Annotated in this window: 49 protein-coding genes, 1 tRNA gene and 2 pseudogenes (1 of these 52 running past the window's edge); 36 read left to right on the forward strand and 16 right to left on the reverse strand. The window is 70.3% G+C overall.

Going from position 1 to position 50,855, the window contains the following annotated elements; all coding sequences use genetic code 11:
• A protein-coding gene (gene sufU, locus ACP95_RS02325) for a Fe-S cluster assembly sulfur transfer protein SufU (protein WP_049979665.1) crosses the window boundary here: on the forward strand, window positions 1–218 show its 3' portion. The gene continues 202 nt to the left of window position 1, outside the view; the window shows 218 of its 420 coding nt (coding positions 203–420); its start codon lies off the left edge, out of view; the stop codon is at window positions 216–218.
• An 85-nt stretch (window positions 219–303) separates the two neighbouring features.
• Window positions 304–645, forward strand: a complete 342-nt coding sequence (locus tag ACP95_RS02330; protein WP_049979666.1) for an ArsR/SmtB family transcription factor — start codon at window positions 304–306, stop codon at window positions 643–645.
• Here the strand turns inward: ACP95_RS02330 and ACP95_RS02335 are convergent.
• On the reverse strand, window positions 642–1,370 hold the full coding sequence (locus tag ACP95_RS02335) for an RAD55 family ATPase (protein WP_049979667.1): 729 nt from the start codon (window positions 1,368–1,370) through the stop codon (window positions 642–644). The genes ACP95_RS02330 and ACP95_RS02335 overlap by 4 nt on opposite strands.
• Before the next feature lie 167 nt (window positions 1,371–1,537).
• On the opposite strand from ACP95_RS02335, the gene ACP95_RS16245 reads away from it, so the two are divergent.
• Window positions 1,538–1,828 carry a hypothetical protein gene (locus ACP95_RS16245; RefSeq protein WP_237560383.1) on the forward strand — a complete coding sequence of 97 codons (291 nt, stop codon included), beginning with the start codon at window positions 1,538–1,540 and terminating at the stop codon, window positions 1,826–1,828.
• Window positions 1,780–2,151, forward strand: coding sequence for a HalX domain-containing protein (locus tag ACP95_RS16250; RefSeq protein WP_237560387.1), 372 nt, complete (start codon window positions 1,780–1,782; stop codon window positions 2,149–2,151). Before ACP95_RS16245 ends, ACP95_RS16250 begins: the two co-directional genes overlap by 49 nt.
• On the opposite strand, the gene ACP95_RS02345 is transcribed toward ACP95_RS16250, so the two are convergent.
• Genes ACP95_RS02345 through ACP95_RS02355 form a run of 3 tightly spaced genes read right to left on the reverse strand, consistent with a single transcriptional unit; the run spans window position 2,148 to window position 6,099 of the window.
• Complete coding sequence (locus ACP95_RS02345; RefSeq protein WP_049979668.1) at window positions 2,148–3,581, reverse strand: DHH family phosphoesterase; 1,434 nt, start codon at window positions 3,579–3,581, stop codon at window positions 2,148–2,150. The two genes, ACP95_RS16250 and ACP95_RS02345, sit on opposite strands and share 4 nt — an antisense overlap.
• A gap of 42 nt (window positions 3,582–3,623) precedes the next feature.
• The gene (locus ACP95_RS02350; RefSeq protein ID WP_082224542.1) at window positions 3,624–4,904 is read right to left on the reverse strand and encodes an MFS transporter; all 1,281 of its coding nucleotides are present in this window, start codon (window positions 4,902–4,904) and stop codon (window positions 3,624–3,626) included.
• A gap of 7 nt (window positions 4,905–4,911) precedes the next feature.
• Window positions 4,912–6,099: an amidohydrolase family protein gene (locus ACP95_RS02355; protein ID WP_049979669.1), complete on the reverse strand. Its 1,188-nt coding sequence runs from the start codon at window positions 6,097–6,099 to the stop codon at window positions 4,912–4,914.
• A 412-nt stretch (window positions 6,100–6,511) separates the two neighbouring features.
• Between ACP95_RS02355 and ACP95_RS15120 the strand changes: the two genes are divergently transcribed.
• The 3 genes and pseudogenes from ACP95_RS15120 to rnhB all read left to right on the forward strand — a co-directional run bounded on the left by ACP95_RS15120 (window position 6,512) and on the right by rnhB (window position 9,073).
• The gene (locus ACP95_RS15120) at window positions 6,512–6,820 is read left to right on the forward strand and encodes a hypothetical protein (RefSeq protein WP_082224543.1); all 309 of its coding nucleotides are present in this window, start codon (window positions 6,512–6,514) and stop codon (window positions 6,818–6,820) included.
• A 318-nt stretch (window positions 6,821–7,138) separates the two neighbouring features.
• Entirely contained in the window at window positions 7,139–8,422 is a 1,284-nt protein-coding gene (locus ACP95_RS02365) for a tRNA pseudouridine(54/55) synthase Pus10 (protein ID WP_049979670.1), read from the forward strand.
• Window positions 8,422–9,073: pseudogene (rnhB, locus tag ACP95_RS02370) on the forward strand (ribonuclease HII). Before ACP95_RS02365 ends, rnhB begins: the two are co-directional and overlap by 1 nt.
• Here the strand turns inward: rnhB and ACP95_RS02375 are convergent.
• The 3 genes and pseudogenes from ACP95_RS02375 to secF all read right to left on the reverse strand — a co-directional run bounded on the left by ACP95_RS02375 (window position 9,070) and on the right by secF (window position 11,847).
• Entirely contained in the window at window positions 9,070–9,336 is a 267-nt protein-coding gene (locus tag ACP95_RS02375) for a hypothetical protein (RefSeq protein WP_049979671.1), read from the reverse strand. The pseudogene rnhB and the gene ACP95_RS02375 sit on opposite strands and share 4 nt — an antisense overlap.
• A gap of 41 nt (window positions 9,337–9,377) precedes the next feature.
• Window positions 9,378–10,978, reverse strand: a pseudogene (locus ACP95_RS02380) (preprotein translocase subunit SecD).
• Window positions 10,978–11,847 (reverse strand): protein translocase subunit SecF, encoded by an 870-nt coding sequence (gene secF, locus ACP95_RS02385; protein WP_049979672.1) that lies wholly within the window; start codon window positions 11,845–11,847, stop codon window positions 10,978–10,980. The pseudogene ACP95_RS02380 and the gene secF overlap by 1 nt, the downstream one beginning before the upstream one ends.
• Window positions 11,848–11,997: 150 nt before the next feature.
• Here secF and ACP95_RS02390 point away from each other — a divergent pair, with 150 nt between their 5' ends.
• The 10 genes from ACP95_RS02390 to cgi121 all read left to right on the forward strand — a co-directional run bounded on the left by ACP95_RS02390 (window position 11,998) and on the right by cgi121 (window position 22,480).
• Window positions 11,998–12,699, forward strand: a complete 702-nt coding sequence (locus ACP95_RS02390; RefSeq protein WP_154018421.1) for an NfeD family protein — start codon at window positions 11,998–12,000, stop codon at window positions 12,697–12,699.
• Between the two features lie 73 nt (window positions 12,700–12,772).
• A complete protein-coding gene (locus ACP95_RS02395) occupies window positions 12,773–13,918 on the forward strand; it encodes an SPFH domain-containing protein (protein ID WP_049979674.1) in 1,146 nt (381 codons plus the stop codon).
• Between the two features lie 96 nt (window positions 13,919–14,014).
• Entirely contained in the window at window positions 14,015–15,823 is a 1,809-nt protein-coding gene (locus tag ACP95_RS02400; protein ID WP_049979675.1) for an ABC transporter permease, read from the forward strand.
• Window positions 15,824–16,873, forward strand: a complete 1,050-nt coding sequence (locus ACP95_RS02405) for an ABC transporter ATP-binding protein (RefSeq protein ID WP_049979676.1) — start codon at window positions 15,824–15,826, stop codon at window positions 16,871–16,873.
• 62 nt (window positions 16,874–16,935) lie between these two features.
• Entirely contained in the window at window positions 16,936–17,703 is a 768-nt protein-coding gene (locus ACP95_RS02410; protein ID WP_049979677.1) for an SAM hydrolase/SAM-dependent halogenase family protein, read from the forward strand.
• A 62-nt stretch (window positions 17,704–17,765) separates the two neighbouring features.
• A complete protein-coding gene (locus ACP95_RS02415) occupies window positions 17,766–18,053 on the forward strand; it encodes a GYD domain-containing protein (RefSeq protein WP_049979678.1) in 288 nt (95 codons plus the stop codon).
• 46 nt (window positions 18,054–18,099) lie between these two features.
• Window positions 18,100–18,936, forward strand: coding sequence for an amidohydrolase (locus ACP95_RS16255; RefSeq protein ID WP_237560384.1), 837 nt, complete (start codon window positions 18,100–18,102; stop codon window positions 18,934–18,936).
• Window positions 18,906–19,499, forward strand: a complete 594-nt coding sequence (locus ACP95_RS16260) for a hypothetical protein (protein ID WP_237560385.1) — start codon at window positions 18,906–18,908, stop codon at window positions 19,497–19,499. The genes ACP95_RS16255 and ACP95_RS16260 overlap by 31 nt, the downstream gene beginning before the upstream one ends.
• A gap of 81 nt (window positions 19,500–19,580) precedes the next feature.
• A complete protein-coding gene (locus ACP95_RS02425) occupies window positions 19,581–21,977 on the forward strand; it encodes an ATP-dependent DNA helicase (RefSeq protein ID WP_049979679.1) in 2,397 nt (798 codons plus the stop codon).
• On the forward strand, window positions 21,977–22,480 hold the full coding sequence (gene cgi121 / locus ACP95_RS02430) for a KEOPS complex subunit Cgi121 (protein WP_049979680.1): 504 nt from the start codon (window positions 21,977–21,979) through the stop codon (window positions 22,478–22,480). Before ACP95_RS02425 ends, cgi121 begins: the two co-directional genes overlap by 1 nt.
• A 48-nt stretch (window positions 22,481–22,528) precedes the next feature.
• Here cgi121 and ACP95_RS02435 read toward each other — a convergent pair.
• From ACP95_RS02435 to ACP95_RS02445, 3 genes are all read right to left on the reverse strand, one after another.
• A tRNA-Gln gene (locus tag ACP95_RS02435) sits at window positions 22,529–22,601 on the reverse strand.
• An 85-nt stretch (window positions 22,602–22,686) separates the two neighbouring features.
• On the reverse strand, window positions 22,687–23,547 hold the full coding sequence (locus tag ACP95_RS02440; protein ID WP_049979681.1) for a homing endonuclease associated repeat-containing protein: 861 nt from the start codon (window positions 23,545–23,547) through the stop codon (window positions 22,687–22,689).
• A gap of 53 nt (window positions 23,548–23,600) precedes the next feature.
• On the reverse strand, window positions 23,601–24,155 hold the full coding sequence (locus tag ACP95_RS02445; protein WP_049979682.1) for a DoxX family protein: 555 nt from the start codon (window positions 24,153–24,155) through the stop codon (window positions 23,601–23,603).
• Between the two features lie 128 nt (window positions 24,156–24,283).
• On the opposite strand from ACP95_RS02445, the gene ACP95_RS02450 reads away from it, so the two are divergent.
• The 5 genes from ACP95_RS02450 (at window position 24,284) to ACP95_RS02470 (ending at window position 29,693) form a co-directional block, all read left to right on the forward strand.
• Complete coding sequence (locus tag ACP95_RS02450; RefSeq protein ID WP_049979683.1) at window positions 24,284–24,871, forward strand: IMP cyclohydrolase; 588 nt, start codon at window positions 24,284–24,286, stop codon at window positions 24,869–24,871.
• Between the two features lie 37 nt (window positions 24,872–24,908).
• Window positions 24,909–25,568, forward strand: coding sequence for a metallophosphoesterase family protein (locus ACP95_RS02455; RefSeq protein ID WP_049979684.1), 660 nt, complete (start codon window positions 24,909–24,911; stop codon window positions 25,566–25,568).
• A gap of 248 nt (window positions 25,569–25,816) precedes the next feature.
• Window positions 25,817–28,252 (forward strand): ribonucleoside-diphosphate reductase subunit alpha, encoded by a 2,436-nt coding sequence (locus ACP95_RS02460; RefSeq protein WP_049979708.1) that lies wholly within the window; start codon window positions 25,817–25,819, stop codon window positions 28,250–28,252.
• Entirely contained in the window at window positions 28,252–29,247 is a 996-nt protein-coding gene (locus ACP95_RS02465; protein WP_049979685.1) for a ribonucleotide-diphosphate reductase subunit beta, read from the forward strand. Before ACP95_RS02460 ends, ACP95_RS02465 begins: the two co-directional genes overlap by 1 nt.
• A gap of 38 nt (window positions 29,248–29,285) precedes the next feature.
• Window positions 29,286–29,693 carry an acyl-CoA thioesterase gene (locus ACP95_RS02470; protein WP_082224545.1) on the forward strand — a complete coding sequence of 136 codons (408 nt, stop codon included), beginning with the start codon at window positions 29,286–29,288 and terminating at the stop codon, window positions 29,691–29,693.
• Window positions 29,694–29,725: 32 nt separating this feature from the next.
• Here the strand turns inward: ACP95_RS02470 and ACP95_RS02475 are convergent, their stop codons facing one another.
• Window positions 29,726–30,904, reverse strand: a complete 1,179-nt coding sequence (locus tag ACP95_RS02475) for an aspartate kinase (RefSeq protein ID WP_049979687.1) — start codon at window positions 30,902–30,904, stop codon at window positions 29,726–29,728.
• Between the two features lie 148 nt (window positions 30,905–31,052).
• Here ACP95_RS02475 and ACP95_RS02480 point away from each other — a divergent pair, with 148 nt between their 5' ends.
• From ACP95_RS02480 to ACP95_RS02510, 7 genes are all read left to right on the forward strand, one after another.
• Entirely contained in the window at window positions 31,053–31,382 is a 330-nt protein-coding gene (locus tag ACP95_RS02480; RefSeq protein WP_049979688.1) for a translation initiation factor eIF-1A, read from the forward strand.
• Between the two features lie 268 nt (window positions 31,383–31,650).
• Entirely contained in the window at window positions 31,651–33,513 is a 1,863-nt protein-coding gene (locus tag ACP95_RS02485) for a PINc/VapC family ATPase (RefSeq protein WP_049979689.1), read from the forward strand.
• Window positions 33,514–33,670: 157 nt separating this feature from the next.
• Entirely contained in the window at window positions 33,671–33,874 is a 204-nt protein-coding gene (locus tag ACP95_RS02490) for an HVO_0649 family zinc finger protein (RefSeq protein ID WP_049979690.1), read from the forward strand.
• A gap of 76 nt (window positions 33,875–33,950) precedes the next feature.
• A complete protein-coding gene (gene uvrA / locus ACP95_RS02495; RefSeq protein ID WP_049979691.1) occupies window positions 33,951–36,980 on the forward strand; it encodes an excinuclease ABC subunit UvrA in 3,030 nt (1,009 codons plus the stop codon).
• Window positions 36,980–37,462 carry a hypothetical protein gene (locus ACP95_RS02500; protein WP_049979692.1) on the forward strand — a complete coding sequence of 161 codons (483 nt, stop codon included), beginning with the start codon at window positions 36,980–36,982 and terminating at the stop codon, window positions 37,460–37,462. Before uvrA ends, ACP95_RS02500 begins: the two co-directional genes overlap by 1 nt.
• A gap of 43 nt (window positions 37,463–37,505) precedes the next feature.
• A complete protein-coding gene (locus tag ACP95_RS02505; RefSeq protein ID WP_049979693.1) occupies window positions 37,506–38,495 on the forward strand; it encodes a WD40/YVTN/BNR-like repeat-containing protein in 990 nt (329 codons plus the stop codon).
• Between the two features lie 181 nt (window positions 38,496–38,676).
• A complete protein-coding gene (locus tag ACP95_RS02510; RefSeq protein ID WP_049979694.1) occupies window positions 38,677–39,765 on the forward strand; it encodes a geranylgeranyl reductase family protein in 1,089 nt (362 codons plus the stop codon).
• Between the two features lie 33 nt (window positions 39,766–39,798).
• On the opposite strand, the gene ACP95_RS02515 is transcribed toward ACP95_RS02510, so the two are convergent.
• The gene (locus ACP95_RS02515) at window positions 39,799–40,845 is read right to left on the reverse strand and encodes a glycine cleavage T C-terminal barrel domain-containing protein (protein WP_049979695.1); all 1,047 of its coding nucleotides are present in this window, start codon (window positions 40,843–40,845) and stop codon (window positions 39,799–39,801) included.
• 48 nt (window positions 40,846–40,893) lie between these two features.
• Window positions 40,894–41,193, reverse strand: coding sequence for a DUF6432 family protein (locus ACP95_RS02520; protein WP_049979696.1), 300 nt, complete (start codon window positions 41,191–41,193; stop codon window positions 40,894–40,896).
• A gap of 107 nt (window positions 41,194–41,300) precedes the next feature.
• Here ACP95_RS02520 and ACP95_RS02525 point away from each other — a divergent pair, with 107 nt between their 5' ends.
• Both ACP95_RS02525 and ACP95_RS02530 read left to right on the forward strand, forming a co-directional pair.
• Window positions 41,301–42,605, forward strand: coding sequence for a DUF7093 family protein (locus ACP95_RS02525; RefSeq protein ID WP_049979697.1), 1,305 nt, complete (start codon window positions 41,301–41,303; stop codon window positions 42,603–42,605).
• 134 nt (window positions 42,606–42,739) lie between these two features.
• Complete coding sequence (locus tag ACP95_RS02530) at window positions 42,740–43,120, forward strand: DUF5611 family protein (protein WP_049979698.1); 381 nt, start codon at window positions 42,740–42,742, stop codon at window positions 43,118–43,120.
• On the opposite strand, the gene ACP95_RS02535 is transcribed toward ACP95_RS02530, so the two are convergent.
• Window positions 43,117–43,854, reverse strand: coding sequence for an SDR family oxidoreductase (locus ACP95_RS02535; RefSeq protein WP_049979699.1), 738 nt, complete (start codon window positions 43,852–43,854; stop codon window positions 43,117–43,119). The genes ACP95_RS02530 and ACP95_RS02535 overlap by 4 nt on opposite strands.
• Before the next feature lie 94 nt (window positions 43,855–43,948).
• On the opposite strand from ACP95_RS02535, the gene ACP95_RS02540 reads away from it, so the two are divergent.
• The 3 genes from ACP95_RS02540 to ACP95_RS02550 all read left to right on the forward strand — a co-directional run bounded on the left by ACP95_RS02540 (window position 43,949) and on the right by ACP95_RS02550 (window position 46,371).
• Window positions 43,949–45,361 carry an LVIVD repeat-containing protein gene (locus ACP95_RS02540; RefSeq protein ID WP_049979700.1) on the forward strand — a complete coding sequence of 471 codons (1,413 nt, stop codon included), beginning with the start codon at window positions 43,949–43,951 and terminating at the stop codon, window positions 45,359–45,361.
• A 98-nt stretch (window positions 45,362–45,459) separates the two neighbouring features.
• The gene (locus ACP95_RS02545; protein ID WP_049979701.1) at window positions 45,460–45,786 is read left to right on the forward strand and encodes a NifU family protein; all 327 of its coding nucleotides are present in this window, start codon (window positions 45,460–45,462) and stop codon (window positions 45,784–45,786) included.
• A 57-nt stretch (window positions 45,787–45,843) separates the two neighbouring features.
• Window positions 45,844–46,371: a hypothetical protein gene (locus ACP95_RS02550; protein ID WP_049979702.1), complete on the forward strand. Its 528-nt coding sequence runs from the start codon at window positions 45,844–45,846 to the stop codon at window positions 46,369–46,371.
• 6 nt (window positions 46,372–46,377) lie between these two features.
• On the opposite strand, the gene ACP95_RS02555 is transcribed toward ACP95_RS02550, so the two are convergent.
• Complete coding sequence (locus tag ACP95_RS02555) at window positions 46,378–47,808, reverse strand: DUF402 domain-containing protein (protein WP_049979703.1); 1,431 nt, start codon at window positions 47,806–47,808, stop codon at window positions 46,378–46,380.
• A 120-nt stretch (window positions 47,809–47,928) separates the two neighbouring features.
• A complete protein-coding gene (locus ACP95_RS02560; protein WP_049979704.1) occupies window positions 47,929–48,285 on the reverse strand; it encodes a cell division protein SepF in 357 nt (118 codons plus the stop codon).
• A 120-nt stretch (window positions 48,286–48,405) separates the two neighbouring features.
• Here ACP95_RS02560 and ACP95_RS02565 point away from each other — a divergent pair, with 120 nt between their 5' ends.
• Both ACP95_RS02565 and ACP95_RS02570 read left to right on the forward strand, forming a co-directional pair.
• Window positions 48,406–49,116, forward strand: coding sequence for a DUF1028 domain-containing protein (locus ACP95_RS02565; protein ID WP_049979705.1), 711 nt, complete (start codon window positions 48,406–48,408; stop codon window positions 49,114–49,116).
• Window positions 49,117–49,173: 57 nt separating this feature from the next.
• On the forward strand, window positions 49,174–50,694 hold the full coding sequence (locus ACP95_RS02570; protein ID WP_049979706.1) for a carboxypeptidase M32: 1,521 nt from the start codon (window positions 49,174–49,176) through the stop codon (window positions 50,692–50,694).
• The last annotated feature ends 161 nt before the right edge of the window (window positions 50,695–50,855 follow it).

Here is a 50,855-nt window from a genome sequence, read left to right on the forward strand (position 1 = left end):
CCCAGGCCGCGGCGTCGCTGCTGACGAAGGAGCTGCCCGGCAACAGTATCGAGGAGCTGCAGGCGATGGACACCGACGACATCACCGAGATGCTCGGCGTCGAGATCTCGCCGATGCGGATCAAGTGTGCCGTGCTGGCCCGACAGGTCGCCCAGGACGGCGCGAAGCTGTACCGCGGCGAGCTCGACGAGAAGGAGCGCACGATCACCGAAGAGTAGCCGTTATCGGAACTGATTCTGGCCGGTCGCCGACGGTCCAGTGTGGCGGTACGTTTTTGGAACACCGTCTCATCTGCGATAACGAATGGCCTCGGACGAGATCCTCGAGGTGCTCGGGAACAAGTACAACCCGGAGATCCTCGAAGCGGCGAGCGAGCCGAAATCCGCACAGGAGCTCTCGGACCAGCTCGACGTGCCGATCGCGACCTGCTACCGCCGCATCGACGAGCTGACCGAGGCGGACCTGCTGGAGCTACACGACCGCCCGCTGTCGGAGGAGCACCGCCGCATCAAGGTGTACCGTCGCTGCATCGACGAGATCTCGATCGACTTCCGTGAGGGGCTCAGCGTCGAACTCGAGCAGCGCTCGGACGTGACCAACAAGCTCGACGAGGTGTGGCGCCGGATGTCCCAGGGGCAGAGCTAGAACCCCGGCCGCTCCTCGCTGCCCATCATCGAGAAGCCGCCGGCCCGCTCGTACACCGTGATCCCGCCCTGGCCGATCTCCATCGGGAAGATGTCGGTGTTGATGTCCTGTTTGCGCATCTTCGCGACCCAGATGTAGCGGTTCACGCCGTTGTCCGTCGGCGTCTGGATGAAGTAGATGTTGCCGTCGGTGAGGAAGTTCTCCAGCCCGATCTCGGTCTCGGGGAACACCGCCCCCTGCTCGTTGATCAGCAGCGAGGTGAGCCCGTTCTTCTTGAGGATGTCCGAGAACTTCAGCAGGTAGGTGCGCTTCTCGGTCTCGTCGTCGAAGAAGAGGCTGAACATCGTCAGCGAGTCGAGCACCAGCCGGTCGTACGTGGTGCCGGCGAAATCCTGGAGCAGGCGGTCGATCGCGGTGTTGAAGTCCTCCTCCCGGAGCATCGTCGACTTGTCGTACACCTTGATGTCGCCGTCGTCGACGAGCTCGCCCCACTCCTCGAAGCCGACCGACTCCGCGGCCTGCTGGATGTCCTCGGCGTTCTCCTCGAAGGAGATGTAGATCCCCCGCTCGTCGAACTCCCTGACGCCGTTGTACAGGTACTGGATGCCGAAGATGCTCTTCCCGGTTCCGGGGTTCCCGCTGACCAACACCGTCGAGTCATCGACGATACCGCCGTTGAGAATCGCGTCGAGACCGTCGACCCCGGTCTCGGTAACGTCGACCATGAGTAGCGTGACGTAGCGGCGCGGGGGGAATTAAGCCCACCGGGTCGGTCACCGTTCTCCCGGCGGTCCCGGGGGCGATCTGCCCCGAAACCGCCTGGAGGGCGGCGCGGGCTCGCCGAACCGTGGTGACGGTACAGTTAACTGTTGGCGGCCGAACTGTAGCCACCATGAGCGAGGCGGGGTCCGATTCGGGGCAGACAGGCCGAACCGACGAGCGGGGGGACGCGGCCCGGGTGTTGATCGTGGAGGACGAGCCCGACGTGGCCGAACTCTACCGCAACACCGTCGAGGCGGAGGGGTACGACGTCGACGTCGCGAACAGCGTCGGCGCCGGCGCGACCGCCTCTCCGCCGCGTACGACATCGCGCTGCTGGACCGGCGGCTCCCGGACGGCCACGGCGAGGAGCTGCTGGCGACGATCCGGGACCGCGAGCTCGACATCCGGGTCGGGATGGTGACCGCGGTCGAGCCCGACTTCGACATCGTGGAGATGGGGTTCGACCTCTACGTGCTCAAGCCACTCTCCCAGCGCGAACTCGTCGACGCCGTCGACCGCCTCGGCAGCCGGAGCGAGTACGACGACCGGCTCCAGCGAACGGCGGCGCTGGCCTCCAAGCGGGCGACGCTCGAGGCGGAGAAACCCCGTGAGGCGCTGGAGCGCAGCGAGCGCTACCAGGAGCTGACCGACGAGCTGGCGGAACTGGACGCCGAACTCGAACGGCTCACCGAGCAGTTCGACACCCAGGACTACCGCCGGCTGTTCGAGGATATCGGCGTCTAGTCCACCTGATCGCCGACGATCCGGTCGGCCTCCTCGACGAACGCGTCCCGTTTCTCCCGGGGGATCGTCGCCCCCGCCGCCACGTCGTGGCCGCCGCCGCCCCCGCCGACCGCTGCCGCGGCCTCCGACATCACGACCGAGAGATCCAGCCCGTCGCGAACGAGGAACCCGCTCCCCCGCGCCGACACTTTGAGCTCCTCGTCGTTCTCCTGGGCGAACGCGACGATCGGCTGATCGCGCCGGACGCCCTCCGCGCCCAGCGCCATCCCGGCGATGATGCCGACGATGGTCTCGCGGATCCGGGTGCCGGCGTCGAACCACTGGAGGTTGTCGGCCTGCTCGACGCCCTCGGTCTTCACCCACTCCAGCCCCTCCGAGAGGTTCCGGCGGTGGGTGCGGAGCAGCGTCCGCGCCTCCTCGAGCGCCTCGCCGCGGTAGCCCAAACACACTGCCAGCCCCACGTCTGCCCGTTCGTAGCGGGCGGTCGCGTTCAGCACCGTCGAGAACTCGCTCACGTCCCGGAGCTCGGTGCCGACCTCCTCCGCCGAGAGCGTGTACGTCGTCGTCGTCACGCCGTTGACGCGCTCCGGGGGGACGCCCCGCGAGATGGCGTGCTGCATCAGCGCGCTGGCGACGGTCTGTCTCTCCTCGAAGGAGAGATCCACCCAGCGCCGCCAGTCGCCGTCGACTTTGAGGTCGATGTCCAGCTCCGAGAGGAAGCGGATCGCACCCTCCTCGTCGCCGGAGATCCCGGGGATCCGGAGCTCGCTCGCGTACTCGAGCAGCTTCGGGAGGGGGCGGGTCTGCCGGCCGTACAGCGAGATGTCCGTCACCTCCTCGATGGCGCCGGCGTCGACGCCCTCGGCGACGATCCCCTCGTTGGCGCCCAGCAGCCCGCCGTCGGTGTCCTGCATGTCGCCGACGGCGCCGACGACCGCCAGCGCCGCGAGATCGCGGTTGTCGACGCCCTCGCGCTCCATCGCGCGGGCGAGCACGTACGTCGCCCCCGCGCCGGAGAGCTCCGACGCGCCGTCGATCCCGAACAGAAGCGGGTTGAGGTGGTGCTCGATCTCGGGCGGCTCCGCACCCTCTTCTGCGGTCGCCGGCTGGTGGTGGTCGGCGACGACGGCGTCGAACGCGCCGGCGCGGTGGTGGGGGAGGATCTCGTCGAGCTGACCGCTGCCGAAGTCCGTGAACAGCGCGACCTCGTGGTCGGTCGCGGCGATGCGCTCGATCGCGTCGGCGTCCAGCTGCTTCTCGAACGTCGTCTCGAAGGGGATCCCCGCCCGCTCCAGCGCGGTGGCGGCGATGGCGCCGCTGGTGAGGCCGTCGGCGTCGATGTGGGAGGCCAACACCACGGAGTCGGCGGCCAGCACCCGCTCGGCGCAGGCGTCGGCGCGGTCGGCCATCGCGGGGACGGGGTCGCTCATCGCTCTGGTCGAACTGGGGGCGGCTTCCGGTAAAAAATCTCGTTAGTCGTTCGGGACGACCTCGGGCGACCGGATCGTCTCGGGGTCGCCGTCGAGCGTCGCGAGCACCATCGCCGCCGTCAGCACGGCGAGGCCGGCACAGACGAGGTACTCGACCTGCATGCCGACGACGGAGGCGACCGGTAGCGCCACGAGCGGCCCGATCGTCGAGCCGAGGTCGCCGAACACGTTGTAGACGCCGCCGAGCTTCCCCACGTCGCCGCCGGGGGCGATGTCGCCGAGGTACGCCATCAGCGGCGGCCCCGTGCCGCCGACGCCGATCCCCACGAGCGCGACACCGACGACCGTGCTCTCGACGCTGGGGACGAGCGCGAGCAGCGCGAAGCCGGCCGCGAGCAGCCCCAGCGCCGGGATCACGGTGTACGTCCGCGAGGGCAGCGTGTCGGAGAGGCGCCCGACCACGAGCGTCGTCACCGACATCGCGAGCACGGAGATCGCCATCACGATCCCGCTGACGCCCGTCGACGCCAGGGCGCCGAGCCCGATGTCGAACTCCCGGGTGTACAGCACGACCGTCGAGAGCAGAATCCCCGCGTACAGCAGGCGCACCGCGAAGTTCGTGGCGCCGATGCCGAGCACCCGGGCGTCGGCGCGAACGACCGCCGGGAGGTCGCGCAGGCGCGTCGTCGCCGACGCGCTCCCCTCGACGTTGGGGAGGACGACGAACGCGACGAACGCCGCGAACAGCCCCAGCCCGCCGGCGACGGCGAACGCCTCGCTGTAGCCGTAGAGATCCGTCAGGATCCCACCGAGGACCAGCCCCGCGGGGAAGCCGAGGCTCTGCCCGCCGCGCATGTACCCCACCCACTTCCCGCGGTTCTTCGCGGTCGTGACGTGGGTGACGGTGGAGAACGCGCCGACGAACACGAACGCCGAGCCGACGCCCCACAGCGCCCGCGAGAGGAAGAAGATCGCGGCGCTGGACAGCGGGATCGGCCCCGGATCGAGCGCGATCACGTAGCCGAACGGCACCATCCCCTGCACGAGCAGGCCGAGCAGCATCGGGCGGCGGGTGCCGAGGCGGTCGAGCACCTGCCCCGCCGGCGTGTTCAGCAGCAGGCGCGTGAACCGGTTGACCGAGAGGATCAGCCCGACGACGAACGCGGAGATGCCGAGCACCGTCCCCAGCGCCGGCAGCGTGGGGAACGCGACGCCGCCGCCGACGCCGCCGAAGAACACGCCGGCGATCACCGCGCCGACGACGACCGGCACGCTGGGCTCCTCGTCGTCGATCGCGGGGCTCGTGAGGGTGGGGAGCTGCACGGTCGCGCTACCAGGCGTACTCCTCGCGCGGGTCCGTCGCGTCGGCCTCGCGATCGAACACGTGCTCGCCGTCGACGAACACGTGCTGGGTCCGGCTGTCGACCCGCCAGAACTCGCCGTCCCAGACCGCCACGTCGGCGTCGGTGCCCGGCTCGAGCGTGCCGACGCGGTCCTCGATGCCCAGGATCTCCGCGGCGTTGACCGTCACGGCGTCGAGGGCGGCCTCCGGCGGGAACCCCTCGCGAACCGCGAGCCCGACGCAGACGTCGAGATGCTGCTGGGGCAGGATCGGCGCGTCGGTCTGGATCGCGACTTTCACGCCGGCGTCGTGGAGGATCCCCGGCGTCTCGAAGGTGATGTTGCGGAGCTCGTACTTCGTCGCCGAGGAGATCGACGGGCCGACGACGGCCGGCACGTCGCGCTCGACGAACTCCTCGGCCATCACGTGGCCCTCGGTCGCGTGCTCGATCGAGAGATCGTCGATGCCGAACTCGTCGGCGATCCGGAACACGGTCCGGATGTCGTCGGCGCGGTGGGCGTGGACTCGGAGCGGGAGGTCGCCGGTGAGCACCCGCGAGAGGTTCTCCATCCCGAGGTCGCGCTCGAACTCGTCGTCCTCGTCGGCGTTGGCCTTCCGGTCGAGGTAGTCCTCGGCGGCCATGAACTGCTCGCGGAGCGTGGCGGCGACGCCCGGCCGGGTGGAGGGCTGGCGCCCCTCGCGCTCGCCGTGGAACCGCTTGGGGTTCTCGCCCATCGCGGCCTTCATCCCGTCCTCCCTGATCAGCATCTCGTCGGCGCGGTCGCCGTAGGTCTTCATCGAGACGATCACGCCGCCGATGACGTTGCCGCTGCCCATGCGGCTGGAGACGCTGGTGACCCCGTTCTGGAACGCGTGTTTGAGCTCCTCGTCGCGCGGGTGGAACCCGTCGAGCGCGTTGACGTGTGGCGTCGTCGCCGACGTGCCCTCGTTGAAGTCGCCGTCCTCGGGCTCGCCCCACTCCGCCATCCCGGCGTGGGAGTGGGCGTCGACGAGCCCCGGCGTGACGTGGGCGCCGTCGACGTCGATCTCCTCTGCGTCGGCCGGCACGTCGACGTCGCCCACGTCGACGATCTCCCCGCCCTCGATCAGTACGTCGCCCTCGACTGTTCCGCGTTCGGTCTGGGTGTGCACGACCCCGTTCCGGATGGCTCGCATACTCGCGAGTAGCAGCGGTGGGACAAATGATTTCGGTTCGAAGCACGCCCGGCCGCGGCGCGGGGCTGGCGTCTCGCCGTGCGAGGGATTAACACCCCCGGAGTAGAGTTAAGTGCCACCGCGTCAGAGCAACTGACAGGTCGAACGATGCGCCTCCCGACATCCCTCCCGATGCTCGCAGGGCTCAATAGCTCTGCGCTCGGGTCTACCGGAGCGGACCGGTTCGGGTACGTCGGGATTATTGCATCCGTACGTCCGCAGGTTCGTTCCGGTCGGCTCGCAGCGTGAATCCGTTCACGGCGGCCCGGTCGGTGCGAACCTGCACTCTCCTGGAGCCGTCTGTTCACGCTGTGGGCCAACTCCCACGGGAGCTGGTCCCCCCAGCACGTTCGAGTCGTGGTGGGAGCATGCGATGAGCACCAAAAGCTCCGACGGGTCGGCGGTTCGCCGCCAGCCCGTCGGCGTGGACTGTACAGTCAGCGTCCCGCGCAACGCCGCCGGCGACCTCGAGACCGGCGTCCGCGACCGCCTCGGCGGCGCCGACGGCGTCGACGCGGTCGAGGAGGTCGACCTGCAGGGCATCCGGCCCGGCCTGAACGACCTGACGGTCACGGTCTCGGCGTCGCTCGTCGTCGACGACGGCGCCGAGACGGCCGCCCGGCTGGAGGACCGCTTCGGCGTCAGCGAGGTCGAGGTAGAGTTACGCACGGGGCCGCCCTAGCCAGTCACGGCGCGTGACCTGCGGCGACCTCCGTGTCGCCGCGACGGAACTTGATGCCGTGACTGTGCGTAGCCAACAACGGCGCGTGACCAACCGCCGCCTCCGTGCGGCGGTTACGGAACCTACGCCGTGACTGTGTATAGCCAACTACGGCACGTGACCAACCGCCGCCTCAACCACTCGCCGCCGGCACTCGTCCCCGCCGGCGAACGAGCCCTCCGTCTACGGGGCCGCCGACGCGGCCTCGATTCTTCGACCCACCAGCCGCGCCGCCGGGGAAGGGCAAGGTAGTTACCCGTTCCGCCCCCGACTCCCGCCATGAGCGTACTGGAGGACGCCCGCGCCGTGCTCGCGGTCGACGGGGTCTGCGACGCCTGTCTGGGCCGCGTGTTCGCCGACCGGAGCCACGGCCTCACCAACCGCGACCGGGGGCGGGCGCTGCGCACCGTCGTCGGCCTCGAGGACGACGAGCCGCCGGAGTACGTCGACCCCGACGGCTGCTGGGTCTGCGAGGGCCGCTGTGGCGAGTTCGACGAGTGGGCCGAGCGCGCCGCCGCCGCGGTCGAGGACGTGGAGTTCGAGAGCTACCAGGTCGGCACCCGCCCGCCGGCGCTGATCGAGGAGAACGAGCGCATGCTCCGGGAGGACGCCGGGCTCGACACCGACGCCGGCGAGCGGTTCAAGAGCGAGTTCAACCGCGAGGTCGGCAAGCGCGTCGGCCGGCTCACCGACACCGAGGTCGACTTCGAGCGCCCGGACGTGCAGTTCCTGCTCGACCTCGAGGACGACGCCGTCGAGGCGCAGGTGAACTCCGCGTTCGTCTACGGCCGCTACCGGAAGCTGGAGCGGGGGATCCCGCAGACGAAGTGGCCCTGCTCGGCCTGCAACGGCAGCGGGCGACAGGGCCGGGAGCCCTGCGAGGAGTGTGACGGGCTCGGCTACCGCTACCCCGAGAGCGTCGAACAGCTCACCGCGCCCGTCGTCGAGGACGTGATGGACGGCGTGGGGGCGACGTTCCACGGCGCCGGCCGCGAGGACGTCGACGCCCGGATGCTCGGCACCGGCCGGCCGTTCGTCATCGAGGTCGAGGAGCCCCGCCGGCGCGTCGTCGACACCGACCGCCTGCAGTCGGACATCAACGCGTTCGCCGAGGGGAAAGTCGAGGTCGAGGGGCTGCGGCTCGCGACCCACGAGATGGTCGAGCGCGTGAAGCGCCACGACGCCTCGAAGCGCTACCGCGCCGAGATCGCGTTCGACGAGGACGTGGACGCCGAGGCGTTCACTGAGGCGCTCGCGGAACTCGACGGCGCGACGATCGAGCAGGAGACGCCCAACCGCGTCGACCACCGCCGGGCGAGCAAGGTCCGGACCCGCGACGTGTACGAGATCGAGGGCGAGCTCGCGGACGCCCGAAGCGCGACCGTCGAGATCCACGGCGCCGGCGGGCTGTACATCAAGGAGCTAATCTCCAGCGACGAGGGTCGCACCACCCCCTCGCTCGCGGGCCTGCTCGACGTCGGCGCCGAGGTGACCGCGCTGGACGTGCTCCGGGTCGAGGGCGAGTCGGAACCGTTCGAGAACGCGTCGTACTTCCGGGACTGATGCGCGTCGGCGCCGACGAGGCCGGGAAGGGCCCCGCGCTGGGCCCGCTGGTCGCCGGCGCGGTCAGAGCCGACCCCGACGATCTCCCGTCGGGGCTCGACGACTCGAAGAAGCTCTCCGCCGCGCGCCGGGAGGAACTCGCCGCTGCCCTCCGCGAGCACCCCGAGATATCGGTCGCCACGGCAGCCGTCTCGCCCGCACGCATCGACGCTCCCGAGACCGACATGAACACGCTGGGCGTCGCCGCGCAGGCCGACGCCGTCGCCGCGGTCGCGGCGGGGGGGCGACGACGTGGTCGCCGACGCCGCCGACACCGACGCGTCGCGGTTCGGCCGCCGGCTCCGGGACGCGGTGGCCGAGTCCGGCACCGAGGTCGCGGTCACCGCCGAGCACGGCGCCGACGAGAGACACGCGGTCGTCTCGGCGGCGAGCGTCGTCGCGAAGGTCGAGCGCGACCGCCGGATGGCCGCGATCGACGCGGAGTACGACCGCGAGGTGGGCAGCGGCTACCCCTCGGACCCGACGACGAGAACGTTCCTCGCCGACTACGTCGACGAGCACGGCGAGCTCCCCGACTGCGCGCGGGCGACGTGGTCGACCTGCGAGGACGTTCTCGCGAGCGCGGAACAGTCCGGGCTGAGCGACTTCTAACGGAACGGCGGGAGCTCCCAGGCGTACGCGCCGAGCGCGAGCAGCGCGCCGACCCACGCGACGAGGACGACGACCAGCGGCGCCCCCAGCACCAGCAGCACGCCCGCGAGCGCCGGGAGCGCGAAGAACCCCAGCAGCAGGCCGCCGCCGAGCTGGGCGAGCGCCCGGACGGCGCCGCGGATCTCCGCGCGGACCGCCTCGCGGATCGCTCGCTGGGTCGCTGGATCGACCTCGTCGTCCGACTCGTCGGGCGGGGAGGGCATGCGCTCAGGTTCGAGCGGCGGCGAGAAAAGCGTTCGGCGGCTCAGTGCTCGCCGGTCAGCAGCGAGCGCAGGATGTCGCCGTAGGCGGGTCGCGTCACCAGCACCCCGACGAGCACGCCGAGGATGGTGAAGATCGCGAACCCGCGGAGCTGGCCGAGCGAGAGCACCGCCAGCGGCGACAGCGCGAGATCGTCGTCGCCGCCGCGGCGCCGATCACCCAGAACGCCTTGCGGAAGCGGCTCTGGAACACGCGCTGGCTGGTCACTTCACCCTCGCTCATCACCTCGTCGGCGATGATGATCAGGTCGTCAACCCCGGTCCCGATCGCGGCGACGAAGCCGGCGATCACCGAGAGGTCGATCGGGTAGCCGATCGCGGCGGCGGCGCCCATCAGGATCACCACCTCCGAGAGCGCGGTGACGATCATCGGCCCCGCGACCTCGACGCGCCGGTAGCGGGCGAACACCACGCCGCTCACGGCGAGCACCGCGGCGATCCCCGCGATCAGCGAGTCGGTCTTGAACCGGTCGGACTGCGAGGGGTCGACGTACAGCATCGAGTTCTGGTCGAGGTCGAGCTCGGTCGGGAGCGCGCCGGCGCGGAGGTTGATCGCGACCTCCTGCGCCGTCGAGAGGTTGCCGGTCGTCAGGCGGTACTGCGGGTCGTCCGCCCACTCACCGTTTCGCATCGGCCGGGCGAGCCCCTCGTCGACGCCGAAGGAGCGTACCACCTGGCCGTCTTGGACGAGGAAGAGGCAGGGCGCGCTTTCGTTGGGGTTCTCCGGGTCGCACCGATCCGTGCCGCCCTCCTGTGCGAGGCCGGTGTCGACGAAGCGCTGCTGGACGTCCTCGGCCGCGTCGTCCCTGACGACGACGCCGACCTCGGCGCCCTGCCCGCCCTCGATCTGTCGGGCGTTGCCGACCTGTCGGAGGTCCTCGGAGTCCATCACGGTGGTCCGGACGTACGTCCCGTTCTCGTTCTGGTGGTACGCCTGGATCAGCACCTGGCCGCGGGACTCGATCAGGTCACGCACCGCGGTCTGGTTGGCGTTGGGCACCTCGACGACGATCACGTCGCCGCCGACGACCCGGACGGTCCCGCCGGAGAGGCCGGCCTCGTTGACCTTCTGTCTGAGCACCGTGACCGCCGTCTGCTGGGTGATGTCAGAGACGCGGTTGTACGTGTCGTCGGCCTCGTACCCGGCCTCGTTCAGCGCGGTTTCGAGCTGTGCGGCGGTGACGTTCTCCGTCCGCACCTCGACGACGGTCGTCTGCTGGACGGTGTCGCCGTACTCGCCGGGGTAGCGGACGGCGACGTCCTGTGCGCTCGCGTTCTCGAGCCCGGCCGCGACCTCGGAGCGCAGCGTCGCCGTCTCGGTCCCCTCCGGGACGTCGACGCCCGTGGCGTGGACGCCGACTAGCGGCGCCTGGATCCGCGTGCCGCCGGAGAGCTCGAGGCCGTACTGCAGGTTCGTCATCCCGGTGTCCGCCGCCGTCCCGTTGGCCGTCGACCCCGGCGTGTTGGTGCTCGGCGCCGTCGTCGGCGAGAACAGCGCGAACACGCTCGCGAGCACGATCACGACCAGCAGTACGACCCGCCAGTTCTCCTTGACGCTGGCCCACGTGCCGCCTTCGTCGGCCATTATCGGTTCACCCCCTCGAACTTCCACCAGCGGAGCAGCGACATGTTGAGCATGTAGGTGTTCAGCAGGTCGGTCGCGAGGCCGAAGACGAGGATGAGGCCGATCGAGGAGAGCAGCCCGATCCCGAACGCGGTCGCGACGATCGTCATCACGATCATCGCGGCGATCGAGGTCAGCGTCATCGTGATCCCGGTCTCCATCGCGCGGTAGGCCGACTCGTAGAAGCTCCCCTGCCGCCGGAGCACGTGGTTGTTGAGCAGGATGTCGGAGTCGACGGAGTAGCCGATGATCATCAGCAGCGCGGCGACGGAGCCGAGCGTGAGCTGGATCCCCAGCACGTTCATCAGCGCCAGCGGCACCACCACGTCGGAGAACGCCGACACCACGACGGCGATGCTCGGCACGAACGTCCGGAACATCGCGAACACGAGCACGCTCATCCCGGCGAAGGCGACGGCGATGCCGCCGATCGCCTGGGTCTGTGCCTCGCTCCCGAAGCTGGGCGACGTTGAGTCGATCGACTCGACGCCGAAGCCGGCGTCCTCGGCCTGGCTCTCCAGCTGTTCGCTGTTCGCCTCCGTGCCGAAGCTGACGATGTAGATGTCGCTCCCGGCGACCGGCTGGATCCCCGCCGGTTCGGCCGTGAACGCCTCACGGATCTGCTGCTCGGCGTTCGGTCCGTCGACCTGGAGCCGCATCTCGGTGCCGCCGGTGAACTCCATGCCGGGATCGACCGGCGCGCCGGTCGTGAGCCAGACGCCGCCGATGATCAGGAGGGCCACCGCCAGCACCGCCAGCGGCACCGCCACCAGCTGTCGGTTCGAGTACTCGGCGTAGTCCACCTCCGGGAGCCCGAAGGGGAGGTCCACGCTGGGCACTCACCTCACCTCCCGGACGAACTGATTCATACCGCCGAGTTCCCCACGCGTGCCGAATAAGCCTTCTCTTACCGTTCGCGCCCGGGCGTCGATGTGGCACGGAGCCAACGTTGATACGTCACGGGGTCTATGACTAGCACGATGCTGCTCCAGTCAGGGCTGCTCGGCCCGGAGACGCTCCCCCTGCTGCTGGTCGCGGCGGGGATCGCGCTGTCGATCGCGGAGGCGTTGGCGCCGGGTGCCCACTTCGTCGTCGTCGGCGTCTCGCTGCTCGGGGCGGGGCTCGTCGGCCTGCTGCTCGGCCCAGCGGCGACGCCGTTCGTGCTCGCCGGGCTCGTGCTCCTGATCGGGATCGTCACGCTGTACGGCTACCGCGAACTCGACATCTACGGCGGGAAGGGCCAGGCCCAGACCAGCTCCTCGAGCGACCTGAAGGGCCAGACCGCCCGCGTCACCTCGCGGGTCACCCCGCGGGAGGGCGAGGTGAAGATCGACAACGGCGGCTTCAACCCGTACTACTCCGCCCGCACGATCGAGGGCGAGATCCCCGAGGGCGAGGAGGTGATGGTCGTCGACCCCGGCGGCGGCAACGTCGTCACCGTCGAGTCGCTGGGGACGATCGAGGGGAGCCTCGACCGCGAACTCGAGCGCGCCCGCGCCGAGAACGCCCGCAAGGAGGCCGCGGAGGAACGCCCCGACGACGTCGCCGAGGACGCCGAAGGCGACGACGACGCTCAGTCGACCGACGAGGCCTCGACCGGCGACGACTCCGGCTGGACCTCCCGGCCGGACGCGGCCTCAGACGACGAGGAGGAGTCCGAGCGCGAGACCGAGACGAACTGAGCCGGCCCGACGCCGCCGCCTGGTGGTTTTTTCGCGGGAAACTATTAAGCCACCAACACCCCAACCCCGGGTTATGGTACTCGCACCACTGCAGTTCGCCGGCGCCGTCACGGGCGTCGTCGGGCTGCTGTTCCTCTTCGTCGTCATCGCCGCGGTGTGGCAGGCCGTGGAGATCGTCGACGCGACAGAGAAGAAAGCCCTCACCGTGTTCGGGGAGTACCGCAAGCTCCTCGAGCCGGGTATCAACTTCATCCCGCCCTTTGTCTCCCAGACCCACGCGTTCGACATGCGGACGCAGACGCTCGACGTGCCCCGCCAGGAGGCGATCACGCGGGACAACTCCCCGGTCACCGCCGACGCCGTCGTCTACATCAAGGTGATGGACGCACGGAAGGCGTACCTCGAAGTCGACGACTACAAGACCGCCGTCTCCAACCTCGCCCAGACGACCCTCCGTGCGGTGCTGGGCGACATGGAGCTCGACGACACGCTGAACAAGCGCCAGGAGATCAACGCTCGGATCCGGAAGGAGCTCGACGAGCCCACCGACGAGTGGGGGATCCGCGTCGAGTCCGTCGAGGTCCGCGAGGTCAACCCCTCGAAGGACGTCCAGCAGGCGATGGAGCAGCAGACCTCCGCCGAGCGCCGCCGCCGCGCCATGATCCTCGAGGCGCAGGGGGAGCGACGCTCCGCCGTCGAGGAGGCCGAGGGGGAGAAGCAGTCCAACATCATCCGCGCCCAGGGGGAGAAGCAGTCCCAGATCCTCGAGGCGCAGGGTGACGCCATCTCGACCGTGCTCCGCGCGAAATCCGCCGAATCGATGGGCGAGCGCGCGATCATCGACAAGGGGATGGAGACGCTGGAGAACATCGGGCAGGGCGACTCCTCGACGTTCATCATGCCCCAGGAGCTCACCTCGCTGGTCGGCCGCTACGGCCAGCACCTGACTGGGAGCGACACCAAGACCAAGGAGAGCCTCAACTCGCTGGACTTCGACGAGGAGACCCGAGAGATGCTGGGGCTCGACGACATCGAGAACATCCTCGGCCAGATCGACGAGGCCGCCGAACTCGACACCGAGGCGATGGAGGAGGAGGCCGAGAAGATCATGTCCGGCGACACCGAGCCCGACATTCAGTCGGCCGACGACGTGGTCGCCGACGCCGACGAGTCCGAGTTCGTCGACGACGCCGAAGTCGAGACCGAGGAGTCGAGCTAACGCCGCCGCCACCCGATCTTTCGCTGGGTATATAACCGACGAATAGCTACCGGCAGGTGTGTCTCGGCTGACCGACCGCGCCGCGTCGCCGCCGCGATGAGCCAGTCGCTCCGGCAGCGCGTCGAGGCGGCGACGCTCCCGGCGGCGGGGCTGGTCACCCTGCTCCTGCTGACGCTGCTGTTCTACTATCCCGTGGGCCGGGTGCTCTCCGAGGCGGTCTGGCGTGCCGGCGCGCCCACCGCCGACCCGCTGCTCGCGGTGCTCGCCGACCCGTTCTTCTTCGGCGTGCTCGCCCAGGCCGCCGAGGACCCGGCGGTGCTGTGGACCGCGATCGAGCCACACAGCCTCCGCCTCACCGTCCCGCTGACCGATCTCGGCGTCGCGCTCACCTACCCGTTCCCGAACTACCGACTGGGGCTGTTCGGCTTCACCGCGTATCAGGCGCTGCTGTCGACGCTCGCGAGCGTCGCGCTCGGCCTGCCGGGGGCGTACGTGCTCGCCCGCTTCGAGTTCCCGGGGCGTCGAACCGTGCGTTCGCTGACCGCGGTGCCGTTCGTGATGCCGTCGATCATGGTCGCCATCGGCTTCATCGCCACGTTCGGGCGGACCGGCGTGGTCAACACGGTCCTCACCTCGCTGGGGCTGGGACGGATCGAACTGCTGTACACGCTGCCGATCATCGTGATCGCCCACGCGTTCTACAACGCGCCGCTGGTGATGCGGGTGACGGCGGCGGCGTGGGAGAGCGTCGACGCCGGCACCGCCGAGACCGCCCGGAGCCTCGGCGCCTCGCCCCGGCGCGCGTTCGTCGACGTGGTGCTGCCCCAACTCATGCCGGCGATCCTGACGGGTGCGCTGCTGACGTTCGTGTTCTCGTTCATGTCGTTCGCCGTCGTGCTCGCGCTGGGCGGGCTCTCGCTGGCGACCGTCGAGGTGTGGGTGTACCAGCGCGTCACCCAGCTCGACTACGAGACGGCGTCGGCGCTCGCGACGCTGGAGATGGCGTTCTCGCTGGTGCTGACGTACGCCTACCTGCGCTACGAGGCCCGCCAGCGCGCCGGCAGCCCCGCGCGGCCGCCTGAGCGCAAACCGCTGTTCGGCCCGCTCGACGGCGACCGGCTGGCGGTCTGGGCGTACGTCGGCGTCGCGCTGGTCGTGTTCGTGACGCCGATGGCGAGCATGGTGCTCGCGAGCGTCACGGGGCCGGACGGGTTCACGCTGGCGTACTACCGCTTCCTCGTCGAGCGACAGACCACCGGCGCGGCGTTCCAGATCAAACCCCTGACCGCGATCCGGAACTCGCTGCTGTACGGCGCCGGCAGCCTCGCGCTCGCGGTGCCGATGGGGGTGTTGCTGGCGGTCGTCTCCACCCGCGAGTTCCCCGGCAGCAAACTGCTCGACACGCTCTCGATGGCCCCCTTCGCCGTCTCGGGCGTCGTCGTCGGCCTCGGCCTGCTTCAGGGGCTGGTGTTCGGCACGACCGCGTTCGGCTACCGCTTCACCGTCACCGGCGCCGTCGCGGTCGTCGCCGCCCACGCCGTCGCCGCCTACCCGTTCGTCACGCGCAACGTCGCGCCGCTGTTGGCGACGATCGACCGCTCGGTCGTGGAGTCGGCGCGGGTGCTCGGCGCCTCACGGATCCGGGTGTTGCTGGACATCGAACTGCCGCAGGTGGTCGCCGGCGTGCTCGCGGGCGCGGCGTTCGCCTTCGCGATCAGCGTCGGGGAGTTCGATTCGACGGTGATTTTGGCCAGCGGGAGCGCCGCCTACACCATGCCGGTGGCCATCGAACGCTTCCTCGGGCGACGGCTCGGCCCCGCGACGGCGATGGGCTGTGTCCTGCTCGTCGTCACGGCCGTCAGCTTCCTCGTCATCGACCGCCTCGGCGAGGGGAGGGGGATGTAGATGGTCGCCATCGAACTCGACGGCGTCCGGAAGGCGTTCGACGACGCCGTCGCGCTCGCGGACGTGTCGCTCTCCGTCGAGGAAGGGGAGTTCTTCACGCTCGTCGGTCCCTCCGGCTGTGGGAAGACGACGACGCTCCGGACGATCGCCGGGCTCTCCGCCCCGACCGACGGGACGGTCCGCTTCGACGGCGCGGACGTGAGCGACACCCCCGTCGAGGAGCGCAACGTCGGCGTCGTGTTCCAGAGCTACGCGCTGTTCCCGCACATGACCGTCGCGGAGAACGTCCGCTACGGCCTGCGCTTCACGGACCCGCCGCGGGGGCTCACCGCCGACGAGCGCGTCGACGAACTGCTCGAACTGGTCGACCTCCCCGACATGGGCGATCGCGAGCCGGACGAACTCTCCGGCGGCCAGCAGCAGCGCGTTGCGCTCGCGCGTGCGCTCGCACCGGAACCGGACGTGCTGCTGCTCGACGAGCCCATGAGCGCGCTCGACGCCCGGCTCCGCGAGCAGCTCCGCCGCGAGATCAAGCGCATCCAGAAGGAGCTCGGCGTCACGACGGTGTACGTCACCCACGACCAGGAGGAGGCGCTGGCCGTCTCGGACCGGCTCGCGGTGATGCACGACGGCGGCGTCGAGCAGGTCGGTACGCCCGTCGACGTGTACGAGCGCCCCGCCACCGAGTTCGTCGCCTCCTTCGTCGGCGAGAACAACGTGTTCTCGGGCGTCGTCGCCGGCCGAGAGGGCGACGAACTGGCGATCGAAGTGGACGAGAAGGCGCCCGCGGGCCACCGGTTCCGCGTCGCCGCCGCCGAGGACCACGCGGTCGGCGACCGCGTGACGTTCTGCGTGCGGCCGACGAAGCTCTCGCCCGACGCGAACGCGAACCGCGTCACGGTCGCGCTCGACGCCACGGAGTACCTCGGCGGCACCACCAGACTGTACGGCGAGTGGGCCGGTCGGGAGGTCGTGTTGCGGCTGCCCGAGCCGCCGGACGGCGACGCGATCATCGTCGGCTTCGACCCGGCCGACGCGACGGTGCTGTAGCGGGTCGCGGTGTCCGCACGGAGACCGACGCTTTCAGTCCCTTGCCGCCCGTTCGCCCCCGCATGATCACGCTCGCGTCGGACTTCGGCACCCCCTACCCCGCGGCGATGAAGGGCGTCATCCTCCGGCAGTGCGACGCCCGACTGGTCGACGTCGCCCACGACTTCCCCCGACAGGACGTGCGTGCTGCCGCGTTCTGGCTGCGCGAAGTGCTCCCGGAGTTCCCGCCCGCGACCCACCTCGTCGTCGTCGACCCCGGCGTCGGCACCGACCGCGCGGCGATCGTCGTCGAGGCGGGCGGCCACCGGATCGTCGCGCCGGACAACGGCGTCGCCCTGCCGGCCGCGAGGCGGCTGGCAGCCCGGGCGGAGGGAGACGACAGGATCCGCGTCTACGAGATCGCGTACGACGACGGATCGACCGCGAGCAACACGTTCCACGGCCGGGACGTGTTCGCGCCCGCCGCCGCGCGGGTGCACGAGGCCGACGCCGTCGGCGACGCTGATCGCGTGACTCCCACCGAGGAGTGGGTCGACCTCGCGTTCCCCGACCCCGAGATCGGCGACGACGGGGCGACCGGCGAGGTGCTGGTCGTCGACGACTTTGGCAACGCGATCATCAACGTCCCCGGGAGCGTGCTCGACGGGCTCGCGTCGGTGACGGTGAACGGCGAGTCGGCGCCGGTCCGTGACGCCTACGCGGAGATGAACCCCGGCGAGCGGTTGGTCACGGTCGGCAGTCACGGCAACGTCGAGTTCGCGGTGAACCGGGGCCGGGGCGACGACGCCTTCGGGCTTGGCGTCGGCGACGACGTGTCGCTGTCGTGGTGAAGGCTCGCGATCGCTTCAGCCGGCCGGAACGTTTTCGTTACGTGGCAACGTTTGGCACGATTATGGCTACGTACATGGCGCTGGTCGACGTGACCGACGAGACCGTCCAGAACGTGCAGGATCTCGCCACCATCTGGGGCGACTTGACTGGCGACATCGAGGCGCTGGGCGGTGAGCTGCTGGAGGCGTACGCGATCCTCGGCGAGCACGACTTCCTCGTCATCTTCGAGGCCGACGGCCGCGACGGCGCGTTCCAGACCTCCGTCTCCATCGAGCGCTACGGGCTCGACACCCAGACGATGGAGATCATCCCCGTCGACGACCTCGGCGGGCTCGTCCAGGACATCTGATCGCGGTCGGGGAACCCTTATCGCGACGCGGTAACACCCGTTCGACGTGAGCAAACAGGACCTGTTCGAGGAGATCGACGGCGAGCGTGACTGGCTGACGGACGTCTCCGAGCAGCTCTGGGAGAACCCCGAGGTGGCCCTCCAGGAGCACGACTCCGCGGCGCTGCTGCGGGACGCGCTCCGCGAGGAGGGGTTCACCGTCGAGTCCGGCGTCGCCGGCATCGACACCGCGTTCGTCGCGCGGTACGGCGACGACGACCCCGTCGTCGGGACGATGGGCGAGTTCGACGCGCTGCCGGGGATGAGCCAGGCGGCGAAAGCCGAGCGCGAGCCGATCGAGGCGGGCGAACCGGGCCACGGCTGCGGCCACAACCTGTTCGGCACCGGGAGCCTCGCGGGCGCGATCGCGGTCAAGCGCGCGATCGAGCGCGGCGACGCCGAGGGGTCGGTCGTCTACCTCGGCACGCCCGCCGAGGAGGTCGGCGCCGGCAAGACGTACATGATCCGTGACGGCGCGTTCGACGACGTGGACGCCGTCGTCTCGTGGCACCCCGACTGGATCAACGCGCCGAACAAGGGCTCCTGCCTCGCGGTCGACTCCTTCGACGTGGCGTTCACGGGCGAGACCGCCCACGCCGCCAAGTCGCCGGAGGCCGGCCGGAGCGCGCTCGACGGCGTGCAGCTGCTTGGCACCGGGATCGAGTACATGCGCGAACACGTCGCCGACGCCGTGCGCATCCACTACGTCGTCACCGACGGCGGCCAGGCCGCCAACGTCGTCCCCGAGGAGGCGGCGATGGAGGTGATGGTCCGGGCGCCGACCGCGAGTCGGTCGAGACCGTCTCCGAGCGCGTGCGCGACGCCGCCGAGGGCGCGGCGCTGATGTCCGGAACCGACGTGGAGGTGACCCAGACGACCGGGATGTATGGCGTCCTGCCGAACCACGCGCTGGCGGACTCGATCCGGGCGAACATGGACGCCGCCGAGTTCCCGCTCACCGACGAGCAGGAGTCCTTCGCGGCCGAACTGAAGGCGACGCTCGACGACCCCTCCTACGCCGGCGTCCCGCCGGAACGCCGCGACGAGGCCGCGGAGTCGGCGATGTTCACCGACCCCATCGACGCCCCCGACGAGGGCGAGACGGGCGCTTACTCTACCGACTCCGGCGACGTGTCGTGGAACGTCCCGCTCGGCCGGTTCCGCGCGGCGACGTGGCCAGCCGGCACCCCGGCGCACTCGTGGCAGGCCGTCGCCGCCGGGAAGGATCTCGGCACCGCGGCGATGCTGTTCGCGGGAAAAGTCGTCGCCGGCTCGCTGTACGACCTGCTGACCGACGAGGAGCTGCTCGCCGAGGCCACGGCGGAGTTCGAGGCGCGCAAGGGCGACCGCGAGTACGAGTCGCCGCTGCCCGACGACGCCGACCCCTACGAGCTCACCGACCGCTGAGGGCGCCGCCGTCGGTCGTTCGCCCGCCGCCGCCGCGCCGGACCCCGCAACTTAAACCCGAGAGCGGGCAACCCTCTCCCAATGAAGCCGACGGAGCTGTCGGGCCTGCCTGCGGGCGTCGGGGAGCACCTCGAGGGCGAGGGCGTCGAGTCGCTCTACCCGCCCCAGGCCGAGGCCGTCGAGCGCGGGGTGACCGACGGCGAGAACGTCGTCGCCGCGGTGCCCACCGCCTCGGGGAAGACGCTGATCGCCGAACTCGCGATGCTATCCGCCGTGGAGCGGGGCGGCACCGCGCTGTACATCGTCCCGCTCAGAGCGCTCGCGAGCGAGAAGAAGGCGGAGTTCGAGCGCTGGGAGGCGTACGGGATCGACGTGGGCGTCTCGACGGGGAACTACGAGTCCGACGGCGAGTGGCTCGCCTCGCGGGATATCGTCGTCGCAACCAGCGAGAAAGTCGACTCGCTCGTGCGCAACGGCGCCCCGTGGATCGACGATCTCTCCTGTGTCGTCGCCGACGAGGTCCACCTCGTCGACGACCGCGAGCGCGGCCCCACGCTCGAGGTCACGCTCGCCAAACTCCGGCGGATCAACGCGAACCTCCAGACGGTCGCGCTCTCGGCGACGGTCGGCAACGCCGCCGAGATCGCCGACTGGCTCGACGCCGAACTCGTCGACTCCGACTGGCGCCCGATCGACCTGAAGACGGGCGTCCACTTCGGGAACGCGATCAACTTCGCCGACGGCTCCCAGCGGGAGGTGCCGGTCGACAGCGGCGGCAAGCAGACACCCGCGCTCGTCGACGACACGCTGGACGAGGGCGGCTCGAGCCTCGTGTTCGTCAACTCCCGGCGCAACGCCGAGTCCGCCGCCAGCCGGCTGGGCGGCGTCACGGGCGACCACCTGAGCGACCAGGAACGCGGGGAGCTCCGCGAGCTCGCGGCCGACATCCGGGACGTGTCCGACACCGCCACCAGCGACGACCTTGCGGACTGCGTCGCCGATGGCGCGGCGTTCCACCACGCCGGGCTCTCCAGCGAACACCGTTCGCTCGTCGAGGACGCGTTCCGCGACCGGCTGATCAAGGTGATCGCGGCGACGCCGACGCTCGCGGCGGGCGTGAACACCCCTTCCCGACGCGTCATCGTCCGCGACTGGCGGCGCTACGACCCGGAGTTCGGCGGGATGAAGCCGCTCGACACGCTGGAGATCCACCAGATGATGGGCCGCGCGGGCCGCCCGGGGCTCGACCCCTACGGCGAGGCGGTGCTACTGGCCTCGAACAACGACACCAAGGAGGAGCTGTTCGAGCGGTACATCGACGGCGAGCCCGAGCCAGTGCGCTCGAAGCTCGCGGCCGAACCCGCGCTCCGGACCCACCTGCTCGCGACCGTCGCCTCCGGCTTCGCCAACACCCGCGAGGAGATTCTGGAGTTCCTCGACAACACACTGTACGCCGTCCAGAGCGCCGGCAACGCCCAGCTGGAGTCGGTGACCGACACCGTGCTGAACTACCTCGACGCCAACGAGTTCGTCGACCGCGATGGCGACACGATCACCGCGACGGAGATCGGCCACACCGTCTCGCGGCTCTACCTCGACCCGATGAGCGCCGCGGAGATCATCGGCGGCCTGCGCGACGCCGAGGGCGGCGACGACGGCCGCGCACGGCAGTACGGCTCCCGCGGCGGCCTCAGCGGCGACGCCGACGAGTCGACGGGGTTCACCACCGCGAACGACCTGCTCGACGACGACCCGCTGGCCGACGCCGAGGGCGAGGAGGAGGGAGCGTCCGGCGGCGACGGCGACGACGCCGACGAGATCTCCGCGCTCGGGCTCTACCACCTCGTCTCCCGCACGCCGGACATGTACCAGCTCTACCTGAAGTCCGGCGACCGCGAGACGTACGAGGAGGAGCTGTTCGAACGCGAGACCGAACTGCTCGGCCGCACGCCCTCGGAGTACGACGACGTGGCGTTCGAGGAGTGGCTCTCCGCGCTCAAAACCGCCCGGATGCTGGAGGACTGGGCCAGCGAGGTCGACGAGGACCGCATCGCCGAGCGCTACGGCGTCGGCCCGGGGGACATCCGCGGGAAGGTCGACACCGCCGAGTGGCTGCTCAACGCCGCCGAGCGGCTGGCGGGCGAGCTCGACCTCCCGAACGTGGTCTCGGTCCGCGAGGCGAAGAAGCGCGTCGAGGACGGCGTCCGGGAGGAGCTGCTCGACCTCACGGGCGTCCGCGGCGTCGGGCGCAAGCGCGCGCGACGGCTGTTCGAGGCTGGCATCGAGACTCGCGCGGAGCTCCGGGACGCGGACAAGTCGGTCGTGCTGGGCGCGCTCCGTGGCCAGAAGACCGCCGAGACCGTGCTGGAGAACGTCGGCCGCGAGGACCCGTCGATGGACGGCGTCAGCGCCGACGCCGACGCGAAGCGCGCGGGTCGCGAGGAGGAGGACGGCCAGGCCTCGCTGGGTGATTTCTGATGCGGCTGCTCGACGGGACGACGACGGTCGACGACCTCGACGCGTTCCTCGCGACGCTGGACGACGTGGCCGCGGCCACGGGCACCACCGTGCAGGCGTTCGACGCCGACTACGTCGTCTCGGCCGCCCACCTCGAACGCGCGCTGGACCGCGCCGACCGCGCGATCGCCCGCGGGGAGAACGTCGCCCGGGAGCGCGCGGTCGAGCTGCTCTGCTACGCGGCGGGTCGGCGGCAGATCAACCGCGCGCTGGAGATGGGCGTCGCCGAGGGCGAGCACCGCGTGGTCGTGCTCGTCGACTCCCCGAGCGGCGACGAGGACGACGAGGCCGAGGCGGTGGAACTGCTCCGCGACCACGTCGACGAGGCGCCGGTGCCCGGCGAGTACGACGCTGGCGCGGTCCGGGCGTTCTTCGACATCGGCGACGCCGAACTAGACGCCGTCGAGGGCGGGCTGACGGAGCTGGTGCTCGAGCGCGTGGCGCTGCTCGACGTGGAGAAGTAGACGACGACTCGAGGAGCCGTCACTGATCGGTCGAGAACAGCGAGGAAGTAGTCCATCCTGGATTCGAACCAGGGTCGAAGCCCCCAGAAGGCTTCAGGATTGGCCACTACCCCAATGGACTGACACATCTCACGCCGCCTCGCTTGACGGCGATTTCTCGGCAATTCTTTGTAGTCCGCTGGGAGGTATGAGTGTTTCGGAGTCGATTACTGGTTCACTCGCTCCCCGTCCTGATCGTCGTGCTCTGTGCGGTGGCAGTTCGCACACAGGACGGTGCATTTCTTGACTTCGGTACGGACTCGTTCAATACTGGCCCCGTCGGAGACCAGACGGCTCACTGCAGCCTCCTTCGTCGTTCCATCGACGTGATGGAGAACCAACGCCGCCGCGACACCGTGGCCACAGCGCCGACATCCCCGTTCACGCTTGTAACGATCCACCCAGGCCCGCCGCTCTGCTCGGGACGTGGGGGCTATTTCGGTATCACTTGTCGATCTGGAGTATTCTTCGGGAGTAAGGGCTGTATCTTCGCTGTGTTCTTCTCGGTGACAGTTCGCACAGAGCACTTCGCATTTCTCGATCTCTTCGCAGAGTCGCTCGCGGGACACCCCGTCGACGACGAGCTGACTGACGCTCTTGGATTTCTCGTCGGCGTCCAGGTGGTGAAAGACGAGGCAGGCTGGGTGAGACTCGTTACAGCGAGCGCACCTGGCTTCGGTGCTCTGGTCGTCGACCCACGACTGGAGTTCGCCCCGTCGGTTCAGTGTCCGCTCCGTGTTCCACTCCCGGTTTCGGTAGTGCCAGCGCTGGTCGACCGAAAGCTCCGCCCACCGCTCCCGGATCTCGTCGTCGACGCCCTCCGGCGGTGGTCCGACACGGCTCCCGGTTGAGGCGTTCGTCGACAGCCCCGCGCTCTTCTTGGCCTCGTTCCAGCCACCGACCGTCCGGATGATCGTCGCCGACGCTGGCGTTCGCCCGAGGTCCTCGTACTCCGCCTTGCTGGGGGAGTGACCGAGCCTCGCCGCCGCTTCCCGCAGCGCGTCGAGGCAGTCCTGCTCGTCGGCCATGAATTCTCTGCCGAACCGGAAAAAGAAAAGGCTACTGCGCCGGGGTCACGACGCTACCCGAGGAAGTACCGCGCCCAGGGGTAGCGCTCAACCAACGGCCGGCCGTCGATCTCGTACTGCTCGATGTACTGGTCGACCCCGAGGATGCGGCCCGCACCGAACGCCGCGACCGCGAGGAACGTGAGCATGTACGCGAAGTCGCCGTTGATGTAGCCGTGGGAGACGCTCCAGTTGCCCAGGTAGAACATGAGCATCATGAACGCGCCCCAGAACGCCGCGAGGCGGGTGAGCCCGCCGACGAGGAGGCCGAGCCCGATGAGCACCTCCCCCCACGGCACCGCGACGTTCACGAAGTCGAGGAACAGCTGGGACGACCCCATCGCCTCGAACAGCCCGGCGGCGGGACTGCCGTTGGCCCGCGGCGCGTTGTTGAGGTAGCCCGCGGCCGAGAAGCTCCCCGAGAGCACCTTGTCGATGCCGCTCTGGAAGAACGCGATCCCCATCATCAGCCGCAGGGCGAGGATGAACCACACGCTCAGCGTGTGGAGCTTCCCCTCTGCGGTGAACCCTGCCACCGTGCTCCGGAGTGTTACTTCTTGAGTTGCCATGGTTGGAGCGTGAACCGGACGGGTCTTATGCCCCGCCGGCCGTTCCCGAACCCTGGGAACGCCGTTTACGGCCGTTCTCGGCGGCTGGGAACCACCACCTACTTGACCGCTTCGCCCCCAGAACCGGTATGTACGTCGGCCGATTCCTTGTCGCCGCACCCGGACTGGCATCCTACCGCGTCTCCTCACGCTCGTTCCCCAACCGGAAGGTCATCGAGCGCGACGGCAGCCTCACCGTCGTCCCCACGGCCGACGCCGAGCCGACCGACAACCCCTACGTCTCCTACAACTGTGTCCGGACCGGCGATCGACCGGGCGGCCGGCGCGCCGTCGTCGGCAACGGCTCCCACGTCGACCCGATCGCCGAGAAAGTAGCGATGGGCTACCCCGCCCGCGACGCGCTCGCGGCGGCGCTGCTCGCGCTGGACTTCGAGAAGGACGACTACGACACCCCACGGATCGCCGCCGTCGTCGACGCCGAGACGGCGTACGTCGGCACCGTCCGCCGGGACGCGCTCGTCGTTCGCGAGGTGACCGAGCCGACGCTGGTCGCGACCTACGAGAAGGACGACCCCGAACCGTTCGCGCTGGACGCCGACGGCGCTGGGGCGGCGGCACGCGAACTGTACGACCACGCGTTCGAACACGCCGTCTGCGCGGCGGGCGTGCGCGTCGACACCGACGGCGTCGAGACGGCGATCCACAACGGCGAGTAGCGCGACGCTTTTCCCGGTCGCCGCGCTTTCGCCGCCCATGCGACTCGGCGTCATCTCCGACGTTCACGGCAACCTGCCCGCGCTGGAGGCGGTGCTCGACGACATGCCGACTGTCGACGCGCTGGCCTGTGCCGGCGACGTGGTCGGCTACAACCCCTGGCCCGCCGACTGCGTCGAGACGATGCGGGAGCGGGAGGTCCCGTGCGTGCAGGGGAACCACGACCGCGCGGTCGCCAGCGGGCGGGCGCCCGGCTTCAACGGGATGGCCCAGGCCGGCGTCGACTACGCTCGCGAGCAGCTCGACGCCGACGCGCTCGACTGGCTGGACGCGCTCCCGGCCGAGCGCCACGTCGCCGACGGCCGGGTGAAGCTCGTCCACGGCCACCCCGACGACCCGGACCACTACACCTACCCCCGCGAGTTCGCGCCCGACCTGCTCGACGGCGAGGCGCTGCTGGTGATGGGCCACACGCACGTCCAGCACCACGAGGTGTTCGACGAGGGGATCGTCCTGAACCCCGGCAGCGTCGGCCAGCCCCGGGACCGCGACCCCGACGCCGCCTACGCGGTCGTCGACCTCGACGACCGAATTGTCGACGAGCGCCGGGTGAGCTACGACGTCGACGCCGTCGTCGACGCGGTCGCCGACGCGGGACTCCCGCCGGAGATCGGCGAACGGCTCCGCGAGGGCCGGTAGCGCCGCCGCGCCGCCACCGCCCGTTCTTCGCCGTCGCCGCATCCGCCGAACAGCGACGAGTGGGGGCGTCTCCGCCGCGATAAACAACTAAGTTTGTACTACTGCAAACTGGGTGGGAAACCCTTAACCCGGTCGCCGAGAACCGATCGGGTGGCAGGGCTCGGTTCGCGGGAGCGAGCCGAAAACGACCGACAGCGGCGTCCTGAGTGGCGACGCCGTCGATCGCTCCCGCCGGGCTCGCCGAGGACATGACCCAAGCCAACCACCCGACGACCGACCGAATCGACGATCGACTCGCCGCGGCGACGGCGGATCTCGACCTCGCGAGCGACCGCGAGGCGCTCGCCCGCGCCGCCGAGCGCGACAGCTACGACGGCGCCGACGCCGACGAGATCGACGAGGCGCTGATCGGCGTGCTGACCGCGCGCACCGAGCGCGACCCCGCCCACGACGACGCGGCCGCGCGGGTCGCGCGCTGGCGCCACGCCCGGAACGTGACCGGGACAGACGGGCCGCTGAGCGAGGCAACCTACCGCGCGTCGTTCGTGGAGGCGATCGAGACCGGCGTCGAGCGCGACCTGCTCGACGAGCGCATGGCCGACTACGACCTGGAGGCGCTCGCCGAGGCGATCGTGCCCGAGCGCGACGAGGAGTTCGGCTACATGGCCGTCTCGACGCTCGTCCAGCGGTACTTCCTTCGGACCGTCGAGGGCGACGAGCTGCTCGAGCTCCCGCAGGCGTTCTGGATGCGCGTGGCGATGGGCGTCGCGCTCGCGGAGCCCCCCGAGGACCGCGAGGAGCGCGCGATCGAGTTCTACGAGGCGCTGTCGACACTGCGCTTCGTCCACTCGACGCCGACGCTGTTCCACGCCGGCACGACCCACCCACAGCTCTCCTCCTGCTACCTCACGACGGTGCAGGACGACCTCGAGGACATCTTCGACTCCTACAAGGCCCACGCGAAGCTCTCGAAGTGGTCCGGCGGGCTGGGCAACGACTGGACGAACGTCCGCGCCGAGGGGTCGCTGATCGAGTCCACGGGCGTCGAGTCGACCGGCGTCGTCCCGTTCCTCAACATCTCCGACGACGTGACCGGCGCGATCAACCGCTCGGGGAAGCGCCGCGGCGCCGCCTGTGCGTACCTCGCGGCGTGGCACCTCGACTTCCCCGCGTTCCTCGACCTGAAGCGCAACACCGGCGACGAGCGCCGGCGCACCCACGACATGAACACGGCGGCGTGGGTGCCGGACCTGTTCATGAAGCGCGTCCGGGCCGACGAGCAGTGGACGCTGTTCTCGCCCGACGAGGTGCCGGAGCTCCACGAGGCCACCGGGCAGGAGTTCGAGGAGCTGTACGAGGAGTACGAGCAGGCGGCCGAAAACGGCGAGCTCCGCCAGTACGAGCGCGTCGAGGCCGCGGAGCTGTGGCGCACGATGCTCACCCGCCTGTTCGAGACCGGCCACCCGTGGATCACGTTCAAGGATCCCTGTAACGTCCGGTCGCCGCAGGACCACTACGGCACGATCAACAGCTCGAACCTCTGTACGGAGATCACGCTCAACACCTCACAGGAGGAGACCGCGGTCTGTAACCTGGGCTCGGTGAACCTCGCGGCGCACGTCGACGGCGACGAGCTCGACGGCGAGGCGCTCGAGGACACCGTCGAGACGGCGATGCGGATGCTCGACAACGTCGTCGACCTGAACTTCTACCCGACCGACCGCGCCGAGCGCGCGAACACCCGCCACCGACCCGTCGGCCTCGGCGTGATGGGGTTCCACGAGATGCTGACGAAACGCGGCGTCGGGATGGCCACCGACGAGGCGCTCGAGGTGGCGGATCGGACGATGGAGCGCGTCGCCTACCACGCGATCCTGAACTCCTCGCGGCTCGCGAAGGAGCGCGGCACGTACGACTCCTACGAGGGGTCGAAGTGGGACCGCGGGCTGCTCCCGCAGGACACCGTCGAACTGCTCGAGGAAGAGCGCGGCGAGCCGATCGACGTGGATCCCGAGGAGCGTCTCGACTGGAGCGAGGTGCGCGGGCACGTCGCCGAGCACGGGATGCGCAACTCCAACACCACCGCGGTGGCGCCGACGGCGACGATCTCGACGATCGCGGGCACCACCCCCTCGATCGAGCCGCGCTACTCCAACCTCTACGTGAAGTCGAACATGAGCGGCGACTTCACCGTCGTCAACGAGCATCTCGTCGACGAACTCGACGAGCTGGGGCTCTGGACCGACGAGACGCTCGACGAGATCAAGTTCCACGACGGCGCGATCCAGGAGATCGAGTCGATCCCGCCCGCGATCCGGGAGCGCCACCGCGGCGCCTTCGAGATCGACCCGCGTCACCAGATGGAGCTCACCGCCCGGCGGGCGATCTGGGTCGACCAGTCCCAGAGCCACAACGTGTTCTTCCCGTCGACCGACGGCACGCTGCTCGACGACGTGTACCAGCGCGCGTGGGAGCTCGGCCTGAAGACGACGTACTACCTGCGCACGCTCGGCGCCAGCCAGTTCGAGAAGTCGACGCTGGACATGGACGAGTACGGCCGGACCCAGCGCCGTGACGACGACGACCAGCCCGAGGCGGCTGCTGATGGCGGCGAAGCCTGTGAGATAGACGACGACTCGGAGCTCCCGAGCGTCGAAGATCCGACCTGCGAGGCCTGTCAGTAATGCCGATCGACTACCTCACCGACTCCGACACGCACGACCCGAACAAGATCCTGCCGTTCGACTACGAGTGGGCCCGCGAGTACTACGAGGCGGGCGTCGACAACAACTGGGTGCCCGAGGAGATCCCGATGGGCAACGACGTGAAGCAGTGGAACGGCGACGAGCTCACCGACGCCGAGCGCCAGCTGGTCGAGTGGAACCTCGGCTTCTTCTCGACCGCGGAGTCGCTGACCGCGAACAACATCGTGCTCGCGGTGTACGACCACGTGACGGCGCCCGAGTGTCGCCAGTACCTGCTCCGGCAGGCGTACGAGGAGGCCGTCCACACGGACACGTTCATCTACTGCTGTGACTCGCTGGGGTTCGAGCCCGACTACCTCTACGGGATGTACGACCGCATCCCCGCCATCGAGGCCAAGGACGACTTCGTCGTCGGCCTCACGCAGGTCGTCGACGACCCCGAGTTCACCATCGACGACGAGGACGACGTGCGGGCGTTCCTCCGCGACCTGATCGGCTTCTACGTCATCATGGAGGGGATCTTCTTCTACGCCGGGTTCGCGATGATGCTCGGGCTCAAACGGCAGGGGAAGATGGAGGGGATCGGCGAGCAGTTCGAGTACATCATGCGCGACGAGTCGCTGCATCTCGGCTTCGGGATCGAGCTCATCGACGCCATCCGCGAGGAGACCGACGCCTGGACCGACGAGTTCGAGTGGGAGATGCGCAACCTGATCCTCGACGCGGTGGGGCTGGAGCAGCGCTACGCCCGCGAGGCCTGCCCCGAGGAGATCCTCGGGATGGGGCCCGAGCAGTTCTCGGAGTACGTCGAGTACGTCGCCGACCGCCGGCTCGGCCAGCTCGGCATGGACGAGGAGTACGGCACCGAGAACCCGTTCCCGTGGCTCTCGGAGGCCGCCGACCTCAACCGCGAGAAGAACTTCTTCGAGACGCAGGTGACGGAGTACCGCTCCGGGGGGTCGCTGGAGTGGTGAGACTGATCGACTCCTACACGGAGACCAGCGAGGTGGTGATGCCCGACGCCACCAACAACCTCGGGCGGGCGCTCGGGGGCTGGGTGCTCCACCGCATGGACCTCGGCGGCGTCGTCGCCGCCCGGCGGTTCGCGCGGTCGCAGGTCGTCACCGCCAGCATCGACCGGGTCGACTTCCACGCGCCGATCGACCTGGGGGACATCGTCGTGCTCACCGCGTACGTCTACGACGTGGGCGAGACGAGCATGCAGGTCCGCGTCGACGTGACCGCCGAGCGCCCCAGCGAGGGCGTCGAGCGCGACACCGCCTCCTCACACCTGACGTTCGTCGCCATCGACGACGCGGAGAGCGTGCAGTCGGTGCCGGAGCTGACCGTCGAGACGGCCGAGGAACGCCGCCTGCGGGAGGCCGCACGGAACGGGGAGCCGGCGGCGCCGACGCAGTAGCCCGGGACCGATCTCCCTGCGGCGGGGCCGTCCTAGAACTGCTCGTGGACGATGTCGAGCGTCTCCTCGCGGTCGTCCCACGCCACGAAGATCGCGACGGAGGTCGCGGAGGTGATCAGGTCGTGGACGTTGATCCCCGCGTCCGCCAGCGGGTCGACCAGCGAGCGGATCACGCCAGGCTGGTTGGGGAGTTCGCCGCCGGTCACGCGGATGACGGCGATGTCGTCCTCGACGGTGACCGAGGAGAGCGACTCGTCCTCGACGACCGCGTCGTGCAGCTCCGCCTCCGCGTCCTCGGCGACGCTGGTCTCGACGTAGTACGTCAGCGAGTCCATCCCGCTGGCGACGGCGTCGATGTTGATCCCCGCGTCGCTGAGCGTCTGTGACACCTCCGCGAGGATCCCCGGCCGGTTCCGGATCGCCCGCCCGGCGACGGTGAGACAGGAGAGCGGCGCCTCCTCCATGTCGATCAGGTGCTCGAAGCTCCCCTCGACGCTGGTCCCGCCCGAGAGCAGGTTGCCGTGCTGGTAGTGGACGACTCGGACGCCGAGCTCCTCGTCCTTGTACACCAGCGCGGAGGGGGCGACCACCTCGGCGCCGCGGAACGAGAGGTTCCGGAGCTCGTCGACGGTGATGGAGCCGACGTTGCGCGCGCCCTCCACGACCCGCGGGTCGCCGGTCATCACGCCCTCCACGTCGGTGACGATCACCACCTCGTCGGCGTCCATGTACTTCCCGAGCATCATCGCCGTCGTGTCGGAGCCGCCGCGGCCGAGCGTCGTCACGTTGCCCGCGGGGTCCTCCGCGAGAAACCCGGTGATGACGGGGACGGTGTCGCCCAGCTTCGCGGCGAGGGCGTCGACGCGGCGCTGAGTCTCCTCGGCGTCGATCTCGCCGCGCTCGTTGGTGACGACCGGCCAGTCCTCGCTGCCGGGTTCGAGGAACGTGGCGTCGACGCCCCTGGAGGCGAGCGCGGCTTTCAGCATCCGGACGGAGGTGCGCTCCCCCATCGAGACGATCTCCGCGCGGTCCTCGTCGCTGGCGTCGAAGGAGATCTCCTCGAGCAGGTCGTCGGTCTGGGAGCCCATCGCGCTGGCGACGACGGCGATCTCGTGGCCCGCCGCGACGGCGTCTGCGACGGAGTCGGCGGCCCGTTCGATCCGGTCGCCCGAGCCCAGCGAGGTGCCGCCGAACTTCGCGACTACGCGCACCGTCGCCCACCTCTGCGGTCGTGCGTTCCGTTCATACCCCCGCTTCTCGGAGGCCGGAGTTAATCCTGTCTCTCCCGGGTTCGGTGTGTGGGAGCCAGTGCCGCGCGCGTATCCCACGGCTTATCCGTCGGTGTCGCGTACTGCCCGTATGAGCGACGATTCATCAGGCCGAAAGAACCTCCGGATGCCGGACGACAACCAACTGTTCGGCGTCGTCACCGAGCATCTCGGTGGCAACCACGTCCGGGTCCGGTGTGCAGACGGCGAGACGCGACTCGGGCGGATCCCGGGGCGGATGAAGTACCGCACGTGGATCAACGAGGACGACGTGGTCATCATCGAGCCCTGGGACTGGCAGGACGAGAAGGGGAACATCGAGTGGCGCTACGACGAGCAGGACGCCGAGCAGCTCCGCCGCGAAGGCACATCGACTGATCGACGCCGACGAGGCAGGTTCTCGTTCGTTCGTACCCGATAGCGGCGGCGCTGTGGCCCGGCCGGCCGACAGCTATTTGTGTGTCACTAACTAACACGGAGGTGAACCCCGTTGAGGCGGGTTCCGACGGGAACCACCGTCGTAGCGGACGAGAGGCGAACCGGTGAACGAGTGATCGATCCCGAGACGCCGACCACGCTCGACGTGCTGGCGGGCCGGGCGGCCGGAGTTGGCCGCCCGGCGTCGCGTCCCCAGCCCCCGCGGCCGGGGGCATATACACCCTTTTGAGCCTTCGCCGCCTACCGGACGTGTGAACGTCGTTCCCGACACCAGCGTCGTCGTCGACGGCCGCGTCTCCGAGCGCGTCGCCGACGGGCGCTACGAGGGTGTCACCGTCTACGTCCCCGAAGCCGTCGTCGGCGAGCTCGAAGCCCAGGCCAACGCGGGGTACGACCCGGGTTGGAAGGGGCTCGAGGAGCTCCAGCGCCTCGCCGAGTACGCCGACGACGGCGAGATTCAGGTCGAGTACGTCGGCCGCCGCCCCAACGCCGCCGAGACCGAGGGCGCCGGCGAGGGCGACATCGACGCCCTGATCCGCGATCTCGCGACCGAGTACGACGCGACGCTGCTGACCAGCGACGGCGTCCAGGCCGAGGTCGCCCGCGCGAAGGGGCTCGAGGTCGACTACGTCGAGCCCGTCGTCGACACCGACGCCGCCGAGCCCGAGAGCGAGGGGTTGGCCATCGAGCAGTTCTTCACCGACGACACGATGAGCCTCCACCTCCGGGCCGGCACGCCGCCGAAAGCCAAGCGCGGCGACATCGGCGAGATGCGCTACGAGCGGATCGCCGACGAGCCGACGAGCGACGAGCAGATGGAGGAGTGGGCCACCGACGTGATCGAGACCGCCCGCGCCTCCTCTGACGGGTTCATCGAACTCAGCGAGGAGGGGATGGACATCGTCCAGTACCGCGACTACCGGATCGCGGTCGCCCGCCCGCCGTTCGCCGACGCCGTCGAGATCACCGCCGTCCGGCCGGTGGCGAAGACCACCATCGACGACTACGCGATGGCCGACGAGCTGAAGGAGCGCTTCACCGAGCGCCAGCGCGGCGTCCTCATCTCCGGCTCGCCCGGCGCCGGGAAGTCCACGTTCGCCCAGGCGGTCGCTGAGTACCTCAACGACAACGACTTCGCGGTCAAGACGATGGAGAAACCCCGGGACCTGCAGGTCGGCCCCGAGATCACGCAGTACACCGAGCTCGGCGGCTCGATGGAGAACACCGCCGACTCGCTGCTGATGGTCCGCCCGGACTACACCGTCTACGACGAGGTCCGCAAGACCGACGACTTCGAGACGTTCGCGGACATGCGCCTCGCCGGCGTCGGGATGATCGGCGTCGTCCACGCGACCCGCGCCATCGACGCGCTCCAGCGTCTCGTCGGCCGGGTCGAGCTCGGGATGATCCCGCAGGTCGTCGACACGGTCGTCTACATCGAGGCCGGGCAGATCCACACCGTCTACGACGTGGAGACCGAAGTGAAGGTGCCCGCCGGCCTCACCGCCGAGGACCTCGCCCGGCCCGTGATCCTCGTCTCCGACACCGAGACGGGCAAACCCAAGTACGAGATCTACACGTTCAACCGCCAGGTCGTCACCGTCCCGCTCGACGACGAGGGCGAGGAGCCCTCCGGCGTGGACCAGATCGCGAAACAGGAGATCGAACGCGAGATCCACTCGGTCGCCCGGGGCCACGTCGAGGTCGAGCTCCAGGGCCAGGACCGCGCGGTCGTCTACGTCGAGGAGGACGACATCTCCTACGTGATCGGCAAGGGCGGCGGCCGGATCAGCGAGATCGAGGACCGCCTCGGCATCGACATCGACGTGCGCACCCACGAGGAGAACCCCGCGCCGGCGGCCGCCAACGGCGGCGAGTCGGCCGGCTCCCCGCAGGGGGAGATCGTCGAGCCCGAGATCACCGCCCGCCACGTCGTGATCCGGATGGACGAACACGTCGGCGAGACCGTCGAGGTCCGCGCCGGCGGCGACTACCTGTTCACCGCGACCGTCGGCCGCGGCGGCGACGTGCAGGTCTCCCGCGGCTCCGCCATCGCGGAGGAGCTCGAGGACGCGATCGACCGCAAACAGCAGATCACGGTCGTCCCCGCCTGATCGGCGAGCCGGGCCGCGACCTCGCGGCGCCGTCGATGCGCCGCTCGCCGTTGGTTCTGACGCGAATCGAGACGGCGAGCAGCCGCGCCGTCGACGGCCCGTGACCCTTGTCAACTATGCACAAGAACTTAGGCGCTACGGCGCCAACATCGACGGTATGGCCACCAGCAACCGCGGGATGAACCCCCTCGACGCGCTCCGGGACCGCTACGCCGAGGTGGAGACGGAGTGTCCGGCGTGTGGCTACGAGGACGACGACGGGACGTGGGTCGGCGAGACCGACGGCGCCGAGGTCCGCTACGAGCGCGACTGCCCGAGCTGCGGGAAGGTCACCGCCCACACGATCTCGTTCGGTCGATAGGCCGACAGCGGGCGCGTGCGCGGTGATCCCCCGGGACCGACGGGTTCAACCCTCCCGACTCCGTAGCCGGCGCTGAATGAGTAAGGACTTCATCGAGGTCCGCGGCGCCGAGGAGAACAACCTCGCGGACCTCGACGTGGAGATCCCGCGGGAGGAGTTCAGCGTCGTCACCGGCCTCTCCGGTTCGGGGAAGTCCTCGTTGGCGTTCGACACCGTCTACGCCGAGGGCCAGCGCCGCTACATCGAGAGCCTGTCGGCGTACGCCCGGAACTTCCTGGGCCAGATGGACAAGCCCCAGGTGGAGTCCGTCGAGGGGCTCTCGCCGGCGATCTCGATCGACCAGAAGAACGCGGCGAACAACCCCCGATCGACCGTCGGCACCGTCACGGAACTGCACGACTACCTGCGACTGCTGTACGCCCGCGTCGGCACGCCCCACTGCCCGGAGTGTGGCCGCGAGGTCGGCACCCAGAGCGCCCAGCAGATGGTGCGGCGCGTGTTCGAACTGCCCGAGGGCACCCGTGCGAAGATCGCCGCCCCCGTCGTCCGCGACCAGAAGGGCGCCTTCGAGGACCTGTTCGAGGAGCTCGTCTCCGAGGGGTACGCCCGCGTCGAGGTCGACGGCGAGCGCTACGACCTCACCACCGACGATCCCGAGCTGGACGAGAACTACGACCACACGATCGACGTGATCGTCGACCGCGTGAAGGTCGCCGAGGAGGACCGCTCGCGGATCACTGACTCCGTCGAGACCGCCCTCAAGGAGGGCGACGGCGTGCTGAAGGTGATCCTCCCCTCGCCGCCCGGGGACCTGCCCGAATCGTTCGGCGGCAACGTCTCCCGGAGCACCGGCGACCTCGCCGGCGACGAGGGCGACGACGCCGACGCCGAGGATCGCCTCGTCGTCGAGTTCTCGGAGGAGCTGGCCTGCACGCACTGCGGCATCGACTTCTCGGAGATCGAGACGCGCTCGTTCTCGTTCAACTCGCCCCACGGCGCCTGCCCGGAGTGCGAGGGGATCGGCGAGACGAAGGAGGTCGACGAGGAGCTCGTCGTCGTCGACCCCGACAAGCCGATCAAGGACGTGTTCGAGCCCTGGAGCTACAACCGCTCGTACTACCGCACCCGGATCGACAGCGTCGCCGACCACTTCGGCGTCGACGTGACGACGCCGTTCTCGGAGCTCACCGACTCCGAACAGGAGCAGTTCCTCTACGGCACCGACGACGAGGTGGTGTTCGAGCGACAGACGAAAAACGGCACCCGGCGCAAGGAGAAGAAGTTCGAGGGCGTCATCCCGAACCTCGAGCGCCGCCACGTCGAGACCGACTCCGACTCCACCCGCGAGCACATCGAGGAGTACATGGCCGTCACCACCTGCCCGGCGTGTGACGGCACGCGCCTGAAGCCCCAGTCGCGCTCGGTGCTCGTCGACGGCACCGACATCACAGAGGTGAACCAGCTCAGCATCGCCGACGCCCGCGAGCACTTCGAGGGGATGGAGGCGACCCTCTCCGAGCGCGACCGCACGATCGCCGAGGAGATCCTGAAGGAGATCCGCGCACGTCTCGGGTTCATGGAGGAGGTCGGCCTCGACTACCTCACGCTCGACCGCGAGGCGTCGACGCTCTCGGGCGGCGAGAGCCAGCGCATCCGGCTCGCGACGCAGGTCGGTTCCGGGCTCGTCGGCGTGCTGTACGTGCTCGACGAGCCCTCGATCGGACTCCACCAGCGCGACAACGACCGCCTGCTGAACACGCTCGAGGGGCTGCGCGATCTCGGCAACACGCTGCTCGTCGTCGAACACGACGAGGAGACGATGCGCCGCGCCGACCACGTGATCGACATGGGCCCCGGCCCCGGCAAGCGCGGCGGCGAGATCGTCGCCGAGGGCGAGTTCGACGACATCGTCGCCAGCGAGGAGTCGGTCACCGGCGACTACCTCGCCGGCCGGAAGGAGGTGCCCGTCCCCGACGAGCGCCGGGAGAGCGACGACGCGCTCACGATCGTCGGCGCCCGCCAGCACAACCTGAAGGAGGTCGACGTGGACCTCCCCATCGGTCAGTTCACCGCGATTACGGGCGTCTCCGGCTCCGGGAAGTCGACGCTGATGCACGACGTGCTGTACAAGGGGCTCGCCCGGAACATGAACGACAACACGAGCGTCGATCCGGGCGACCACGACGCCATCGTGGGCACCGAGCACATCGAGACGGTGCGCCTGATCGACCAGTCGCCGATCGGTCGAACCCCGCGATCCAACCCCGCGACGTACACCGGCGTGTTCGACCACATCCGCGAGGCGTTCGCCCAGACCAAACTCGCCCAGCAGCGCGGCTACGACAAGGGGCGGTTCTCGTTCAACGTGAAGGGCGGCCGCTGTGAGGAGTGCGGCGGGCAGGGCACCGTGAAGATCGAGATGAACTTCCTCTCGGACGTGCACGTCCCCTGCGAGGAGTGCGGCGGCGCGCGCTACAACGACGAGACGCTGGACGTGGAGTTCAAGGGGAAGACGATCGCCGACGTGCTCGACATGGACGTGGCGGAGGCGTACGAGTTCTTCGAGGCCAACTCCCAGCTCCGCCGCCGGCTGAAGCTGCTGAAGGACGTGGGCCTGGGCTACATGAAGCTCGGCCAGCCCTCGACGACGCTCTCGGGCGGCGAGGCCCAGCGCGTGAAGCTCGCTGAGGAACTCGGGAAGAAGCAGACCGGCGAGACGCTCTACCTACTCGACGAGCCGACCACCGGCCTGCACAAGGAGGACGAGCGCAAGCTGATCGAGGTGCTCCAGCGGCTCACCGACAACGGCAACACCGTCGTCGTCGTCGAGCACGAGCTCGACCTCGTGAAGAACGCCGACAACGTCGTCGACCTCGGCCCCGAGGGCGGGGAGGGCGGCGGCGAGATCGTCGCCAGCGGCACGCCCGAGGAAGTCGCGCAGGTCGACGACTCCCACACCGGTCGCTACCTCCGGGACTACCTCCCGGACGTGGACGACGAGGGGCCGCGCGCGGACCGCCGGAAGCCTGCCAAGGAGGAGTCGGCCACGACGGCCGAGGACGCCGACGAGGAGGAGGCCGAAGCGCCCGCGGTCGACGACGACTGATGGCGGACGCCCCCACGCGCCGGCAGCTGCTCGCCGCGGTCGGCGCCGCCGCCGCGACGGGGCTCGCGGGCTGTACGGCCGCCGAGCGCGCCCGGCTCAACCCCCTCGCCGAGCCCCCGGTGTCGATGACGGTGATCCGGGCGGCCGGCGACGAGAGCGAGACGACCTGCCGGCTCGACGCCGACGGCGTCGCCGGGATCCCCGAACTGCGGGGGCCGCTCGACGAGCTCAGCGACGCCGCCGACGGCGAGCGCGTCGAGCGGGGGCTGTCGATCGCGACGGGGCGGCAGATCTCGAACTTCTTCACCCGGCAGTGCGAGGACGACGTGGGCGGGATCTACCGTTACGACGGCGCCGCCTACCTGATCGGGCTCACCTACCGCGACCAGGCCGCCCATCAGGACCACCACGACCACCTCGCGAACGAGAGCGAGACGGGGACCGACGACGGCACGGACACCGAGACGCCGACCGAGCAGTAGCGCCGGCGCTACCTTTTCGACGCCTGCGACCCTCCTCCCGGCTATGACCACCGCCTACGCCGTCTACGAGGACGCGCTGTTCGTCGTCGACGCCGATCGCGCGTCGACGGTGCGCGAGCACCCCTTCGACTCCCGGCCCGAGTGCGTCGCGGTCACGGACGGGGCCGTCCTCGTCGGGACGTTCGAGGGCGGGCTCCGGCGATCGACCGACAGCGGCGAGTCGTGGGCGCGCGCGGAGGGGATCGAGCAGGACGCCGTCACCTCGCTCGCGGTCGACCCCGAGGACCCCAAAACCGTCTACGCGGGCACCGAGCCCAGCCGCGTCTACCGGAGCACGGACGGCGGGCAGCGCTTCGAACGACTCCCGGGGCTCACCGACCTCGACTCCGCAGAGGAGTGGTCGTTCCCGCCCCGGCCCGACACCCACCACGTGCGGTGGATCGAGCCCGACCCCGCAGACCCGGAGCTGCTCCACGTCGCCGTCGAGGCCGGCGCGCTCCTCCGGGCCCGCCTGGGGGAGGACGGCGTCGACTGGACCGACCGCGTGCCGAGCGCGCGCCTGGACACGCACACCATCGCCACCCACCCCGACGCGCCGGGCCGCGCGTGGGTCGCCGCCGGCGACGGCTACGCCGAGACCACCGACGCCGGCGAGTCGTGGGAGCACCCGCAGGACGGGCTGGACCACACGTACTGCTGGAGCGTGGCGGTCGGCCTCCAGCGCGAGTCGACCCCCCGCGTGCTGCTCTCGGCGGCGACGAGCGCGCGGGAGGCCCACCGCGTCGGCGAGTCCTACCTCTACCGTCGCGAGGGCGGCGCCTGGGAGCGCCTCGACGGCCGCGGGATCCCGACCGGCGAGGGTACCTACCGCGCGGTCCTGGCGCGGGGCGCCGACGAGGCGACGGTCTGGGCGGCGAACAACCACGGGCTCTACCGCACCGACGACGGCGGCGACTCGTGGACCGCGATCGACGTGTCCTGGCCGGACCGCGTCGGCGACCAGCCCTGTCGCGGGCTCGCGATCGTCGAGTAACCGCTCCCACCGATGCACCCCCGAGTTCAAGTACGAAAGCGCGACCAGTGCCGTCGATGCGCTAACCCACTGACGCGGGCCGGCCAGGAGGCTGTCCGACGTACCGGTCCGCGAAGGGAAGCGCGTCGGCTGTCAGCCCCCAACCACGGGACATATGGTTCGTGCCCGGATAGCCGGGGGTATGTACGACTTCGCCGTCGTCGGCGTCGGGCCCGCCGGCGCGCGCGTCGCCCGCCGCGCGGCCGAGGCGGGCAACGACGTGATCGCCTTCGAGCAGGGCGAGATCGGGACGCCGCTGGCCTGTTCGGGGCACGTCTCCAGGGACGTCTGGGAGTACACCCCCGACGGCGCCCGCGAGGAGCTCCTCCAGAACGAGGTGTACGGCGCCGACTTCCACGTCGGCGGCCCCGAGAGCGACGCCTACCCCTTCTACAAGGACGAGCCGGTGTCGAACGTGATCGACCGCGAGGAACTGGACCGCACGCTCGCCGAAGCGGCCCGGGACGCGGGCGCGGAGATCCACGACGGCCACACCGTCACGGGCGTCGACGAGAGCGCCGACAGCGTCGAGCTCACGGTCTCGCCCGCCGACGCCGACCCGTTCACCGTCGAGGCGCGGATGGTCGCCGGCTGTGACGGCCCCGTCTCGCGGGTCCGGCGCGCGGTCGACCTGCCCGAACCGGACGAGAAGCTCCACGGCGTGCTGGGGTTCGACCCGGAGCCCGACCACGGCGACTTCGTCGACGTCCACCTGACGGTACCGAGCTTCTTCGCGTGGCGCATCCCCCGGGGCGAGGCCGGCGTCGAGTACGGGCTGGCGGTGCGTCCGGACGCCGACGAGGACGCACGCGCCCGGTTCGACCGGCTCGTCGACGCCTACGGCGCCGAGATCGACCGCTTCTGCTCGGGCGCCATCCCGATCGGCCCGCCGGAGTCGGTCACCTCCCACCGCGTGTTCCTCGTCGGCGACGCCGCCGCCCAGACGAAACCGTTCACCGGCGGCGGCATCCTCTACGGGATGCGCTCGGCCGACCACGCGGTCCGACAGATCGAGCCCGCGGATCCGGCGACGCTGTCGGCGTACGAGACCGCGTGGCGCGACGAGCTCGCGACGGAGATCCGACTCGGCCACTGGCTCCGTCGCGCGTACTCGCTCCCGGAGCCGGTCCAGCGACTAGGCCTCCGGCTCACCTCGGGCGAGATCGGCGTCCACATGGACCGCCCGACGACGCTGTTCTCCCGCGACCACCTGCGGAGCTACCTGCCGTAGGGCGCCTCGCTGACCTGCTCCGAGCGCCCCGTCTCAGTACGAGGGCAGCCGTCTCGACCGGTCGCTCCCTTCGACGAACGGGAGTTCGGCCCGTTCAGCAGGCAGCTCTCCGTCAGCGGCTCTGACCGCCCGAACCGTGTCTCCGCGGTCGACGTGCGCGAACGCGATCGCCGTCGACAGCGACGGGCTCCACCGCGCCCGGGTGAGCTCGCCGGCGACCCCGTCGTCGCCGACGACCGCCGCCCCGGGCGCCGGCAGCGAGTCGTCGGCGCCGGCGTCGAGTTCGAGGCCGACCAGCCGACGGGCTGGATCCTCACTCCCTTCACCGACGCCGGCCACCTCGGTCAGCCCGACGCTCGCCGGTCGTTCGCCCCGGATCTCGGAGTCGAACAGCGGCGTCCCCGCCTCGAGCGTCAGCGTCTCGAACGTCTGGTAGCCGAACGGTGCGGCGCCGTTGCCACGCGAGAGCAGCGTGGTCCACACCTCGGCGGCGTCGTCGGCGGCACAGATCACCTCGTAGCTCTCCTCGCCGCCGGGGGCGTCGCCGGCGACGACGGAGACGCCGGCGTCGCCCATCGACCCCCGGACGAACGAGTACGCGCCCGCCGGCGCGCCGGCCTTGTGGAGCACCGATGCGATCTTCTCGGTCGCCATCGGGCCGTGGACGCCGAACACCCCGAACTCCGTCGTCGCTTCGCGCACGTCGGCGTCCCGGCCGGTGCCGCTCAACTGCTCCGCCAGCAAGCCCTCGCGGCCCGGCGGCGTGAAAAGCAGCAGGCGCTGGGCGGCGTCGTAGACGAACAGCTCCGTCTCGATCTCGCCCTCGCGGCCGAGCGCGAGCGCGTAACACCCCTCGCCGTCGGCGTCGGGCACGTCGTTGGTGACGGCGTCGTCGACGACGGCCCGGCGTTCCGGACCGGAGACGACGACCACGCCGTACCCCATCTCGATCACGCCGACGGCGTTTCGCACCGCTCGCACGGCACGGTCGGGGCGCCCGTACTCCTCGACGACTGATCGACCGCCCCGGTCGCCGAACGTGGCCCCGTGGTCGGTGTGGCTCCCGGCGACTAGCGTCATCGACCGAAAGTTGGACGGCGGCGGGAAAAACTCCGCCGGTTCCGCGACTCAGAATCCGAACCGCTCGCGGATGATCTGCAGGACGCTCGGGTCGTCGTCGTCCAGGTCCTCGGGATCGGCGACGACGCCGTCGGCGGGGTAGAGGACGACCCGGTCCCCGTTGCTCTCGACGTCGATCAACCCCTCCTCCTTGAGGTCGCCGAGCGCGGGCTCCAGCCGGTCGATGTCGGTGTCGACCGCCGCACGAAGCTCGAGGACACTCATCCCCTCCTCGGCCCGATCGGCCAGCGCCGCGAGCACCTCGAACTCCACCTCGTCCCTGTCGCGAAGCTCCGGACTGACGGCCATACCCGTTCCTGGGTCTGCGATCGGCTTACCTCTACCGGCGACCCCCGTGGACGGTGCGCCGTGAGGTGGCGGGGTATTTTTAGCCTTCCGCCTGTCTAACTCGGGTAATGGGACTCAGGTGTCTGCTCGGACACGACTTCGGCGAGCCGGAGACCGAGCGTGAACGAACGGAGGAGGGGAACGAGGTGGTCGTCACCGTCCGGGAGGTGAAAACCTGCGAGCGCTGCGGCGAGAAGCAGGTCGTCAGCGAGAACAAGGAGATCACGTCGATCGAGCAGCTCCGGGAGTCGGCGACCGGCGAGGCGACGCCCGCGAGCGAGCCGTCGACGGCGACCGAGCCGCCGTCGGCCGCCGGCAGCGACGCCGACACCGCCGACGAGTGGGGAACCGACGAGCTCTCGCCCGGCGGGGACGCGAGCGAGCCGGAGCCGACCCCCGACGAGGGGGCGACGGCCGACGCCGAGCCGGCCGAGGAGGGGTCCGCGACGGTCACCGACGCCGACGAGGACCCCGTCGAGCGCGGCGTCGCCGACATCATCGAACAGGCCGAGCGCGACGACGACATGCTGCAGGGGCCGTCCGAGCCCACGGAAGCGGACGAGACCGCCGACGAGGAGGACGTGCCGGTCCACCCGGGCCAGCGCTCGGCGGCCGCCGAGGAGTCCGAGATCCCCGACGCCGAGGAGGACGACGGCGTGATCCTCGACGAGGACGACGCGGAGCCGCCCGAGAACGCCCGACAACAGTGGGAGGAAGAAGCGAGTCCGGAGGAGGTGCCCGACCAGGACCCAACCGTCGACGCCGACCCGGCGGCCGACGAGGAGTACGACGCCGAGATCATCGACGCCGAGTCCGAGTCGCCCCCCGAGCACGACGCCGAACCGGCCGAGAAGACCGAGCCTGCGGAGCCGACCGAGCCTGACGCGGGCGACGCCCGGGAGTCCTCGACGCCCGCCGCGGTGGAGTCCGAGGACGCCGAGATCGTCGACGCCGACCCGGGGCCCGCCGATCCCGAGCCCGCCGAGCCCGAACCCGAGCAGCGCGAGGCGGAGACCGACGAGGGGCACATGCCGTGGCCGGACGCGCCCGCGAGGACGAGGGTCACGACGCGACGGCGCCGGACGGCGAACCGGCGGACATCGACTTCGGCGAGGGGTTCACACCGAGCGAGGACGCCGCCACGGAGTCCGCGACCGCCGACCCCGAACCGGCCGCGACCGAGCCGGACAGTCACTCGGAGGCCGACAGTCACAGCGAGCCCGAAAGCCAGCCCCAGCCCGACCGCGACAACGGCGACCGGACGGCGACGGGCGAGCGGAGCGACGCGTCGACGGCGCCGACGGCGAACGTCGACCTCGAGCGATCGAGCCGCGACGCCGAGCTGGAGTACTACTGCCCGGAGTGCGGGCTGACGCGGGACGTTGGCAACTCCTCGATGCGTGCCGGCGACATCTGCCCGGAGTGTCGCGTCGGCTACATCACCGAACAGCAGAAGGCGGAGTAGCGGTCCACAACAGGTAAACCGACCGCTCGCAAACGGGGGGCCATGAAGGAGTACAAGATGCGCCGCGGGGAGACCTTAGAGGAGCGCATCCCGGACATGGAATCGACAGTCGAGGAGTACTTCGGCGAGATCACCGGCACCGAGGAGTACAAGGGGAGCGACCTCTACGTCGTGGGCGAGCCCGACAACGCCGTGTTCGAGCGCGTCGTCGCCGGCGCGGTGAAGTACTCGGGGAAGAAGGACTGGCTCGGCGTGGAGTTCGAGGAGCGCGACCCGAGCGAACTCGGCCCCGACGAGCTCGAGGCCGCCGGCGAGGCCGTCGACGCGAAGAACGATTTCCTGCTCGAGGCCACCGGGCGCGACGCCAAGTCCCGGCGGGAGTCGCTCAAGCGGGAGGTCGAGGACGACGCGCCGGACTACTAGATCTCCTCGGGCAGCCACCCGCCGTCGATCTCGACGTTCTCACCGGAGACGTAGTCGCTGTCCGACCGACAGAAGAACAGCGCCGCGTTCGCCACGTCATCGACGCTGGCCCAGCGCCCGCGCGGGGCCTCGTCGGGGAACTCGTCGCTGGTCTCGACGACGTACGGCGACACCGCGTTGACGGTGACCCCGTCGTCCTGCGTGTCGGCCGCGAGCATCCTGGTGAACATCAGGACGCCCGTCTTCGCGACGAAGTACGGGAAGTTCGTCGCGCCCACCATCGCCCGGTCGCTGCTCGCGTAGCCGACGTTGACGATCCGGCCCCACGACTGCTCGCGCATCGCCGGTAACGCGCGCTTCGAGCAGAGCATCGTCCCGTTCAGGTTGGTCGCCAGCACGCGGTTCCACTCCTCGAGGTCGATCTCCGCCCAGTGGTCGGGGGCGAAGTCGCCGACGTTGTTCACCAGCACGTCGACGCTTCCCAGGTCGGCCTCTACGGCGGCGAACAGGTCGTCGACGCTCTCGGGGTCGGTCACGTCGCCCTGCACCGTCGTCGCGTCGACGTCGCGCTCGCGCGCTTCGGCCGCCGTCGCCGCCGCCGCCTCGGCGCTGCTGTGGTAGTGGATCGCCACGTCGGCGCCGCAGTCCGCGAGCGCCAGCGCCAGCCCGCGGCCGAGGCCCTTGGCGCTCCCGGTCACCAGCGCGACCCGCCCGCCGAGCTCTGCGTCGTTCATGCACCCACCCTCGGCCGCCGCCGGCAAGCGCGTTTCGCCCGCGGCGACCCGCCGGACCCGACCCCTTATCCGTTCACGACTGCTCCTCCCAGCCATGCGCAGGCGCGAGGCGCTCTCGCTGCTCGGCGGCGCCGCCCTCCTCTCCGGTCGGGCGACGGCCCACCCGACGCCGCCCGAGGACGACCCCGACGGGACGCCGCCGACCCGGACCGATACGGGGTACGGCCCGCTCGCCCGGATCCCGGTCGAGGGGGCAACTGACGCCGTGGTCTCCGACGACGGCACGACCGCGTACGTCGCCGCGACGACGGGGTACGCCGTCGTCGACGTGTCCGACCCGGACGAGCCGAGCATCCTCGCCGAGCGCCGCGAGCTGCTCGCCGACCGCGAGGTCGGCCCCCTCGGCGGGATCTACGACGTGAAGCTCTCGGGCGACACGCTGCTGGTCGTCGGGCCCGCAAACGCCGGGGGGAGCCAGCTCTCGGGCGCGCTGGTCGTCGACGTGGCCGACCCAGCGAACCCCGAACGTCGGGCGTTCTACGAGACCGACTACCCGATCCACAACTGCGACCTCGAGGGCGACCGCGCGTACCTCACCGCCAACGACGGCGAGCGACGGGCGCTCTCGATCGTCGACGTCGCGGAGGAGCCGACCGAGATCGGCGCGTGGTCGCTCCGCGAACACGACGAGCGCTGGGGCGAGCTCGACCCCTTTCCTCGAACGCTTCACGACGTGTTCGTCCGGGACGGCGTCGCCGCCCTCGCCCACTGGGACGCCGGCACGTGGCTGCTCGACGTCTCCGACCCCGCGGCGCCGACGGTGCTCGGCCACGTCGGCCGCGAGCCGGAGACGGTGCTCGAGGGGTACAAGTCGGGGGCGGACGGCTACGACGGGCTCCCCGGCAACGACCACTACGCGGCCGTCGACGAGGCCGGCGACCTGCTCGCGATCGGGCGCGAGGCGTGGGCCAGCGAGGAGCGACCCGAGGCCGGCCCGGGCGGGATCGACCTGTACGACGTGTCGACGCCCGCCGAGCCCGACCGTCTCTCGACGATCGAGCCGCCGCCGACGCCGGACGCCACGCCGTCGGGGAGCTGGACGACCGCGCACAACTTCGAGTTCCGGGACGGCGTCCTCTACAGCTCGTGGTACCGCGGCGGCGTGAAACGGCACGACGTGAGCGATCCGACGGAGCCCGAGGAGCTGACCTGGTGGGCCGACCGCCCGCACGCGGAGTTCTGGACCGCCCGGGTCGCCGTCCCCGGCTCGACGTTCGTCGCGAGTTCGCGGGCGACGGCGTCGGCGCCGGCGGCGCTGTACGTGTTCCCCGACGCCGACGGCGAGACGACGTGGGGGTTCGGGGGGGACGCCGCGACGGCGACGACCGCCGAGACGCCGACGCCGACGGGGACGCCCTCCCGGGTCAGCACGCCCGGGTTCGGCCCGCTCGCGGCGCTCGCGGGCGTCGGCGCCGGCACGCTCGCGTGGTGGCGTCGGCGCGGCTGATCGGGCCGTGCAGGAACGACCGTGACACAGTTTTTTCGCGGGGATCGGCGTGCAGGGAAACCGCAAGCTACCAGTGTCCCCGTCCCCAAGCGTGAGCAATGAGCCAGGAAAGCCTCAAACGACGCGTCGAGAGCTGGATGACCGGGCAGATGCCCATCATCCAGATGCACGGCGGCCGGAGCGTCGTCCGGGAGGCCGACCCGGACACCGGCACCGTCACCGTCGAGCTCGGCGGCGCCTGCGCGGGCTGCGGGATCAGCGACCTCACCGCCCAGAACATCAAGCGGGACATGATCGTGGAGTTCGACGACGTCGACGAGGTGCACGTGCTCGTCCCCTCGACCGGCGAGCAGGGCGACTCGACGGTCGAGGGCGGCCGCGGCGGCGAACTGCAGCACGCGACCGAACACCCCAACCACTTCTGAACGGCCGGCGCCGCGAGTCGCCGGTGGCTTCATTCTCCCCACGCGCGACGTAGCGGTATGCAGCGCCGCCAGTACCTCGCCGGGCTCGGGCTCTCACTCGCCGTTTCCGCCGCGGGCTGTACCGCCCCGGCCGACCCGACGCCGACGCCCGGCGGCCAGCGGCTCAGCGTCAGTTTCTCGAACGACAGCGGTCGGACGCTCGTGTTCACCGCCGCCGTCGTCGAAGCGGGCCTCGGCGGCGTCCGGATCAGCTACCGCGACGGGAGCGAGCGGACGTTCGCGGACGCGGAGACGATCGATCAACTGCCCGCCGACGCCTGGGACGGCGCGATCACGTTCGAACCGGTCGGGGAGCACCAGCGCCGGCAGTTCCGGTCGACCGAGGGCTCCGGGATCGGCATCGAGTTCGAGCCTGTGGCGTTCGGCTCGACCGTCGTCACGACCGTCGCCATCCCGGCGACCGAGCAGTCGATTCGGAGCGTCGGCGCCGGCACCTGCGGCGAGGCAGCGGCGGGCGAGCTGTCGGTCCGCGTCGACGGCGAGGGGCGGGTCCACCTCCAAACCACCTGCCGGAGCGAAGCGTAGCGGCGGTCAGATCGCGCGCTCGATGCTCGCGGCGACGCTGCGGGCTCTCTCCGCCAGTTCCTCGGGCAGCTCGCCGGCCTCGACGGCGGCGTCGAGTTCGTCGTCGTCGACGCGCTCGACCGTTCCGTCGGGGTACTTGATCACGTCGACGTGGAGGTCGACGTAGCGCACGGCGTCCGGGAAGATCTCCACCGGCGTGCAGACGTTGACGTACGTCCCCTTGTGCTCGCCGTCGGCCGAGCGGTACGTCGTCGGGTACCACCAGCGCCCCTCGCGGAACTTCGTGTGGGCGATATCGCCCGACTCCTTCGGCGTCCCCAGCGCGTCGTAGCTGCCGCCGCCGCTCAGCTCCCGTTCGACCGCGAGCGTGTCGCCGTCGCGGTCGACCACCTCGGCCTCGCCGAGCACGATCCGGTGGCCGGCCGGCTTCCCGTGGTCGAGGCGGACGCTGTCGCCCTCCCCCGGCCCGAACTGGTCGGCCACGACCGCGAACGGGAACTCCCCGTCGAGGCCGCCGGCACAGAGCGCCTCCGCGAAGTCGACGCCCGCGCTCGCGGCGTCGGTGCCGGCTTTCGTCCGGTGGTGGCCGGGCATCGTCGCCGTCACCTCGCGACGAACCTCGTCCAGCGCGAACCGCGACTCGCGGCCGAACCAGAGCCACGCGCCCGCCGTCGGGCTGGAAACCTGCCGGACGGGGTCGGGGTCGCCGGCGTCGTCGACGGCCGTCTCGAGCGCCTCGGCCCGCTCGTTCGCACGGTCGAGGGCGTCCTCGAGCGTCGCCATCTCGGCGTCGCGGGCGTCGCGTGCCCACTCCAGCCCCCAGTTCTCGGGCGGCGCGGTCGAGAGCAGGTCGGTGATCCCGGCGAGTTCGCGCCCGGCGGCGTCGTCGCGGCCGGCGACGCGGACGCCCTCGCGGCCGCGAGTCAGCGTCGCCAGCCCGGCCTCGACCTGCAGGCCGGTGTCGAGCATCGCCCGGTCGTCGTCCCACGGCGCCGCGGCCTCGGTCACCTGCACGCGAACCGTGTCGCCAGTCTCCACGGTTCCGTCGACCGCGCGGAACGGGAGGTACCCCTCCGTCTCACCGAGCGAGACGACGGCACCGCTGCCGAGCGTCTCGGTCACCCGGCCGTCGAACACCGCGCCGACGGGGGCGGGGTCGTCCCAGGCGAGCGTGTCGACGGCGGTGTCCGCGAGCAGCGCCCGGATCGCGTCGACGGCGTCGGGATCGCCGGCGACGGACACGCCCTGTCGGTGCGGCCCGGTCTCGATCGCGACGTCGTGGTCGGCCGCGGGGAGGTCGGCGTCGAAGCGCCGCCGGATCGGCGGCGAGGCCTGTACGACTCGGTGGCCGGCGTCGAGCAGCGTCCGGGTGAGCGCGGTGGCGTAGATCCCCCGGACCCGGACGTTCGACGTGTTCCCGGCCGTCTCCTCGGTCATGCACTCGGGTTGGCGCGGGGGGAACAGGTAGGTGACGGTTCGATCCGGCTCACTGGCGATCGGCGACCGCGAGGGTCGTCGGACGGCGTCGACGGCAGGAGAGACGGCGGACGGTCGCGGTCAGTTCAGCTTCTCGCGGGCGATCCCGACGCCAGTGGGGGTGACGATGATCTGGTCGTCGCCCTTCTGGACGATGTCGCCGTCGACCTCCTTGGCCACCTGGCGGAGGTCCTCGATGATGCGGTCGCTGGCGGTGTCGGTCGTGGAGTGGCGGGTGATGTCGGCGATCACCATGTCGCCGTCGTAGACGGCGTCCTTGATGGCGATCACGTCCTGCTGGCCGCCGATCTCCGCGAAGTGAACGCTCATGCTCCCCGCGCTCCCCGGGCTCTCGAAGTCCTCCTCGAGATCGAGGGTGACGTAATCCTCGGTGTCGCGGTTGCCGCCCCCGCCGAGGATTTTGCTCATGATTCCCATGTGGGCTGCAACCCGGGCTGTCGCATTAGTTCTTGCGCCGGCGGGACGACGGCGCGGCGATCGCCCGCCGCCTTCGCCGGGAGAGGACCACTTTTCCCCGCGCCGTCCCCACCGACGCCCATGACGTTCAGCATCTGCGTCCGCGAGGAGTACGAGGACGAGGAGGGCAACGACCAGCTCCGGTTCGGCGTCGCGGTCACCACCCGGCTGCCGGCGGTGGGGACGCTCTGCCCGTTCGCCTCCGAGAACGGCGCGGTGGCGACCCAGAGCCTCGTCAACGTCGAACTCGGCGAGCGGGGGATCGAGTACGTCGACGACGGGCTCGCGGTCGAGGACGCGCTCCAGTCGCTGCTGAACGCCGACGACGGCGCCGAGAACCGCCAGCTCCACGGGATCGACGCCGACGGAGCGTTCACGTTCTCCGGCGAGGAGTGCAAGGGCTGGTACGGCCACCGCGAGGGCGAGAACTACACCGTCGCGGGCAACCTCCTCACCGGCGAGGCGGTGATCGACAGCGTCGCCGAGACGTACGCGGAGTCGGACCGGGACGCCCCACTCGCCCAGCGCCTCGTCGACGCGCTCGGGGCGGGCTACGCCGAGGGCGGCGACAAGCGCGAGGAGCTCCACGTCCAGAGCGCCGCGCTGAAGGTGCGCAGCACCGAGGACGGGGACGACCCGTACTACAACGACCTGCGCGTCGACGCCACCGAGACGCCGATCCAGGACCTGCGGGAGACGTACCGGCTCGCCGACGAGGGGTTCCAGCAGGCGATGCAGCGCTACGAGGAGGCGATGGAGGCCGACGACATGGACGCCGCCGACGAGGAGTAGCGGCCCGCGGGCTGCCGGGGCCCGGGGATTGATAGGTTCGCAGGCTGATTACGGGCTGTGTCAATCGAAGAACCTCCTGCGGACGCACCCGACGCGTACCGCGACCTCATCGAGCAGAACCGGCGGATCTCCTACCTCAACGACGCGAGCGGTGTGCTGGGCTGGGACCAGCAGGTGACCATGCCCGAGGGCGGCGCCCCCGCCCGCTCGAAGCAGCTCTCGGCGCTCTCCGCGGTCACTCACGACCTGATGACCGCCGACGAGTTCGAGGCGGCGCTGGTCGCCAGCGAGGACGCCGCCGACGAGCTCGACTGGCGCCAGCAGGCCGCCGTCCGCGAGATCCGGCGCAGCTACGACCGGACCGCCGACGTGCCCGGCGAGCTCGTCGAGGAGCTCTCGGAGGTCCAGAGCGAAAACCAGCAGATCTGGCAGGAGGCCAAAGGGAACGACGACTTCGAGCTGTTCGCGCCGCGCCTGGAGACGCTGCGCGACCTCTCCATCGAGCGCGCCGGCCACATCAGCCCGGACCAGGCGCCGTACGACGTGCTGTACGAGGACGGGCTCCCGTACATCTCCCGCGAGCGGACCAACGAGATCTTCGACCGGCTGAAGGCGGAGCTGGTCCCGCTGATCGAGGAGATCAAGCAGCAGGGCGACGAGCTCGCGACGCCCTACGAGGGCCAGGAGTACCCCGAGGAGGACCAGCGCGCGCTCTCGGAGGCCGCCCTCGACGCCATCGGCTACGACCGCGACCACGGTCGGCTGGACATCTCCGCCCACCCGTTCACCTCTGGCACGCAGTTCGACGCCCGGGTGACGACGCGGTACAAGCCCGAGAACCCGATGGACGCGCTGACGGCGACGATCCACGAGTACGGCCACGCGAGCTACATGCTCGGGCTCCCGAAGGAGCACTACGGCACGCCGCTGGGCCAGTCGCTCTCCTCGGGCGTCCACGAGTCCCAGAGCCGCTTCTGGGAGAACCACGTCGGCCGCACGAAGCCGTTCTGGGAGTTCTTCCTCCCGAAGGTCAAGGAGCACCTCGACGGCGTCGACGACCTCACGGTGCAGGAGGCCTACGAGGCGGTCAACCGCATCTACCCGAACAACCTGATCCGGGTGGAAGCGGACGAGCTCACCTACCACCTCCACATCATCCTCCGGTGTGAGATCGACAGCGCGTTCGTGGCGGGGGAGATCGGCGTCGACGAGATCCCCGAGCTGTGGAACGAGAAGATGGAGGAGTACCTCGGCGTCACGCCCGACGGCGTCGGGGAGGGCTGCCTGCAGGACATTCACTGGTCCTCGCGCTTCGCGGGGTTCCAGGGGTACACGATCGGCAGCGTGCTCGCGGCCCAGCTCGACGCCGCGATGCGGGACGACATCTCGGACGTGGACGGGAAGATCCGCGACGGGAACTTCGCGCCGATGCGGGAGTGGATGAACGAGAACGTCCACAGCCACGGCCGCGCGTACAAGTCCGACGACCTGATCGAGGAGGCGACCGGCGAGCCGCTGACGGCGGACTACTTCCTCGACTACGTGAACGAGAAGTTCTCAGACCTGTACGGGCTGTAAGTCGGCTCCTGATCGGTCCTCGGCGTTCTCTTTCGATTCGTTTCGCTGAGTGTTGGCGGTCTCGCGGGTCGATACTCGAACGGTGACAGCAACAGCATCTCGTTCGTTGGCAACTTGTGACCGCAACGCGCCGCACCGCAGCCACAGCCTCCCCAGCCGAC

This window comes from Halolamina rubra, assembly GCF_000739555.1.
In the GTDB taxonomy this organism is placed as follows: domain Archaea; phylum Halobacteriota; class Halobacteria; order Halobacteriales; family Haloferacaceae; genus Halolamina; species Halolamina rubra.

Bases quoted from the DNA above. Each gene is read 5' to 3' on its own strand.
- ACP95_RS02330 (WP_049979666.1), top strand. From the start codon at position 304: ATGGCCTCGGACGAGATCCTCGAGGTGCTCGGGAACAAGTACAACCCG.
- ACP95_RS02335 (WP_049979667.1), bottom strand. From the start codon at position 1,370: ATGGTCGACGTTACCGAGACCGGGGTCGACGGTCTCGACGCGATTCTC.
- ACP95_RS16245 (WP_237560383.1), top strand. From the start codon at position 1,538: ATGAGCGAGGCGGGGTCCGATTCGGGGCAGACAGGCCGAACCGACGAG.
- ACP95_RS02345 (WP_049979668.1), bottom strand. From the start codon at position 3,581: ATGAGCGACCCCGTCCCCGCGATGGCCGACCGCGCCGACGCCTGCGCC.
- ACP95_RS02355 (WP_049979669.1), bottom strand. From the start codon at position 6,099: ATGCGAGCCATCCGGAACGGGGTCGTGCACACCCAGACCGAACGCGGA.
- ACP95_RS15120 (WP_082224543.1), top strand. From the start codon at position 6,512: ATGAGCACCAAAAGCTCCGACGGGTCGGCGGTTCGCCGCCAGCCCGTC.
- ACP95_RS02365 (WP_049979670.1), top strand. From the start codon at position 7,139: ATGAGCGTACTGGAGGACGCCCGCGCCGTGCTCGCGGTCGACGGGGTC.
- ACP95_RS02375 (WP_049979671.1), bottom strand. From the start codon at position 9,336: ATGCCCTCCCCGCCCGACGAGTCGGACGACGAGGTCGATCCAGCGACC.
- ACP95_RS02390 (WP_154018421.1), top strand. From the start codon at position 11,998: ATGCTGCTCCAGTCAGGGCTGCTCGGCCCGGAGACGCTCCCCCTGCTG.
- ACP95_RS02395 (WP_049979674.1), top strand. From the start codon at position 12,773: ATGGTACTCGCACCACTGCAGTTCGCCGGCGCCGTCACGGGCGTCGTC.
- ACP95_RS02400 (WP_049979675.1), top strand. From the start codon at position 14,015: ATGAGCCAGTCGCTCCGGCAGCGCGTCGAGGCGGCGACGCTCCCGGCG.
- ACP95_RS02405 (WP_049979676.1), top strand. From the start codon at position 15,824: ATGGTCGCCATCGAACTCGACGGCGTCCGGAAGGCGTTCGACGACGCC.
- ACP95_RS02410 (WP_049979677.1), top strand. From the start codon at position 16,936: ATGATCACGCTCGCGTCGGACTTCGGCACCCCCTACCCCGCGGCGATG.
- ACP95_RS02415 (WP_049979678.1), top strand. From the start codon at position 17,766: ATGGCTACGTACATGGCGCTGGTCGACGTGACCGACGAGACCGTCCAG.
- ACP95_RS02425 (WP_049979679.1), top strand. From the start codon at position 19,581: ATGAAGCCGACGGAGCTGTCGGGCCTGCCTGCGGGCGTCGGGGAGCAC.
- cgi121 (WP_049979680.1), top strand. From the start codon at position 21,977: ATGCGGCTGCTCGACGGGACGACGACGGTCGACGACCTCGACGCGTTC.
- ACP95_RS02440 (WP_049979681.1), bottom strand. From the start codon at position 23,547: ATGGCCGACGAGCAGGACTGCCTCGACGCGCTGCGGGAAGCGGCGGCG.
- ACP95_RS02445 (WP_049979682.1), bottom strand. From the start codon at position 24,155: ATGGCAACTCAAGAAGTAACACTCCGGAGCACGGTGGCAGGGTTCACC.
- ACP95_RS02450 (WP_049979683.1), top strand. From the start codon at position 24,284: ATGTACGTCGGCCGATTCCTTGTCGCCGCACCCGGACTGGCATCCTAC.
- ACP95_RS02455 (WP_049979684.1), top strand. From the start codon at position 24,909: ATGCGACTCGGCGTCATCTCCGACGTTCACGGCAACCTGCCCGCGCTG.
- ACP95_RS02460 (WP_049979708.1), top strand. From the start codon at position 25,817: ATGACCCAAGCCAACCACCCGACGACCGACCGAATCGACGATCGACTC.
- ACP95_RS02465 (WP_049979685.1), top strand. From the start codon at position 28,252: ATGCCGATCGACTACCTCACCGACTCCGACACGCACGACCCGAACAAG.
- ACP95_RS02470 (WP_082224545.1), top strand. From the start codon at position 29,286: ATGCCCGACGCCACCAACAACCTCGGGCGGGCGCTCGGGGGCTGGGTG.
- ACP95_RS02480 (WP_049979688.1), top strand. From the start codon at position 31,053: ATGAGCGACGATTCATCAGGCCGAAAGAACCTCCGGATGCCGGACGAC.
- ACP95_RS02490 (WP_049979690.1), top strand. From the start codon at position 33,671: ATGGCCACCAGCAACCGCGGGATGAACCCCCTCGACGCGCTCCGGGAC.
- uvrA (WP_049979691.1), top strand. From the start codon at position 33,951: ATGAGTAAGGACTTCATCGAGGTCCGCGGCGCCGAGGAGAACAACCTC.
- ACP95_RS02500 (WP_049979692.1), top strand. From the start codon at position 36,980: ATGGCGGACGCCCCCACGCGCCGGCAGCTGCTCGCCGCGGTCGGCGCC.
- ACP95_RS02505 (WP_049979693.1), top strand. From the start codon at position 37,506: ATGACCACCGCCTACGCCGTCTACGAGGACGCGCTGTTCGTCGTCGAC.
- ACP95_RS02510 (WP_049979694.1), top strand. From the start codon at position 38,677: ATGTACGACTTCGCCGTCGTCGGCGTCGGGCCCGCCGGCGCGCGCGTC.
- ACP95_RS02515 (WP_049979695.1), bottom strand. From the start codon at position 40,845: ATGACGCTAGTCGCCGGGAGCCACACCGACCACGGGGCCACGTTCGGC.
- ACP95_RS02520 (WP_049979696.1), bottom strand. From the start codon at position 41,193: ATGGCCGTCAGTCCGGAGCTTCGCGACAGGGACGAGGTGGAGTTCGAG.
- ACP95_RS02525 (WP_049979697.1), top strand. From the start codon at position 41,301: ATGGGACTCAGGTGTCTGCTCGGACACGACTTCGGCGAGCCGGAGACC.
- ACP95_RS02530 (WP_049979698.1), top strand. From the start codon at position 42,740: ATGAAGGAGTACAAGATGCGCCGCGGGGAGACCTTAGAGGAGCGCATC.
- ACP95_RS02535 (WP_049979699.1), bottom strand. From the start codon at position 43,854: ATGAACGACGCAGAGCTCGGCGGGCGGGTCGCGCTGGTGACCGGGAGC.
- ACP95_RS02540 (WP_049979700.1), top strand. From the start codon at position 43,949: ATGCGCAGGCGCGAGGCGCTCTCGCTGCTCGGCGGCGCCGCCCTCCTC.
- ACP95_RS02545 (WP_049979701.1), top strand. From the start codon at position 45,460: ATGAGCCAGGAAAGCCTCAAACGACGCGTCGAGAGCTGGATGACCGGG.
- ACP95_RS02550 (WP_049979702.1), top strand. From the start codon at position 45,844: ATGCAGCGCCGCCAGTACCTCGCCGGGCTCGGGCTCTCACTCGCCGTT.
- ACP95_RS02555 (WP_049979703.1), bottom strand. From the start codon at position 47,808: ATGACCGAGGAGACGGCCGGGAACACGTCGAACGTCCGGGTCCGGGGG.
- ACP95_RS02560 (WP_049979704.1), bottom strand. From the start codon at position 48,285: ATGGGAATCATGAGCAAAATCCTCGGCGGGGGCGGCAACCGCGACACC.
- ACP95_RS02565 (WP_049979705.1), top strand. From the start codon at position 48,406: ATGACGTTCAGCATCTGCGTCCGCGAGGAGTACGAGGACGAGGAGGGC.